We start from the raw sequence: 49,499 nt of genomic DNA on the forward strand, positions 1-49,499 counted from the left end.
TCGACCGTGTCCGTGCGCCCGATCCCGCAGTCGTGGCTGGCCGCCCTCAAGCCAGGCGGACGCCTGGTCACGACCATCGCCGGCACCGGGCTGATCGTCACCGCCGACAAGACCGCGGACGGAGGCGCCGTCGGCCGGATCGAGCCTGACCCCGCCGGCTTCATGCGCACCCGCCACGGCGACGACTACGTTTTCCCCACCAGCAAGGTGTGGGAACAGGCATGGGAAGCCGAAGGGGAAGACACCGAACTCTGCCGATACCCCCTGCTCTACCCGACGGACTCCTGGGAAGTCATGTCGATGCTCGCCCTCCAGGTCCCCGGCATCGACTACCGGTTGCGTGAGGACGGCGACGAGCGCACCGTGTGGCTGCTGCACCCTGACGGCTCATGGGCCCGAGCCACGGCAACGGACTCCCTCGGTGAGCCGGTTGTTCACCAGAGCGGTCCTCGCCGCCTGTGGCGCGAGCTCCAGCGAGTACGCAACAGGCTCAACCGCGAGGGCACCCTCCCCGTCTACGGGGCCCGGGTCACCATCACCCCGGACGGCACCACCACCCTGACGCGCGGCACTTGGTCCCAGACTTTGTAGCCGCATCTCACCGGCGCCCCACAGCGGCGCTCTCTCCAGCCCCAGGCCCTGGACCACGCGCGATACCCAAGCAAGGCCGTCGCGTGGCCCGGGGCCTGGCCCTCCCTGCCCACAACAAGAAGAAGGGAGCCCCACAGATGGACAACATCACCGCCGGTCGCCCCTGCTGACCCGCTGATCCACCCGAAGCGTGGGGGCGACACCGCCGGTGCGTGGTGCCGCCCCCACCCAGCAGTGAGGACATGATGAGGATCCGCAGACCGAGACGAAGACCATGCATGGAACGGCCGACGGCCAGAAGGCATGCCTCCGCCATTGCCTGACGTACACGGCCACGCAGGCGATCGTGGTCGGGGCCGGTGCACGCGCCCTGGGCATCCGCGTTCACCCCGCGGCGGCCGCAGCGGCGCTCGCGGTTTCCTTCGGTACCCACTACGCCGCGGACCATCGGGTGCCCGGCAAGGGTCTCCTGGAGAAGCTCGCCACACGGGCCGGCTCGGGGGGTTTCTACCAGCTGGCCTCACACGGATTGAACGGCGCTTTCCAGCTGGATTCCGCGTGGCACCACGGTTGGGAAACGGTCGCCGCTCTCATCGCGACCACCAAGGCGACCACCCGGTGACCAGCCGCTCCCCTACCCGCCTGGACCGCGTTCCCTCCGGGACCGGCATGGCCGCGCCCTCCAGCAGGTGCACGACGGCTTCACCCACGAGGGCACCGAACCCACCCCCGCCACCTACTTCACTCCCCCGGCCCCAGCCTGCCGCCGACGGGCTGCCTGATCAATCAGCCGACGCCGGCACAACCGACCCGCATCAACCAGTAGAAGGAGCTCCCCATGCCACACCAGTCGTTACACACCCCTGAGCGGCAGCTCGTCGCCGCGAAGCGAGGCCTTGGCCTGCCGGTCGTCGTCGCGATCTGCGGCTCCACCCGCTTCATGGAGCAGATGGTCGAAGCTGACCTGCAGGAGACCGCCGCCAAACGGATCGTGGTCAAGCCGGGCTGCGACCTGAAGAAGCCGCACCTGCTGTGGGCGGACCCTGACCGGGCCGAGCGACTCAAGGAGGACCTGGACGAGCTGCACCGGGCGAAGATCCGCCTGGCTGATGAGGTTCTGGTCGTCGGTGACTACATCGGGGATTCCACCCGTTCCGAGATCCGCTACGCCCGGGCCCTCGGACTGTGGGTCCGGTTCACCCACCCGGAGGTCGACCCGGATCCCGTGACCCTGCCCGAGTCCACATACGAACTGCGCATCGTCGGCTCCACCGCCTCGATCCCCCTGCCGTCGGTCGTGCCGGCACCCGGTCTGCACGTTTACGAACTGCCGGAACACCTGCGCGATGAAGGGGACGGCGTCGCGAACCCGTGGCGGCTGGGACACCACTCCGGTCTCGCCCTCGCCGCCTTTCCGTGCAAGGAAGACGCGCTGCGCGGCACCCGTGAGATCGCCGACCTGACCGACTGGACGCGCAGCGCCGAAGACATCAGGACCGATCCGTCCTTCGAAGTGGAGGATTACGCCGACTACCTGACGGGGCGCACCAACGCCCTGCTCGTGGCGGCGTCGATGGACCGGAGGGAGCCGGCATGACCATCCCTCTGACGGGCACGACGCCGCCTCTCCCGTCGGACTCGCCCGCGCCCGGGTGGGACGAGGCCGGCTTCCGGTACAGCCGGTGTGGTGCCGATCGCACTGTCGCCACCGAGGACGACTACCTCAAGGTGGTCGGTGCTCACCGTGACGCCCACGCAGTGTGGGACCGTCTCAACTCCATCGAGCGCGACGGGATCGCTTCGATCCTGCGCACCGTCCTCTCCGCGCCGGATCTTGCTGCGGAGCTCCTGGCCCTTGCGGACGGAATCCGATGAGCTACCGCGAGCACACCAGCAAGGAGGGCTGGAGCGACTGGGCGCTCGCCCACCTGGCCGTCGACTTCCGCAGCGGGGCCCGCCGGCGGCATCCTAAAAGCGGGGGTGGAACCGCGGATGCGGGAGGAGTTCACCGCCGAGGAGGTGCGCCGGATCGACGCGTACCTGGCCGCAAGCCTGCCGGACACCGACCGCCTGGCCGCGATCGAGAACTGCGCGGCGGACGACGACACGAGGTGGCTGTTCGAGCAGCTCACAATCGCCTGGGACGGGCTGGAGACACTGAGGGACCGGATCGACGACGGCGGCAGCCTGATGAGCAACAGCCATGTCGCCAGCGCCATCGGCTACGTCCGTCGGACCCGCGAAGCCACCGATGCCGGACCGACGGGCCTCTGACGCCGTAGGCAAGGACAGCCCCAGCCGGCTCGGCCGGGGTTGCCCGCTCCCACAGAAAGACAGGAAGGTCGACCCGATGAGTTTCCCGCACCTCCCGGCCGGCGCCTTGTGTGTCCTGGTCGGGCCGCCTGGCTGCGGCAAGTCCACTCTCGCCGCTCGTTGGCCGGACAGCTGGCGTGTGTGTCTGGACCGATTCCGTGAGCTCGCCACCGACGCCTTCTCTGTCAAGTTCAGCGTGTCGAGCTGAACTGGGGCACGTGAGGAGCCGCAGCCGCCAAGCGCACGGTGCTCCGGTGCGCTTGGCGGTTCTATTAGGAGGGTGGGAGTCGGGGGTCAGCGGTTGTCGTTGAGTTCCTGGTGCATCTGGGGCTGGTCGTCCTGGTCGTGGGTGAGCGCGTACTGCTCGATCTCGTTGAAGGCCTTCGAGGCGACTCCCAGGAGGTCCTTGTAGGGGTTGACGCCGACGGTCCGCTGGGCAGCTCCGCCGAAGAGACCGCCGGCCGTTCCGCTGACGAGGCCGTGGCCCGCGGCGAGCGGCTTGCCCACGAGGTCGAGGGGGCTCTTGGGCAAGCCGGCCATGTCCGCGTACTTGTCGGTGAGCGCTACGCGGGTCAGCGCGATGTAGGCGTCACTGGCTCCGGGCTTCAGAAGGTCGCGGTAGAACTTGATGGCCTGGGCGGTCATGAAGACACCGTCGTCGGTCTTCTTCCACTCCGTCTCCCGCTCCTGGTTCCACAGCCGCTCGGCCTCGTCGGCGTCCTTGGGCAGCTGCCACTTCTCCGGCGTGCCGAGGTAGTGGTTGACGTAGTGCCAGGCGCACATGAAGCCGCGGGCGTCGTCGGCGGAGACGTCGATGCCGAGGTTCCTCATGCCCTGGAGGATCTGGGTGCTGAATACGCAGGCTGCGCCGGTGGTGTATTTCTGGGAGACCGGCTCGCCCCACTTGTCGTAGTTCCACTGGCCGCTCTGCTTGTGCAGTTGCCGAACCGAGGCGTGCACGAGGCGCACCTTCGTCACGGTGGCGGCCAGGGTCCCGTCGCGCATGGCGTTCTTGTTGCCCATGTCGATGAACAGGCGAGAGGACTGCGACAGCCTTCGGCCCGGTCCCTCGACACCTCCCAGGCGGCCGGTGGAGCGCAGGGTGAATGCCCCGGTGGGTGCGAGGTAGGTGCCGATGAGGCCGACGGTGCCTTGCAGCATCGAGGCGGTGCCGTGGTGGTGGCCGAAGAAGCCCTCGGCGACCTTGACGTCTGCCTCGCTCCAGTCCGGCGGCGGGGTAGCTGCCTCTCGCAGGAACTGGGCCAGCCGATCGGGGAGCAGTGACATATCCGTGTCGGGTTTGAGCGTTCCGATCGTCCGGAACAGGGCGTTGACCCCGTCGACCTCCTTGTTCTCGAGGAGGTCGGTCACCAGCGAGTCAGCCGCAGGATCCCCGACCTTGTTCGCAGCCTCCAACTCAGCTGCAACCGTCGCCGCTGTCAACGCCATATCAATACTCCTTGGCATTCATCCGATTGACCGTGCAATGGGTGACCTGCGCACAGACGTGCTCCCGCCCAGGGGGCGTTCTTCGTGCTGCGCGAGAAGACCCTGGATTGCCGCTCTCGCAAAGGGAGGCCCATCGTGCGGGCTGCTCGATGGGCATGGACGGGAGGGGCTCGTGCGGCAGGATCACTTCACTTCGATCTTGCCGCAATCGTCGTCGCGAATTGGTCACCCAATAGGAGTAAGGGGGCGTGCGCCCCGCGTGATTCAGAGAGTGCGCGGAGACTGTCGTTTCGGTCGGTTGCGTGTTGCGCTGCCCGTGTTACCAGGCCGCAGCCAGGCGACGACCGGTCGACGAAGCCCCTTCAGCGGGTGACGTCCATATGTCTTCTTCCAGGCCGCGGTGGCACGGCCCGTACCAGCTCTCCGTCCGCTGTGGAGGGCTCCGAGCCGGACAGCGGTACCGGTTCACCCCGGATAGCTGGTTCTCCTCGATCGAGTGGTCATCTCCCGAAAAAACGGTTTGGCACAAATCTGGTCCGCCAAGATCGCCCGCATGACTATCCGTCGCTGGGCCGCTGCTGCGGCCGCCATCATTTCCGTCGCAGTCCTGACAGGGTCCGCTCAAGCCGCACCCACCGCCGCCCCCGTCCCCTCGGGGCCTGTTGTCATCACCAACGACGCCCACACCAACTACCTGATCCCTGACGACACGGTCGGCAACGCCGGCACTTTCCTTCAGGTCTACTACCGGCACGACCATCCCTTCTCGCGCACATTCCAGTTCGAGCAGGTGAACGGGCGTCCCGGAATCTTCCACTGGAAGAGCGCCCGAACCGGGAACTGCGCCGATGCCAGGGCCGGAGAGCCGGGGGGCTCGGTGTACCTGGCTGCGTGCACGACGAACAAGTCCCAGTGGTGGATCCTCAGGTCCACCGACGAGAGCCCTGCACGGTGGGTTCTGTCGCCCTTCCTGAACGAGGATGTTGCTGTAACCGGCCTGTTCGGAGATGACAACTACGCACCGCTGCGTGAATTGCCCAACCCGAACTCTCCGACCACTTCGCAGATGTGGCACTTCACCCGGCAGTGATTGCGTTGTCGTTCGGTGCTGCGTTCCGCGCAGGGCTCCGTCCCGCCTTATGGCAGGGCCCTGCGCGGGAAGCCGGTGGCGGGACGGCACGGTGATCGGCTGCCGGATGTGAGGCGCTGGCGGCACGTGGGATTGGGTCCTGACCTCGAAGTCTCGTGACGGTCCACCGGCAGGGTCGGTGGACCGACTTCGTGCTGTGGGCTGAGGCTGCACAGGCCGAGAGCCCGATTGTCGCCTCGAGGTGGCAAGCCCCTGCGCCAGCCGAGGCGGTCCCCCTTCACCACGTACCTGAGTCGCGGAAGCGACGAGACCTCCGTCGCGGCGAGCCCACCGCACGAGCCCGTAAGCTCGGGCAGGGGCGGCTTTCGGTCGAAACGGTGGTGACGCCGGAGGCCGTCCAGAGCTGTTGCAGCCCACCGAGGCGTGTGCGGTCTGTCGTTGGCCGTGGTGATGTCGAGCGGGCCAAGCCCGGGGCGCTAAACCGCCGGGGGCTGAGAGGGGAGGCCCCGTCCGTGACGCAAAGCAGATCAATGATCTACTCGTCGTCACTGGGCGGAGAGGGGCCCGCTGTCGCTGGAGGCCCCGGTAGAGGATGTGGTGGTGTCAGTGGGGCGGGGCTTGCAAGTCGCGGTGCTGGGTGGTGGCGTGGCCGGGCTGACGGCGGCGATGGAGCTGGCCGAGCGCGGCTTCGAGGTGACGGTGGTGGAACCAACCGGTTGGGGTGGCAAGGCCCGCAGTGCGTGGGTGCCGGGGACCGGCAGAGGCGGGCGGTTGGACCTGCCCAGTGAGCACGGGTTTAGGTTCTTCCCTGGGTTCTACCGGAGTCTGCCGGACACGCTGCGCCGTATTCCGGTCGACGGCAGCGCGGAAGGGGTGGCGGGGAATCTGCGGGAGGCGACGCAGATGCTTTCCGCGCGCTCGGGGCGGGTGGGTGAGCGGGTCACGGATGTGTCCGTGGCTGCGGGGGCTCGGACTCCGATGGAGTTCCTGCGTGCTGTCGGGTTGGAGGCGGGGGGCAAGGGGCTGACGAGCGAGGAGTTACTGTACTTCGCGAACCGGATGCTTGTCTACATGACCAGCAGTGACGAGCGGCGGCTGGGCCAGTGGGAATCGACCTCGTGGTGGGACTTCGCCGCGGCCGACGGCGCGTCCGAGGAGTACATCAAGGCGTGTGTGGTGGGGGCGACCCGCACGGTGGTCGCGGCACGGGCCGAGGTCTGCAGTGCGCATACGGTCGGTGGGTTCCTGGAGGCTTTCAGTTACGGGTTCCTGGGCCGGGGCGAGGAACTGCAGCCGGCGGACCGGGTCCTCAACGGCCCCACCAGCACCGCCTGGATCGACCCATGGATCCGTCATCTGGCGTCCCTGGGGGTGCGGCTGGAACTGGGATGGGGGGTCGAGCGGCTGGCCTTGAGCGGTCGCCGTGTCACCGGGGCTGAGATACGCGGCCCGCGCGGTCGGCGACGGGAGCTGGAAGCTGACTGGTTTGTCTGCGCGCTGCCGCTCCATCGCGTCGGCGCGCTGCTGGACCGCGGGCTGGCGGAGGCCGACGTTGAGCTCAAGAGTGTGACGGGCTTGCAGACGGACTGGATGGTCGGCATGCAGTTCTACCTGACCCAGCCGGTGCCCGTCACCCATGGCCATGTCCTGTTCCTGGACTCGCCCTGGGCGCTCACCTCGATCAGCCAGGCCCAGTTCTGGGACTGTGACTTCCCGGCCACCTACGGCGACGGAGCGGTGGCCGACTGCCTGTCGGTGGACATCTCCTCCTGGGACACCCCGGGCATCCTGTACGGCAAACCGGCCCGTGAGTGCAGCCGGGCGCAGATCGCTGCCGAGGTCTGGGCTCAGCTGTGCGACGGGCTCAACGCAGTGGGTCGTACCCGGCTGCACGAGGGGTTGCTGCACTCGTGGGAGCTGGATCCGGCGGTGCGGAACCTTGACGGGGCGGGGCCGGCCGTCAATGACGAGCCGCTGCTGATCAACACCACCGATTCCTGGGCGGCGCGCCCGCGGGCGGTGACGGCGGCAGCGAACCTGTTCATGGCCGGGGACTACGTGCGCTCCCCCGTGAACCTGGCGACGATGGAAGGCGCGAACCAGGCCGCCCGCCTCGCCGTGAACGCCCTGCTGGAGGCGGCCGGTGGCGCCGGGGTTCCCGCGCCCGTGCACGCCCTGCACCAGCCCGGGGAACTGCGCAGGCTCAAGGAGGTGGACGCCGAGCTGTTCGGTCAGGGCCGCGCTCACATCATGGACGGGCTGGCGCCCTGGAAGGTCAGTGCACGCGTCTGATCACGACCGTGCACAGCGCTTCGAGGTCTTCGAGAGCTTCGGGCAGTGCTGTGAGGTGGTGCAGCCGGTCGCGGGCGGCTGTCGCGTGGTGGGCGGCGCGGTCGCTGGTCCAGCTGCGCCCGCCCGCCTCTTCGACCAGGCGGGCGAGGTCGGCCGTATCGCCCCCGGTCTGCGCGTAGAGGCGGGCGAGTTCGTCGCCGGCGGGGGTCCGGGAGCTCAGCGCGGCGACCACGGGCACCGACATCTTGCGGTTCTTCAGATCGTTGAAGACGGGCTTTCCCGTCACGGCCGGGTCGCCCCAGATACCGAGTAAGTCGTCCACGAGCTGGAAGGCCATGCCGAGGTCGTGCCCGAACTCTGCCCACTGGACGGAGACGGCCGGGTCGGCGCCTCCGTAGAGGGCACCCAGGCGGCAGGCGCAGGCGAAGAGTGAGGCCGTTTTGCCTGAGACCATCTCCAGACACTCCGCCAAGGTCACCTGGGTCCGGCCTTCGAAGACCAGGTCCAGGCTCTCGCCGACGGCCAGTTGGATCAGCACGTCCACCAGGGCGGCCGATGCCTCACGCGCCACCGGCCCGTCCGGCCCCTCGGTCTCCGACAGGATGTCGAACGCGGTCAGCATCATGGCGTCCGCGGACCGGGCTGCGGACGACGGGCCGAAGACCTGCCACGCGGCCGCCCGGTGGCGTCGCACCGTGTCACCGTCCAGGACATCGTCGTAGAGCAGCGACAGGTTGTGCACCATCTCCACCGCCGCGGCCGCCGGCACCGCCCGCCGGTCCGCACCTCCCACCGCACGCGCACACGCCAGAGTCAGGGCAGCACGCACGTACTTACCGCCCTGCCGTGCCCCCTCCCCCGACCAGCCGAACTGATAGGCAGCCACCTCAGCGGCAGGCCCCTCAAGCGACCCCATCCACCGCCGCAACTGTCCTTCGCAAGCATCGCCCGCGCTGCGCAACACCTCATCGACCGCGCCCACCGTCAAGCCCCCCTATCGTCAGCTCCACACGAAACCATGCGCCTCTCTGCCCCGGCTGTCGGCGGGCAGGATTCCTCCAGGGGTCCATCATGGTGGGCCCGGCCGGTACATATCCTCGCCGCTGCCCCGGCGGTACGGTCGGGCGGGCACGAGAGGCGTCAGAAATTCTGCTGCCCATGAATGAACCACGACCCACCAGCACGTCCGGCAATCTCGGTCTCTCGCGACGGCTGGTCCCCATGACCGGCCGTGACCCGGAAGAGCACGGACGGACGGCCTCGCCGATGGTGCTACTTTTCGACCTTACCTTCGTGGTCGCCGTCGGCACGGCGGCGTTCCAGTTCGCTGAGATGGTCGCTGAAGGGCGCTACAACCCCTTCTTCGCCGAGGACTTGGAGAAGCTGGGGTGCAAGTATCAGCAGTGAGCTCGCTCGCGGTCGCTGTGTCTCTGTCGGTAAGGGATATGGCCGAAAGGCGGGCCGAAGAGGCAGTTAGTTGATCTTGAATCCCTGACGCGGCCGACTGAACGGTTTGCAGAGAAAGGTGGTCTCGCCGACGGGAGAACACGCTGGGGCCTCGCGTGCGGCAGCCTTGCGATTCCCAGAAGCGGTCATTCATCCGAGTTGGCCGGGACGCGGCGGCTCTTGCGGTAGCCGTAGAGGTCGATAGCGAGAGCGACTGCGGCGTGAGTGGCGGGGTGGGGGTCGTGCCTGCGCCAGATGAAGTGAACGGGAACGGAATCGGTGTCGCGCAATGGACGGTAGGCGATGCCGTCGCGCCGGTACTGGGCTGCGGTGGCCTGGGGGGTGATGCCGACGCAGAGGCCGGTGGCGATGACGGCGAGCCAGTCGTCGATGTCGTGGGTGTACTCGACGGCGGGCCGTTCGCCTTCGGGCCACAGGTCCAGGGTGGTGGTGCCGGTGCGGCGGTCGATGGCGAGGGCGCGGCCGGTGATCTCGCCCATGCGGATACTGCGGCGGCGGGCCCAGGGGTCGTCGGAGGCGAGAGCCACGTAGCGGTGTTCGTGGCCGACGAGGGCGTGTGACCAGGGCTTGAGGTCGAGAGGGGCGCGGATGACCGCGAGGTCGCAGAGGCCCTCGGCGAGCCCGCCGGTAGAGGAGTTGTGGCGGATGAGCCGGAGTTCGGTCTCGGGGTGGCTTTGGTGCCAGCGGCGCTGGAATTCGGTGGTGTGGCGGCCGAAAGCGGACCAGGCGTGGCCGATGTGCAGGCGACTGTGGCCCGTGGAGGCTTCGGTGACGAGTTCCTCGGCGCCGGACAGCAGTGAGCGGGCGCGGGCAAGCGCCTGTACGCCCGCGGTGGTGGGAGTGATCGTGTGGCTGGTGCGGTGCAGCAGCCGCACCCCGAGGATCTTTTCGAGGGCGAGCAGGTTCCGGGAGACGGCTGCCTGGGAGATGCCCAGCTCGATGCCGGCGTCCGTGAAGCTGCCGGTGTCGACGATGGCTACCAGGCACCGCAGGTGCTTCAGCTCCAGCGATGCCGCCCCGTTCTGCGTCTCGTCCATGCATCCAGCGTATAGGTGAGTGTGTGGATGCATTTTGCGTATACCAATGGTGTGCTCATCGTGGAGGCCATGAAGCTCGATTCCTCCCCCGTCGCATCGCCCCGGGGCACCGCAGTCGACGGGACCGCCTCTTCCCAGGGGGCGGGGCGCGGGGCCGGGGTGGCGCTGATGCTGGGCAGCGGCCTGTCCAACCAGACGGGGGCCTCGATCGCGGCGCTGGCGTTCCCGGTGCTCGGGCCGGTCGGGGTGGTGGCGGTGCGCCAGTGGGTGGCGGCCGTGGTGCTCGGGGCGGTCGGCCGACCGCGGCTGCGGCACTTCACCGCGGCGCAGTGGCGTCCCGTGCTGGGCCTGGCGCTGGTGTTCGCGGCGATGAACCTGTCCCTGTACGCGGCGATCGAGCGGATCGGGCTCGGGCTGGCCGTCACGCTGGAGTTCCTCGGCCCGCTGGCCGTGGCCCTGGCCGGCTCCCGGCGCCGTGTCGACCTGGTCGCCGCGGTGGCGGCTGCCGCAGCGGTCGTGGTCCTCACGCGCCCCACCCCCTCCACCGACTATCTGGGCATCGGCCTGGCTCTGCTGGCCGCGGCATGCTGGGCCTGTTACATCCTGCTCAACCGAACCGTCGGGGCCCGCCTGCCCGGCCTGGAAGGCTCGGCCGCCGCGGCGGCCGTCTCCGGTGCCCTCTACCTGCCCATCGGCGGGTGGGTGCTATGGCACCACCCGCCCACGGCCACAGCGCTGGGCTGTGCGCTGGCCGCCGGGGTGCTCTCCTCCGCGGTGCCGTTCCTGGCCGATCTGCTGGCGCTGCGCCGCATCCCGGCACACTTCTTCGGCGTGTTCATGAGCGTGAACCCCGTCTTCGCGGCCCTGGCCGGCCTCACCCTCCTCGGACAGCAGCTCGATGCCCTCGCCTGGCTCGCCATTGCCATGATCGTCGGCGCGAACACCGCCACCGTTTCCACCGCACAGCGTCCCACCACCCACCGGAGTACGACGTGAAGGTCCTCATCGTCCACGCCCACCCCGAGCCCGCTTCCTTCAACGCCGCCCTGAAGGACACGGCCGTGGCCACCCTCACCGCACACGGCACGAGGTGAAGGTCAGCGACCTGTACGCGATGGGCTTCAAGGCGACCCCGGACGCCGACGACTTCACCGCGGCCCGCAAGGACCCCGACCGGCTCCGTATCGACATGGAACAGGAGCACCAGCACGTGACCGGCACCTTCCCGCCCGACGTGGCCACCAAGCAGGCCAAGGTGGAGTGGTGCGACCTGATGATCTTCCAGTTCCCGATCTGGTGGTTCTCCATGCCCGCCATCCTCAAGGGCTGGGTCGAGCGCGTCATGGCCCCCGGCTTCACCTACGGCGGCGGACGCAAACACGCCAAAGGCGTCTTCCTTGGCCGCAAGGCCATGGTCTGCTGCACCACCGGAACCGCCGCCGACACCTACGCCCCCGACGGCATCGAAGGTGACATCCGACATCTCCTCTGGCCGGTCAACAACGGGATCTTCCAGTACATGGGCTTCACACCAATGCCCCCTTTCACCGCCTTCGCGCCCCGCCTGGTCTTGGCGGGGTGGGGTGCGGTGTCGATGTCGTGTCCGGAGCAGGACGATCCGCGGCTCCGCTCGAGCGCTGCGGGTCAGGGATGGTCGCCCACGAGAGCAGTCGCGCGCGCCTCGGGAACTCCCAGCATCAGCAGGCTCGTGATCGTCGCTGCTCGGGCGCCGAGGGTCCCGTTCGACAGGTCGCCGTCCGCGATGCTGAACACGACGCCGTAGGCAACCTGGCTCAGAATGCCCGCCGGCAGGTGCTGTGCGAACACGTCGCTGTCCTGGCCCCGTTGCACGAGGTCGGCGAGGAGCTCGTCGACTGGCCCGAGCAGGCCGTGGATCGCCTCGCCGTACTCGCCACGGCGCAGCGCCAGCAGCACTCGGTACCGGTGCGCCACCGGCCAGAGGCGGGCGATGAATTCGGCCCACGCCGCGTCCGCTCCTGCGTCGGAGGCGTTGACTTCGGTGAGCACGGCTGTCATCTCGGTGACGGCCCGTTCCGTGAGTGTCCGAACCAGGTCGAGGCGCGAGGGGAAGTGGCCATAGACGGTGCGACGGACGACGCCGGCAGCGGAGGCGATGTCGCCCATGCCGGCGTCGGGGTTCTCTCCCAGCAGGTCGAGGGCGACGTCGAGGATGCGATCGCGTGTCTCGTTCATCGAGCGCACGCGGGAGGACTCGGTAGGCACGACATCATTGTTGCACACCACTGTGCAATGAAGTACATTGCACAGTGGTGTGCAACGGAGCGTCGTGCGGTCCTTCGAAGCCCAGGAGAAGAAGGCGGTCACCCCGAGCGGGACTGAGCGGACCGCGGGCCAACATTGACCACGAGCCCTCGGTCACCACCATTACCGACGAAAACACACCTCGCTGGTTAATCGAAAATCACATCTGCGTGACCGAGCTCACCACGCATTGGTCACACAACTGGCAGGTCAGCGAGGGAATCCAGAACCGTCTGGCCCTCAGGGAAGCAGGTAAGTCAATGGAAAATCTCAGCAGGCGAAAAGCCTTGTCCCGCGGCATCGCACTCGGCCTCGTGGACGTGGCGAACCCCGCCCAGGCGTGGGCGTCGACGGGCTCGGTGACTGGAACCGACGCGGGGACGGCCCTCGTCCGCCCTTTCACCGTCTCGATCCCGAATTCGGAGATCAGCGACCTGAAGCAGCGACTGGCCAGGACTCGATGGCCGGATCCGGAAACGGTGGGCGACTGGTCGCAAGGGGTTCGCGTGGAGAACGCCAGAGCTCTGGTCCACTACTGGCAGCGCGGCTACAAGTGGCAGCGCTTCGAGTCCGAGCTCAATCGCTTCCCTCAATTCCTGACCGAGATTGATGGGCTGGACATCCACTTCATCCATGTCAGGTCCAAGAACCCCAACGCGATGCCGCTGGTACTCACGCACGGATGGCCGGGCTCGATCGTTGAGTTCCTGAAGCTGATCGGCCCGCTGACCGATCCGGTTTCGTTCGGAGGAGACGCCGCCGATTCATTCGACGTCGTCGTCCCGTCCCTCCCCGGGTTCGGGTTCTCCCAGAAGCCCACGGAGACCGGGTGGACCGTATCGCGCATCGCAAGCGCGTGGGTGGAGCTGATGAAGCGTCTCGGCTACACGAGATGGGCCGCGCAAGGCGGCGATTGGGGTGCCGTAGTCACCACCGCCCTCGGGGCCATGCAACCTGAGGGACTTCTCGGAATTCATCTGAACACCCAGTACGCCTTTCCCGCACAGATACCCGACACCTTGTCGCCCGAAGAGCGCTACGCCGTGGAGACCCTCGCCCTCTACACCGACGATCTAGGTGGGTCGAACCACCTTCAGCGCACGAAGCCGGAGACTGTCGGATTCGCCCTGGCGGACTCTCCCGCTGGTCAGGCAGCCTGGATCTACGAGAAGTTCCAGTCCAAGACCGACAACCACGGGCTCGCCGAGGACGCCCTCAGCATGGACGACATGCTCGACGCGATATCCCTCTACTGGTTCACCAACAGCGCAGCGTCGTCCGGTCGCATCTACTGGGAGAATAAATCGGGCACTCTCGCCGGCCCGAAACTGACGCTTCCGGTCGCGGTGACCGTCTTCCCGAAGGACATCCCACGCCTGCCACGAAGCTGGATCGAAGACACCTACAGCAATCTGATCCACTACGGCGAGGCCGACAAGGGCGGGCACTTCGCGGCCTTGGAACAGCCCGAGATCCTGGTCAGCGAAATCCGCACCGGCCTGCGCACCCTTCGTTCCTGACACCAACGCGCGAGCTCAGGAGCGCACGCGCATCACTCGGGCTTCACTGAATCGACCAAAGGCGCTGGGGTGCAGCACGCCTTACCTCAGGCGTGAGGTCCATCACGTTTCCGGGAGGGGGTCGAGTTTCTGGTGGAATCTCGCGACGAGGGCTCCTCGAAACGTACGAGACGCTCGACAACCGCCTTGGCCGCAGCATCATTGAGGCGCGGATCAAACGGGTCCTGCTTGAGGCGGAACATCTCGGAGATGTGGACGGTGTCGCCCGACCGCGCGTAGGTGAACGGCTCGCCGACTTCGGGCGCTGGAGCGGGTGGAGGCGGCTGGAGGTGCCGGCGTCCTCCTTGAAGACGACGGGGTCTTCTATCCCGGCCCCGGCGAGGACGAGGTTCTGGCGGTCGGTCGACTGCTGGTCGACACCCGCTTGTAGACGAGATTGGCCACGCTCTCCCCGGTTCCGTCGGCGCATCGGCCCTCGGGCGTCATCTAATACTTCAGCCGGACTTCGGTGCACGCCGCTGTCACTACACACGGCGTGGTCAGTCCTTCGCGGGACAGGCCTGTCGGCGTACACATGAACGTCCCCACCCGCGTACGGATGAACGTCCCCAGTTCTTGACGTGTTGAGGGGCCGCGTTCGGCACTCTGCTGCATGTCGGTGTGGGTGGCGAAGGGTGGTCGGCGGTGGTCTTGGCTCCACGTCGCTGGTAGGAACTGCGGCGTTTCCGTGGCCTGTTGGAGTCCGGGGCGATGAGCCTGTCGGAAATTTCCAGGGACACCGGGCTGGACCGCAAGACGGTCCGCAAGTACCTCTCGGCGCCGGGGCCGGCCACTCCGCCGCGGCGGTCGACGAACGGGCGGTCGTTGGCGAGAGTGATCGACGAGTTCGCGCCGCTGATCGATTCGATGCTTCGGGCCGAGGTTTTGATGAAGGCCGCGGTCATTCACGAGCGGCTGGCCAGGGAGTACGGGTTCATGGGCAACTATCAGCGGGTCAAGCTCTACGTTCAGGAAGCCCGCCCGAGGGTCGCCGAGGAGCTTGGGATCACGCCGCGGGAACTGGCGGGCATGCACCGCCGGTTCGAGGTGATTCCAGGGGCCCAGGCCCAGGTCGCCTGGGGTGACGAAGGGAAGATCCTCGCGCATATGGGCATCGCGAAGGTCTACTCCTTCCACATGGTCCTTCCGTACTCGCGTGATCCGTTCTGCTGTTTCACCACCAGCCAGGACCTGCGGACATTCTTCGACTGCCACCGGCGGGCGTTCGCGCACTTCGACGGGGCGCCGATGACGATCGTTTACGACCGCACCAAGACCGTGGTCCGCCGCCATGTCGCTCCTGGTGAGGCGGTTCCTCTGCATCCGGAGGCGGCCGGATTCGCCGGCCATTACGACTTCGACATCGACGTGCTGGCTGCCTACCGGCCCACCGGGAAGGGACGGGTCGAACGCCAGGTCTTGATCGTCCGTGATCATGTTCTGTCGGGGCGGTCCTTCTCCTCCATCGAGGAGATGGATGCCGCGTTCACCGCGTGGGTGCCGCACCGGCAGGCTCAGATCCACAAGACGCACCGGGAAGTCATCGGCGAGAGGGCGGCCCGCGATCACGCGGCTCTGCGGCCGTTGCCACCCACCCCGTATCTGGTGGCCGAACGGCATCTACGGCCGGTCGGCAAGGACTGCCTGGTGGCCTTCGGCGGCAACCTCTACTCGGTGCCCGCCCGCAAGGTCCGACCCCGCCAACTGGTCGAGATCCGTGCCACGAAGTCGCAGGTCACGCTGCATTCGACCGTCCCCGATAGCAGCGGCGAGACCTTGTTGGCCATGCACCCGCGGGCGGTCGACCGCGGAGTGCGTGTCGTCGAGCAGAAGCACTGGGTCGGCCTGCCCACCAGCAAGGGGCGCCGGACGACCACCGGCGACATCCCGGTCCAGCCCCGCCAAGGACGTTCCCGCAGTGAGGAATCCGGGCCCCTGCAGGCCCTGTTGAACAAGGCCGCGGCCAGCCGGATCGAGGTCGAGCGCCGACCGTTGTCGGTCGATGACGAGCTGACTGGCACCCGTCCCTTCACCACCCGTTCCCAGAGCAAGGACACGCCTTGAGCGAGCTGACCGGCAATCGCATCCGCACCACGGCCGCCAAGCTCGGCCTGCCCCACCTGGCCGAAGCCGTCAACGAGTACACCCGGCGGGCCGGCGAGGCCAAAGTGGGCTATCTCGACTTCCTTGACCTGGTGCTTTCCGAAGAACTCGCCGTCCGTGACGACCGGCGCTTCCGCAGCGGCCTGAGGACCTCGAAGCTGCCGCACCACAACACGCTGGACGAATACGACTTCTCCTTCCAGCCCGAGCTCGACCCGTGCAAGTTCAAGGACCTCGCGACCCTGTCGTTCATCAAGGCCAAAGCGAACGTGGCCCTGCTCGGGCCGCCAGGAGTCGGCAAGACCCACATCGCCGTCGCGCTGGCGGTCGCGGCCTGCCGGGCCGGCTACTCGATCTACTCACCAGCCTCGACGACATGGTCCGCAACCTCAAGACCGCTGAGGCCGTCGGCAGGGTGACCAGCAAACTCGGCTCCTACCTGCGGCCGAGTGTCCTTGTGGTCGATGAAGTCGGCTACAAGCCCCTGGAGCGAGCCGAGGCGAACCTGGTCTTCCAGGTGATCTCCAAGCGCTACGAGAAGGGCTCGATCATCCTCACCTCGGACAAGACCTTTAGCGAATGGGGCCAGGTTTTCGGCGACGAGGTTCTCGCCACAGCGATCCTCGACCGCCTCCTCCACCACTGCGAAGTAGTCTCCATCAACGGCAACAGCTACCGGCTCAAGAACCGCCTCAAGGCCCTTGAGCGAGAGACCGAAGTGGCCTGACACCTGGGGACATTCGTCTGTACGCAACTGGGGAGCTAAGGCCGTACGTCGACACTCGCCCGCGAAGTGGGCGTCGACCGCACCGCGTTCTACGGCACCCGCCCCTACGCTCACCTCCGCCTTGAGTTCGAACGACGCCTGCAGGCTCTTCACGACGCCGTCGAAATCCCCGATCCCCGCGAAGCCCAGATCGCCCGGCTCAAGGCAGAGGCCACCAAGCTCAAGGAGCGGCTGGCCCAGTCGGAACAGACGATCGACTCACTCACCGACTTCCGCACCCAAGCCCTGGCCCGGCTCGGCGCCCAGCACGAGGAAATCGTCCACCTGCGTCAGACCACGGCCACCGCGAGCCGCGTCGCGCGACTACCCGCAGCCCGATCGTCAACAACAGCCAGTGGGACATGCAGTTGATGCCGCATACCCGACTGGGTGCTGGCCCTCGCCCGGTGACAGTCGGACTTCACCAGCGATCAAACCGACACATCTTCGGTCAGCGAAGGCACGGCGCACGGACGGAGGACCATGAGCGAGTCTTCCAAGGTGGCCGCCATGGCAAAGGGGAACCGGTCGAGCTCAAGGCAGAGTGCAACGTCATCAGGATGCACTCCTTGACGCACACCCTCCGTCAGCTCGGCGGCGGCGCGGGACTCGGCAGCGCGGCGGAGGAACTCAGCAGCGTCCGTCCCAGCCTCGGTGGCCCTCCGAGCGATGTATTGCGCACACGCCAGATCCTCATCGGCCTGCCCGTCTTCGCCAGTGACCACGAACGTGACACCGTCACTCTTGCGTGTCCGCAAGAGCCGAGCCGTTGCCTCCGCCACCACGAAGCTGGCGCACAGCACCAGCGACGCCTCCTTGACCGCAAGGGCGCCGACCGTCCCTGCCGTGGTCTTCTGCACAACGGTCCGTCCGCCAAGGTCAACAGACCTCAGCAGGCCCGGAGAGTTGACCATCTCGAACCCGGGCGCGGGCGGACCGTCTTTGAGCGCCGCCCAATCCGGGTGGCGAGCCTTGAGCGCCAGGGCCTCGTCCAGCGACTCAGCAAGAACGATCTTCTCCGCCCCCTGGGCAAAGGCCCAGGCAGCCACGGTGAAAGCACGCATGACGTCGACCACGACCGCCACGGACGGGGCTTCGACCAGATCAGCGACGCCAAGGAAACGAGTGTCCACTCCGGTCATGATCGCGCATGCCCGACCCAAGGCACCCGGAGGGTGATACGCATCACATCGACGATCTCGGAATGCAACACCTCCGGCTACCTGCGTCGCGAAAGTGGTCCGCAACCACACGCCTGCTTCATCAAGGCATTCCACTTCGAACAGGTCTGACCGATTCCTGGCATGTCCACACAGGCGACTGACACCGCGGTCGGGGGGCAGCGCATGCGCCCGAGACCGGGGGGCATTCAAACAGTTCCCATACCCGACTCCACCATTAGCGGTCAGCGACGACTTCGCGAACACGATGATGCTCAAGGCCATCGACCTGGCCTTCGGCAACGACTCCGACCTCACGGGCCGGGAACGGAACGCGTCGTCGCAGGTAACGACGGTTCTTCCGAGAGGTGTAGGCCGCGTCCGCCAGAACATGGTCGGGCCGGGTCCGAGGCCGGCCGGCTCCGATAAGGGCACGGAAACCTGCTCCAGCACTCGCTCGAACTGGGGACCGTCACCTTAGTGTCCGGGTGTTAGGACGAGGGCGAGGGGTCGGCATCGTCCGTCGGCGGCAAGGTGGATTTTGGTGGTGAATCCGCCGCGTAAACGTCCCAGACACTCGCCGATCTGGCCACTTCCTCCACCGGGACCGCTAGTTTTTTCAACACCGGATCGACCTGGTTTGTCCCCCCAGTGATCCCCTTTTGAGGGGCCGTGACCGCCAACGCCTTCCTCGCGCCGGCGGCGTGTTGGTGAGCCCGCACAGCTGTCGAGTCCACCGAGACGTCCCAGTCGATCTGGCCTGCGGCGTCCTCGGCCGCCTGGATCCGCGACAGCAGCATCGCCCATGTTCCATCCGCTGACCAGCGGCGATGGCGTTTGTAGACGGTCTCCCACGGCCCGAACCGCTCCGGCAGATCCCTCCGCTGCACGCCCGTCCGGACCCGGTAGAGCACTCCGTTGATCACCCGGCGGTGGTCACTTCACCGGCCCCCGCGGACCCCACCAGCAGGCAAGAACGACTCCAGCCGGTCCCACTCCGCATTCGTTAGATCCCCACGGCCCATACAGACAGGCTGACCCCAACACCCCACGCACGTCAGGAGATCCGAGAAACATTGCCTAAGTGGGTGACGCCAAGTCGACCGCTGGTCCTGGGCCCTGACGGCTGCATAGTCAGCAGGATCGCCACGGGGCCAGCGGAGGTCGCCGTCTTGTCCGCTCAGCTGTCCTGTGCTGCCAGTGCCGCGACCGCGGGGATCGCCGCGAAGGCTTCCTGTATGTGCCGGGTGAGTGCCGCACGGTCCTGCTGTAGGTCTTCCGAGGAGATCCACGTCTCCAGGGCGCGGTGCCAGGCTGCCAGCATGAGGTCGAGCAGCAGGCGCAGTTCGGTGCGGCCGGGGGGCTGTCCGGCCAGCCGGTCTGCCACGATCCGAACGACGTTCGCGGAGACCTCTGAGCAGTGGCGCAGGCTGTGGGCGGTGAGCGCAGGGGTGCGGTCGGCCAGGTTGCGGCTGGCGAGGAAGCGCTGCTCCCAACCGACCGTCATCTGCTCCAGCGCCGCGAACAGTGCGTCTTTGTAGGCGCCGAAGAGGTGCTCGCCGGTCATGGGCCGGTTCTCGATGTGCTTGAGGTAGGTGGCCCACAGTTCCTTATCCGGGGCCAGGGCCACGTCTTCCTTCGAGGTGAACATGCGGAAGAAAGTGCGCTTGGAGACGTCTACCGCCTCGACGATCTCGTCCAGTGTGACCGCGGCGAAGTCCCGCGCGGTGAACAGCTCGAGGGCCGTATCGACGAGAGCTTGACGGGTCCGCAGCTTCTTGCGCTCACGCAGCGGCAGTTCCTTCGGGTCCTTCTGCACGGGTCGGAGCTTACCAGCCGAGTTGCCACTTGCAAGCATATGCCACTTGCGGGCTTATGCCACTCAGTGGCAATATCGCTCTCCATGAGAGCACTGACAATTGATCACTCAGCTCCAGGACACCTCGCGCTCACTGCGGTCGCCGACCCCGAACCTGCAGCCCGCCAGGCCTTGGTGCAGGTCCACTCCTTCTCCCTCAACGCCGGCGAGGTCCATCATGTGGTCCCCGAGGGCGAAGCCGGCACGGTGCCTGGCTGGGACGCCGCGGGCGTGGTGGTCCAGGCAGCCGCCGACGGCTCCGGCCCCACAGCCGGCACCCCCGTCGTCACCGTGGGAGCCGAAGGCGCCTGGGCCGAGCTGCGCGCCGTGGACACCGATCAGATCGGCACCGTGCCCGAGGGCGCCGACCTTGGCCCGATCAGCACGCTGCCGGTCGCAGCGGGTACGGCCCTGCGCGTCCTGCACCGTATCGGCCCGATCCTGGGACGGCGCGTCCTGGTGACCGGCGCGGGCGGCGGCGTGGGCCGCTTCGCCCTGCAGCTCGCGGCCCGAGGCGGGGCACATGTCACGGCGGTGACCAGCGATCCGGCGAAGGCGGACGCACTGCGCGCACTTGGCGCCCACGAGGTCGTCACCGACCTGGCCACGCTCCAGCACCTCGAACCGGTGCACGGCGTGGTCGAACTGGTGGGCGGTGCCCACATGGTCGCCGCACACGGTGCCCTGGCTGAACACGGCGTACTGGTGGCCGCAGGCCACATAGCCGGCGACGCCGAGCAGTTCCCCCACGGAGCCTTCTTCGGCAGCGACCACCGCCACAACCGTCAGATCGCCACCTACTTCCTGCTGGACGACTCCATAGGGCTGGGCGCGGACCTCACCTGGCTTGCCGCGCTCACTGCCCGTGGTGAGCTAGACCCGCAGGTCGCCCTGCGCACCGACTGGACGCAGGTGGCGCGGGCAGCTGCCGAACTGGCCGCCCGCCGCGTGCCGGGCAAAGCCGTCATCGACATTCACTGACCTCGCCGTTTCGCTCAGGTACGGCTGGCTTTGGGGCGGAAACGCGAAAGTGCCTTCCTGACCTGGAACGATGGACCTTGCTGAGGGATTCTGTCGTCCAGGCAGAGGGCACTTTCTACGTGCAGGCTATCGGGTTGCGTCCCAAGATCCATGTCAGTGCCGATGGTCCGGGGGTGGTCGGGACGCTAAGCCGGTGATCATGGCCGGGGACAGCGAGAGGCCGCCCGGTGGCCACGCCGTGAGTCACGGTTCGATCAGGACCGTCCCAGCACCTTTCCGTTCTCGACGTGCTCGTGCGCGCGGCTTACCTCCGCGAGCCCGTGCTGGCCGGCGATCGGCATGGAGAGCCGGCCGGCAGCCAGGCCCGCGCCCGGCTACTACCAGCCCCAGCCGCCTCCCGGCTACTACTCGCCCCAGCAACCGGTGGACCCCGAGGCCCCGAAGATCAAGCGCACGACGTTCCTCGAGGCGAACACGGTCAAGGGCAGCGCGCTCCAGGGCAAGGCCAAGGTCGAAGCCATCCTCACCGACGAGGACGGCCAGGGACTCCCGAACCAACTCATCCACCTCTACGTCGCCGGTGGCAGCCAGGAGCTGGGTTCCGCCCGGACCAACGACCAGGGCAAGGCGACGTTCGACACCGGCAGCCACATCAGCGACTCCCAGCTGATGGCCACCGCGGCACTGTCCGGCTACGTAGCCGAGTTCAAGGGCAGCCGCACGTACTACTCCTGTGAGGCCAAGGGCAGCTTCAGCGTCAGCCTCTGACCCACCGGCCACGGCGGCGAGCGGCAGGAATACGGTCCCGCACTCTTCTGTGAACTCAGCGGGAAGGCCCACCCGAAGCGCCAGCCGCCGACCGTAGCCAGCAACGCAGCTCCGTTCAGCGAAAGCGCCGAACGGGGCTGTCGCGCGACCGCGACAACAACGTGACGCTGGAGGGGACCTCTGGCCGCAGCGAACGCACTGAATGCGCGGAGGACTCCCCCTTGAGGTGACCTCGGTTCAGGCCGTCGCTCTACCCAGTCGACAACCTGCTCACTGCCAAGGGGGCAGTATCTCGCGGACAAGGCCACTGGGCGTGTACGGGCGGGCTTCGGTGTGGGGAGAATGAAGCCATGTCGATGTGCAAGAAGTGTGGTGCGGGAAAACCTCGTTGGCCCCGTTCGTGCTCCCGGTGCCGGTCCCGGTCTGACCGGGGAGATGCGGCCGCGGACGCTGCCGAACTGGCAGTGGAGACAGGGCTGCTCGGGTGGATAGGGCGAAGGGTCATGGGAGTTGTGCGGCTGGTACTGCGCGCGGTCGACTGAGCTTGACTCCGTCGCCTTCGAAGTGGTTTGCAACAGTTGTGTCCCTGGTGGTGGCTGAAGCGCTGGTGCTATTGGCGGGTGTGTTTGGGTCCTGTGCATGGACGTGCAATTGAGCTCGGAAGAGTACGACCGGACGTTGCCGCGGAAGCGGGTCGCCGCGGGGGTTCTGTTCTTTGATCCGGAGGGGCGGGTACTGCTGGTGGACCCGGTCTGCAAGCCCTTGTGGGAGATCCCCGGCGGTGCCGTGGAGTGGGACGAGTCCCCTCGCGCGGGTGCGGTACGGGAGGTCAGGGAGGAACTCGGGTTGGAGTGGGAACCGGGCCGGCTCCTCGGTGTGGACTGGCGCGGGGAGCGGCCGGGACGCAGTGAGGGTCTGGTCTATGTGTTCGACGGTGGGGTGCTCGGCGGGGATCGGCTGGCAGGGGTCCGGCTGCAGGCGGAGGAGTTGGGGGCGATGGAGTTCGTTGCTGTCAACCGGGTGCGGGAGCGTTTGGTGGAGCGGCTCGCGGTGCGGGTAGAGGCGTGTGTGCGGGCCCGTGAGCAGGGGCTGACGGTGTACATGGAGCACGGGGTGCCGGTGTAGGGAGAGGTGTCCGCTGGTGGTCCCGCTCTGCGTGCGGGCCGGACCACCAGCGCTTTGTTCAGCTGGCCTGGGGGTGGGCTGTTGCGCTGGGTGGGTGGTGGTGAGGGTGCGTCCCACGGAGCGTTGGAGTGCGTCGTGGATGCCGTCGGCGTAGAGGAGTCCGCCGAGGTGGACACCGCAGGCACCGGGATCTCCTCGACATCCTCCGGGAACCGGGCCTCCATCTCGAAGAACTTCAGCAACAGCGCGAAGCCCAGCCGGCTCGCCCCGACTTGTTCCGCAGCCGCTCCGGGTCCTCCTCCAGCAGCGTCCAGACCTCGATCAGGTCCTCCGGCTCCCAGTCCTGCCGCATCCCGCGCTCCTTGTTCACCTTCACCAAGGGGAGCACTGCACTGTCCGAGCTATTCGGAGAGCTCCAATATTCGACTGCACCATTAGGGCCTCTCGTTTGGATCAAGGTGGGGGCGGGGGCGGCGCGCATTTCCAAGGTGACAACCTGGGGGCGAGGCAGCCCTGGAGCCCATCTGTTGAGAACGATCTGCGGCATCTGCTCCATGAGTGGGACCCGATCGGCGTCGCCGAAGGGGTGCGGGACGAGTACGACTGCATGCTCGCCCCCATGCTCCAGCGGCTTCGTGCCGGTGCCAACGAGACGGAGATCGGTGAGTTCCTGCGGCACGAGGTGGAGGAGCACTTCGGTCTCGATCCTCTTGGCGCGCGACCGGAAGCGATGGCCATCCGAGTGATCGCCTGGTGGACAGTTGTTGGAAGGGCCGATGGCAGCAGCGCGTAGCCGCTCCTTCCGGATCGTCTGTTCGTTGGTCCAGGTGTGTCGTTGACTGATGCGCAATGGGCGCGGATCGAGCCGTTACTCCCAGACCGGAAGCCGAAGCGAACGGCCGGTGGAGAGACCACCGAGAAGTGATCGACGCGATCACGTGGAAGTTCCAGACCGGATCACAGTGGGTGCACCTGCCGGAGAAGTTCGGCAACTGGCGGGGCGTCTACAACCGGCTGCGGATGTGGTCCGCTGATGGCACCTGGGAGCGGGTGGGAACCTCGACCCCAGTGAAGACCTTGCCACGGTGACGGGGCCAGGCAGCTGCACGACGCCGGCAAGGTGCGGGGCCGGCTCCCGGATGACGGTGCGGCTACCAGGTGACGGCCAGACCGTGCGGGCTGCGTGAGGTGCTGCCCGTGCGCCAGACGACACGGTCCGGGTCCTGGGCCAGCCGGAGCCCCGGGAATCGGGACGCGAGCCTGTGCAGGCCGGTGCGCAGTTCGGTACGGGCCAGCCAGGCACCCAGGCAGTAGTGCGCGCCCGCGCCGAAGGCCAGGGTCGGCGCCGGGAGCGGGCGGAACAGGTCGTCGGGAGAGGCGGGCGGAAAGACTGCCGGGTCACGGTTGGCCATGCCGCAGTCAGCGACCACGACCGCGCCGGCCGGGATCGTCGTCCCTCCGACCTCGGCGTCGGACGAGGCGTACCGGGCGGTGCCCCGGTCGTCGCCCAGCGGGACGAGGTGGAGGAGCCGATCGGCGACGGTGCCCGCCGCTTCCTCGTCCGCGCCCAGCCGGACCCAGGTCTCCGGGCGTTCCCCCAGGAGATAGAGCAGGCAGTTGCCGAGCATCGTCATGGTGCTGTCGTGACCGCCGACCACAAGTCCGCAGACCAGGCTGACCAGTTGGGCCTCGGGAATCTCGTCCTCCTCTTCGGCGGCAGCCTGGACCAGGCCGCTGATCAGGTCGTCGCCGGGGTCCCGCCGCCGTTCCTCCAGCAGCCTGCCGCCGAAGGCACTGAACTCCGCCAGGGCCGACTCGACGTCACCATCGGCGTGCGAGCCGTCGGAGAAGGCGTGTTCGCTCCAGTGCCGCATCCGCTCCTGGGCCGCCCCGTCGAGTCCCATCAGCCGGCTGATGACCGCCACCGGCAACGGGCGGGTGTACGCCGCCACGATGTCCACGGGGCGCCCGGCCGTGGCCAGCCGGTCCAGCAGCTCCTCGACGATCGCAGTGATCCACGGCTGCCAGCGGGCCACGGCCCGCGGGGTGAACGCCTTGCGCAGGGTGCGCCGGAGGCGCAGGTGGCCCGGCCCGTCCTGGTTGAACATCAGGTCCGGGTCGTTCACGATCTCGGGCACGCCTGTGCGCGCGGGCGCCTCGGGCGTGTACAGCTCGGCCCGGCCGAAGCGGGGGTCGGAGAGCACCTGGCGCACGTCGGCGTACCTGCTGACCAGCCAGGCCACGGAACCGTCCGGCTGTACGACGGTGCGCGGCGGGCCCGGTTCGTCGAAGTGCAGGCGGTGCAGGGGGACCTGGGCGGACGCGGGGAGGCCAGGGGGTGGGGTGCTGGTCAACAGTGCCTCCAGGGCCGTGGGGGTGTGCCGTTCGGCGTACGGGACGGGAGCGGGCAGAGGCGGCAGGCGGGGGCCGGTCTCACAGGGCGACCAGAACCTTCCCTCGGTGGGTTCCCCGGTCCTGGTAGAGGCTGTCGTACGCGGCGGGGACGGCGTCGAAGCCGTGGTGGAGGGTGTGGTCGCAGACGACCTCGCCGCGCCGTACCCTGCCGCCCAGATCGGAGTGGAGCCGCGCCCAGTTCTCTTCGGTGAACCACTCCAGCGAGAAGATCCCGCGCACCGTGGCCCGGGGATACATGAGATACGGCAGGAGTCTCGGTCCGACGTCCTCGTTGCCCACCTGGGTCGCCCACTGCCAGCACACAGCCACTTGGCTTCCGACGTTGAGCATGGAGAAGACGGCGTCGGTGACGGCCCCGCCCAGGTTGTCGAAGTAGCGGTCGACGCCGTCCGGTGCGGCCCTGGCAAGCGCCTCCCGTACGGTGCTCGCGCTGTCACCGTGCCGGTAGGTGACGACCTCGTCGAAACCGAGGGCGGTGAGGTAGGCGGCCTTGCCCGGGGAGGAGGTGGTGCCGACGACCCGGCCGCCCGCGAGGGCCGCGAGCTGGCCCACGAGCGTCCCCACCAGCCCGGTGGCTCCGCTGATCACGACGGTGTCACCCGGGTTGACCGTCATGTACGTGGTGAGGGTTCCCCACGCCGTCATCCCGGGCCCGCCCATCACGCTGAGTGCGGTCGGCAGGGGCAGGGCGTCGTCGTAATGGGCCGGGTCCAGCCGGCGGTAGTCGGGGAAGACCATGGGGAAGGTGCCGGTCTGCCAGAGTTCGGCCGCTCCCGTGCTGACGAGGTGGGTGCGCCAGCCTCCGAATCCTTGGACCAGGTCGCCGGGCCGGTGGGCGGCGCGCGGCCCCGCCTCGACCACTTCCATGATCGAGTCCGCGCCCATATGGCTACCGAGCGGTGTGTCCAGGGTGATGCCCTGGAGGTAGGGGTCGACGGAGATGTAGAGGGTGCGCAGGAGCATCTCCTCGGGCCCGAGCGTAACGTCCAGGTCCTCGACGACCTTCTCGTAGATCCGGCTCACGTCGGGCACGCCCGCGAGGTGTTCTCGGACTACCCACTTCTGGATCTTCAACGGCGTTCTCCTGTCCTCTCTGCCTGCGCGGGAGCCCTGGTGCCGCCCTCGCCGGGGGCGGCAGGCGGCAGCAGCGGGCCAGGGCGTGTCGGTACGGGAATGACACGGTGCGTGGGTGGCGGCGCCGTGTGATCCACCGAGGCGGTGAAGGCGCGGCCGTCGTCGCGGCAGACGAACTGCATGACGTGGCGTCCGGCCGCCGCCGCCCGGATCAGCCCTCCGGTCGTGGCCCACACCCCGGACTGGTAGAAGTCACGTAGCCCGGGAAGGCCTGGACCGTGCTGTGTGACGAGCTCCTCCAGCGTCTCGCCGCTTTCCACGAAGGGCTGCCATCCGAGGACGGTGCCGTCGTAGTTGCCGGTGTAGCGGACCTGGGTGAGCGGACTCGACACGTCGCGGACGGCGATGGCGTCCCGGATACCGGGGAAGCGTTGTTCCAGGAAGCCCACGAGGGCCTCGCGCGCCCGGCGCTTCGCCACGTAGTAGCCGCGTCCGTGCCGCACGGGGAGCGTGTGGAGCTCCTCGCCGCCGCGGGCCCGGGTCACCTGCTCCGGGCCCTCGTCCAGGGCCCGCCAGGGGGCGATGTCGCAGAAGTAGGTGACGTAGACGACGGTGGTGCCGTCCGGGGAGAGTTCGGGGTAGTGCCTGCTGCGGAACTGCACGTTGATGCTGGGGTGGCGCAGCCCGGTGAGTTCGGCCGCCGTGTCGTCGTCGAGGAGGTAGGTCGTGCAGGGGTCGCCTTCGGGGAAGGGGCGGGAGAGACCGAGGAAGAGAGTGAAGTAACCCGGGAAGACCATGCCCGGTTCGTGGATGGTCTTCGTGTACAGGCGCCGGTAGGTGTCGTCGAGGTAGCGGCCTTCCAGAAGTTTCATGGTGGTCGTGTGGCCGTCGCAGGCCGAAACCACGATGTCGGCGCGCAGTTCGCGTCCGTCGCTGAGCCGTACGCCGACCGCCCGGTCCTCCTCCACGAGCACCTTGTCGACCTTGGTGTTGTACGAGACCTCGCCGCCCAGTCGCAGGTAGCGGCTCTCGATCGACCGGGCCAGCCCGAGCGAGCCGCCCTCCGGCACACCGGCCGACAGGTTGGCGTGCGAGGCGAGCTGGAAGTGGAAGGGCAGCACGGGGAACGCCGGGTGCTTCTCGTAGAGGATGAAGTTGAACGCCTCGCGCAGGAGCGGGTCCTTGAACCGCGCGGAGTAGTCGGCCATCAGCACGTTGATCGTGGTCCGCACGGTGTTGACGTACGGGAGGAACGAGGCGAGCATCCGCCAGCGTTCGGTGCGGCTCATCAGCCCGACGGGCCGGAGGAACGGGTAGACCGCCAGGGCCTTGCGGAAGGAGCGCAGCTGGGCGCAGAACTTCTTCACGGGGCGGGCGTCGGCGGGCGAGAGCTGGATCAGGTGCTGTTCCAGCCGGTCCGGGTCGGAGTAGAAGTGGACGGCCCGCCCGTCCTGGCCGCGGACGATGTTGAACACGTCGAAGTGGCGTACCTCCTTGCCCTGGAGCGCGCCGAGCTCCAGCCAGATCTGGTGCATTTCGTTGCCCGGTCCGCTGCCGAGGAGCCAGCTGACACACGGATCCAGGGTGAAGTCACCGCGGTCCCAGGCGGTGCAGCAGCCGCCGGGGAGCTCGTGCATCTCCAGGATCTGGGTGCGGTAGCCGTTCATCTGCGCGTAGCAGCCGGTGGAGAGCCCGCCGAGACCCGCCCCGATGATGATCATCGTCTCTCTGGGGCGGACCGGGGTGTCCTGTGCCGCCCTCTTCCTGCGGTCGTTCATGAGCCGGTCTCCTCCCGTGCGGACCATCGGTCGAGCTGCGGCAGGCTGCCCAGCTTCCCCGGGTGCCAGGGTTCGGCGCCCTCACTCTCCCAGGCCCGGAAGTCCAGGCCGAGCTCCTGGCAGAGGTACTGGGCGGCGAAGCGGCCGGTGGAGGCGGCACGGATCAGGCCGCCCATGCCCACCCACTGGCCGGCCATGGAGAAGCCGCTGAGGCCGGGCAGCCGCATCCGGTCCTTGCCGACCAGCCGGGACGCCACGTCATCGGCGTCCGAGAAGGCCTTCCACGCGAGGATGGAACCGTCGTGGTTACCGGTGTACCGGTGGGTCGTCGCCGGCGTGGCCACGTCGACGAGTTCGATACGGCCCGCGAGCCCCGGCGTACGGCGTTCCAGGAAGGTGCGGACGAAGTCGGCCACCTGGCGTTTACGCGCCCGGTACTCCCTGCGGTCGCGGGTGCGGAGTTCCTTCCAGTAGGCGTAGTCGCTGAAGTAGGTGCAGTGCACGACCGAGTGGCCGGGCGGGGCGAAACCGTCGGAGTACCGGGAACGCACCTGCACCACCAGACTCTCCTGGAGGGCGCCGGGCAGCCTGGCGGCGTCCTCGGGCGGCAGGAGGTGCGTGGTGCTGTGCGACTGCCGGGGGTCGTAGGAGCCCTTGATGCCCGCGAAGGCGGAGACGACCGCGGGGAAGAGCGTGCCGGGGCGCTGGAGCAGGTCGGTGTACAACTGCTCGATGCGCGGGCTGGTGTACCGGCCGTCCAGCAGCCCGTGGAGGGTGGTGCGCCCGTCGCAGGCGGAGACGACGTGGTCGGCGTAGTACCGCCGGCCGTTGCGGAGTTCGACCCCGACGGCCCGGTCGCCCCCACGGTCCCCGCCGCCGCTGTCGATCAGGATCTTCTCGGCGCGTGCCCGGTAGTCCACCCGGCCGCCCAGGCCCAGGCAGCGGTCCTCGACGGAGCGGGCGAGGCCGAGCGATCCGCCCTGGGGGAAGCCGGCGTTGCCGTGGTGGGCCGCCGCCATGTTGAACAGGTAGGGCAGGAGGGGGAAGCCTTCCGGGTCCTGGAAGAAAATGTTGCGGAAGGCCTTCCGCAGCAGCGGGTCCTGGAAGGTGTCGGCGAAGACGCTCATCGGGGCCGCGGCGGTCCGCCAGAACAGCCGGAAGGCGGGGAGCACCGTCCGTAGCAACGCCGCCCGCTCCCTGACGGTGCGCAGGGCCGGTGCCGTCAGAAAGGGGTACAGCTCGATCCGGGTGAACCGTCTCAGGTCCCGGGTGAACGCCCGGATGGGCAGCGAGTCGAGGGGCGAGACCTCCAGCAGGTGGGATTCGAGCCGGTCCGGGTCGTTGTAGAAGTGCACCGAGCGGCCGTGCTCGTCCTCGACCGTGTTGAACACCTCGAAGTTGGTCATCGTCTTGCCGTCGAACGCGCCGAGTTCACGCCACACCTGATGGGCGTCGTTCCCGGGGGCGGTGCCGATCAGCCACTCGATGCAGTAGTCGAAGAGGTACCCCTCGCGTGACCACGCGGTGCAGCAGCCGCCGGGCAGCACGTGTTTCTCGAGCACACGGGCCCTGGCGCCGCTCATCTGCGCGTAGCAGGCAGTCGAGAGGCCGGCCACGCCCGCGCCGATCACGAGGACACGGGGTGGTGTGCCGGGCCGGCGCTCCGGGCGGCTCCACTCGTCGGTGGCGGTGTCCTCGTCAGTCGTCATCGAGTGCGCCTCCGGCGAGGAGGGTGCGGACCAGGTCCGCGTTCCGTGCGAGATGTCCGGGGTCGAGCATGTCGGCGTGCCGGCCGGAGCCCCGCAGCACGAGCGTGTCGGCGACGGAGCTGCCGTGCCAGGTGCCCGGCGCGTCGGGGGCATGGAGTGATTCCTTCTCCTCGTCGGTGATGACGCTGATGTGGCCGGCGATCCTTCCGGTGTTGGGGGTACGTCCGCAGAAGGTCAGGTACTCCGCGGCATGGGCGAGTGTCTCCGCGGTGACGGCGTCGGATCCGGTGTGCTTGCGCAGGTGGTCGGTGAGCTCTGCCTCGAAGGCCTGGACGCCGTCGTCACCCGGTTCGTAGGTCTGCACGATGCGATGTGAGTCGAGGACGACCACATGGGCCACCTGGCGTCCGCGGCGTTCGAGCTCCTTGGCCGTCTCGAAGGCGAGGTTGCCGCCCAGTGAGTAGCCGAGGAGCAGACAGGGGCCCTCCGGCCGGGCGGACGCGACGAGATCCGCGTACCGGGCCACCTTGTCGTCACCGGGCAGGTAGTTGAAGCCGATGACGGTGTACTCCGGGAGGTGGGTGGCCAGTCCCCGGTAGACGAGGCCGTGCCCGCCGGCCGGCGGGAAGGCGAAGAGGTGCGGGGCCCGTCCGCCGTTGAAGGTGAGGTAGGGAAGTTCCTCGGCGGCCGTGCCGTGCAGCACGTCCCGCACGGCCGCGGCCATGCCGTGCAGGGTGGTGGTGCGGTACAGCCGGCTGACGGGGACGGTGACACCGAACTCGGTGCGCAGGAGGTGGAGGAGTTCGATGAGCTTGACCGAGCTGCCGCCGACTTCGAAGAAGTCGTCCTCCAGACCGGCCTGTTCGAGGCCGAGCAGCGTCTGCCAGTGCTGGGCCACGCTCTTCTCGTAGAGCGTCACCGGCGCCTCGTGGGGCCGCTGCCCCGCCCGGGCCGTGGGAGCGGGGAGCACGGCGAGGTCGACCTTGCCGTTGGCTGTCAGCGGCAGCCGGGGCACGGCGACGAAGTGGGCCGGGATCATGTACGAGGGCAGGCAGCCGGCCAGGTGCCGGCGCAGGGCCCGCTCGTCGAGCGTGCTGCCGGGAGCCGGCACGCAGTAGGCGCAGAGCGCGGGCTCCCCCTGGGTGTCGGTGCGGACCGTGACCGCGGCCCCGGCGAGTGCGGGCCAGCTGTCGAGGTGTGCCTCTACCTCACCGGTCTCGATCCGGTGGCCGCGCAACTTCACCTGGCCGTCGGTGCGGCCGAGCAGGTGCACCCGGCCGTGAGTGTCCCAGCGCGCCAGGTCGCCCGTGCGGTAGAGCCGTTCCGGTACGGCCCCGGGTTCGCGGCCGAGGGTGCGTGTGACGAAGCGTTGGGCGGTCTGTTCCGGGTCCGCGGCGTATCCGAGCGCCACGCCCTCACCGCCGATCCACAGTTCGCCGGGGACGCCCGGTGGCACCGGTTCGCCGTGGACGTCGAGGACATGAAGGGTGCTGTGGGGCAGGGGGCGGCCGATCGGCACCATGCGGCCGGGTTCGAGGTCGTCGGTGGGCCCTTCGAAGTACGCGCTGTCGATGGTCGCCTCGGTCAGGCCGTAGGAGTTGACCAGGCGGGTGCCCGGTCCGCAGAGCTCGCCCAGACGCCGGTACTCCCCCACGCTCCAGGCATCGGAGCCGACGACGAGCAGCCGCAGGAAGTCCAGGCGCAGCCCTTCCCGGGTGCAGTGGTCCATCAGGCCGCGGACCACGGCCGGTACGAACTCGACACAGTCCACGTCCTCCTGACGCATCGTCAGGTACAGCCTTGGGGTGTCGAAGACGAGGTCACGGTCGGCCAGGACGAGGGTGCCGCCCGAGCAGAGCGCACGTACGAGGTCGCCGGTGAACACGTCGAACGCGGGGCCGGCCATCTGGAGATGCACCTGCACGTCCTGCTCCAGTCGGTACGTCCGGCGCCAGGCCGCGTAGGCCGCTGAGAGGTTGCCGTGGGAGACCCGGACCGCCTTGGGGGCGCCGGTGGATCCGGAGGTGGTGATGACGTAGGCGGGGGTGTCCGGCCCCACGTCCGTGCCCGCGTCGGCCGGGAGATACGGCGTGGGCGGGAGAGCCGGGCCGGGGGCGGTGGTGCCGGTCGCCGGGTCCGGCGTGCTGTTCCCGGGGGTCCCGGCCGTCCGCAGCTCGTCCAGGGTGACCACTCGGACGGCGTGTGTGGCGCCGTGCTGCGGCCAGGCGTCGTCGGTGACGGCGAGCCTGGCGCCGGTGATGCGCAGGAGGCGTGCGAGGCGCTCCGGCGGCTGATCGGGCTGGACCGGCAGATAGGCCGCGCCCGTCTTCAGCACGGCGAGCAGGGTGACGAACAGTTCGGGGGACTTCTCCAGACGGACGGCGACCACCGACCCGGCGCCCGCTCCGAGCTCCCGCAGGCGGCGGGCCCGGTCCGCGGCCTGGTGCTCCAGGGTCGCGTACGTCATCCGGTACGGGCTGCCCCTGCCGTCGGGGCGGGGTGCGACGAGGGCCACGGCCTCGGGCCGGGCGGCAGCCATACGGCTGATCCGCAGGTGCACCGGCACGAAGCCCTCCGGGACCGGGCCGGCGCTCCCGCCACCGGGGAGGGGGCGGACGGTGACGGAGCGGCCCGCGGCGGGACGGACGGTGGCCAGGTGACGCTCCGTCTCGCGCGACCGGCCGTCCCTGGGCGCCGGCAGCACGGTGGGGCGGCTCCACTCCTGGAGGAGTTGCCCGCGTTCCCGGTCATCGAGCATCTCCAGCCGTGACCCGGGCGTCTCGCCCCCGGCCCGGGTCATCCGGTCGAGCAGCCGGGTGTAGTGGGAGGCCATCCGGCGGACGGTGCCGGGAAGGAAGAGGTCGGTGTTGTACTTGAACACACAGTGGAAGCGGCGTTCGGCCTCGTCCTCGTAGGCGGAGAGTGTCAGGTCGAACTGCCCTTCTTCCTCGGGCAGTTCGATGTACTTCAGCCGGTAGCCGAACTTTTCGGTGGCCACCTTGTGGGTGAGCAGGATGAACATGGCCTGGAACACCGCGGAGCGGCTGGGGTCGTGTTGCAGGCCGAGCTCCTCGACGAGCAGGACGAAGGGGTACTCCTGGTTGTCCAGGCCGCCCAGCACCGTCGTACGCACCTGCTGCAGCAGGTCGGCGACCGTCGGGTCGTCCGTCAGGTCGGCGTACAGCGGCAGCGGATTGACGAAGTACCCGTAGACGGAGGCGAAGTCCTGCTGGGTACGCCCGGTCACGGGGCTGCCGACGACGATGTGGTCCTGTCCCGAGTAGCGGTGCAGGAGGAGGTAGTAGGCGCTGAGCAGCACCATGTACGGCGTGACCTGGTGGGCGAGTGCCAGGGCGTGGACCCGGGCGCTGAGATCGGCGTCCAGGGTGAAGAAGGCGGAGGCGCCGTTGTGTGTCTGCACGGCCGGGCGCGGCAGGTCGGTCGGGAGGTCCAGGAGTGGTACCTCGGCGGGCAGGTGGGTACGCCAGTAGTCGAGCATCCGTGCGGCCTCGGGCCCGGCGAGGAACTGGTTCTGCTCGTTGAGGAAGTCGAGGTAGCGAGCCCGCACCGGTGGGAGCTGGGGCTCCCCGCCCTGGCGCAGTGCTTCGTACACGGCGAAGAGTTCTTCGATGAAGGTGAACGTCGAGATGGCGTCGGAGACGATGTGGTGGACGGCCTTCATGATCACCCAGCGTTCGGGACCGCGCTTGAAGAGGCGGAAGCGGACGAGGGGGTCGCGCGCGAGGTCGTAGGGTTTGCGGTACTCGGCCACGACGGTCCGGTGGATGGTCTCCCAGTCCTGGCCCTGGACGTCGAAGAACGCGAAATCGGGCTCCGGGTCCGGGGAGACCCGCTGCACGGCCCGGCCGTCCGCCAGGAGGAAGTTGGTGCGCAGGGCGGGATGGCGTGCGATCAGCCTGCGGACGGCCTCGAACATCAGCTCCGGTTCGAGGGCGACGGTCACCTCGACGGCCCCGCCGATGTTGTAGGCGTAGGCGTCGGGGTTGAGGTGCTTCAGGAACCAGAGGGCCTTCTGGTTCTGGGTGAGCGGGTATTCCCGCTCGTCGTGGTGGACCTCGGCGTTCCGGGCCGTACCGGCGGTGCCGTCCGCCGCGGCCAGTGCGGCCAGCGCATCGTGGAGCTGGGCGGCGAGCTCTCCCGCGGAGCTGCCGCTCAGCAGGGCGACGACGGGCATGGACACCCCGAGTTCCGCCTGGATACGTGCGCGGAGTTCCATGGCGAGGAGGGAGTCGAGGCCGAGGACGCCGAGCCCTTCGGCGGGGTCGATGCGGTCGGCGCCGGTGCGGAGCACAGCGGCGGAGAGCGCGGCGAACCGCTCCAGCACCAAGGTGCGGCGGGCTTCCGGTCCGGCGGCAGTGAAGGCATCGAGGAAGGTGCCACCGACACCGCTGCCCGCCTGCGGTGCGGCTGCTGCGGCGAGCTCGGCAACCAGCGGCGGCGGTGCGGTGTACCAGGACGAGAAGGTCGGCCAGTCCACGACGGTGGCCACCACGAGCTGGGCGTGGTCCTGGCCGATGACGCGCTCCAGGACACTCATCCCGGCCTCGGGGGCGAGCGAACTCATCCCGCGGCTGTGCAGGTAGTGCTCGACGAGGCCTAGTTCCTCGATCATTCCGGTGGCCCAGGGCCCCCAGTCGAGGCTCAGCGCGGGCAGCCCCTGGGCACGGCGGTGGTGGGCGAGGGCGTCGAGGAAGGCGTTGCCGGCGGCGTAGTTGGTCTGGCCGGCCGTGGTCAGCAGGGAGGCGATCGAGGCGAAGAGGACGAAGTGGTCCAGGGGTTCGTCCCGCAGGTGCCGGTGCAGCAGCCAGGCACCGACGGTCTTCGGGTCGTGGACGGCGTCGAAGGACGGCCGGTCCAGCTCGGTGACCAGGGTGTCGCGGACTCGGCCGGCGAGGTGGAAGACGCCGCGTACCGGCGGTGGCCCGGTGCGCCGGTAGGCGTCGAGCCAGCCGGTCAAGGCCTCCTCGTCGGTGATGTCGAGCGGGGCGAGGACGGTCTGGGCGCCCAGGGACTCCAGTTCGCGGACGAGAGCGACGGCGCGTCCTTCGGCGGTGGCCGGGTCTATGCCACCCCATTTCTCCCTGGCCGGTACGGGGGTGCGGCCCACCAGGACGAGCCTGCGGGCTCCCCGGCGGACGAGGGTGCGGCACAGAAGGCGGCCGAGCGCCCCGAAGGCACCCGTGACCAGGTAGCTGCCGTCGGGCCGGAGCCTGAGCGGCAGCGGACGCGTGAGGCCCTCGGCGGGGCGCAGGCGGCTGGTGAGCCTGCTGTCGCCGCGCAGGGCGATCTCCTCCTCGTCCTCGGTCAGCGCCTCGTGCAGCAGCGCTTCGTTCAACAGTGCTTCGGCGTCAGCGCGGGCCCCGTCCGGCCCGGGGTCCTGTTGCGGGTCGAGGTCGATGAGTTTGCCGGGGTGGCCGGTGAGCTCCTGGTGGCGCAGTACGCGGCCGACGCCCCAGGCGGGTGCCCCGAGGGGTTCGACGTGCTCGCCGGGCAGGACGGACTGGGCGCCCCGGGTCACGATGTGCAGGGTTCCGCCGCCGCCCCGGGCGAGCAGTACACGGGCGAGTACGGTCAGCGCGTAGCTGCCGGGGCCGGTGTGCGCGGTGAGTGCGGACAGATCGCACCCGTCGAGGGCGGGCCGGTCGAGGTTCCACAGGTGGAGGACGGCCCCGCGGAAGGTGCCGCCGTCGCGGTCCAGCGCGGTGAGGAGCCTGCGTAGGTCGGCCTCGGAGTCCGGGGCGACGGTGAACGTCCCGCCGGTCTCGGCGTAGGCGGCGCCGGGACGGACCAGGTGGCAGCGTTCGCCCCTGGCCTCCACGAGGGCGGCGAAGGCCTCGGCGACCCCCTGGCCGTCGGCGAGGACCAGCCAACCGTGGTCCCGTGCCATGGCGGACGGCCCGGTGGCGGCGGTGGGCAGCGCGGTGACGGCGACGGCGGGCCCGGTGACGGCGGTGGCCTCGTGCGTCAGGGCGGCGGCATCCGTCCAGACGGTCTCGACGAGCCAGGAGTCGATGGTGCTCCGGGCGACGGTGGCGGCCGCCTTCTCGACATCGGTGGCCTTGAACCCGCTGATGTGGCCCAGCGGGGTGCTGTCGTCCGCGTACAGGGCGATGTCCCCGAGGGTGGTGTCGCCGCCGCTGTCACCTGGGTGGAGGGTGGCGTGGGCCCAGAAGGGCTGGTCGCCGACCGGGTCCAGGGCCACCTCGTCGAGGGAGAGCGGCAGCCTGATGCCGGTGCCCGGTTCTGTGCGCCCGGCCAGCAGTTGCGGGGTGAGCATGGACTGGAAGCAGGCGTCGAGCAGAGCGGGGTGGAGATGATGGCGCGCGGCATCGTCACCGAGGCCCGGGGGTGGGCTGATCCGGGCGAGGACGTCGGTGGAGCCGACCCAGACCTCCTCGATGGCCTGGAAGGCGGGGCCGTACTGGTAGCCGAGGCCGGCCAGCGCGGTGTAGCAGGTGGGGCCGTCGAGGTGCCGTGCGGTGCGCGCGCGGACGGCGTCGGCGTCGAGCGGCCGGCGGAGTGCCTGGTGCTGTCCGGTGCGGACGACTCCACTGACGTGTACGGCTCGTTCCCCGTCCGCGCCGGCCGGGGAGGCGACCGTGAAGGCGGCATCCTCCAGAGACAGCGAGAGGCGCACCGTGCGGTCCTCCCCGTCAGGCAGGAACAGCGCCTTGCGCAGATCTATGTCGGCGAGGACGACATGCTTCCGGCCGGTGAGCCGGAGGACGGCCTGGGCGGCCATCTCCAGGTAACCGGCGGCGGGGAAGACCACGGTGTCCTGGATCCGGTGGTCGGCCAGGTAGGGCAGGACCTCGGTGTTCAGACGGGATTCCCACGCCGGTTCGGTGTGGCCGGTCCGGCGGCCGAGGAGCGGGTGGTCCATGTCGCCGAGCCGCACCTGTGCCACGGCCGACGGCTCCGTCCAGTGACGGTCACGCCGGAAGGGGTAGCGGGGCAGGGTGACGGGGTGTCCGGTGGGCTGGAGCGTGTGCCAGTCGATACCGGCGCCGAGGTTGTGGAGCGAGGCGAGCGAGACGGCGAACCGCTCACTCTCGTCCTCCTCCCGGCGGAGGGAGGACAGGGTCAGGCAGCCGTCCTTCCGGGGGGCGAGGCACTCACGGATGGAGTGGGCGAGCACGGGGTGGGGTCCGATCTCCAGGAAGACCTGGTGGCCGTCGTCGGCCACCCGGTCGACCGCCGCCCGGAAGCGCACCCGGCGGCGTACGTTCTCCCACCAGTACGCCGCGTCGAGTTCGCGCCCGTCCGCGATTCCTTCCCGGCCGGTGAGGTAGAGCGGCAGCTTCGCCTGACGTGGTGTCAGTTTAGCTAGGTCATGCAGGAGTTCGTTCTTGATGCGGTCCATGCCGACGCTGTGGTAGGGGACCTGGACGGAGAGGAACTTGGCGAAGAGCTGCTCGGCCCTCAGCTCTTCGGCGAGCAGGGTCAGGGCTTCCCTCTCCCCGGAGAGAGTGATTGCGGTAGGACTGTTGACCGCGGCGATCGACACGCGGTCCCGGTACGGGCGTACGCGGCGCTCGGCCTCCTCCTCGGTGAGGCTGACGGCGAGCATGGTTCCGGTGCCGGCCAGGGTGTGCTGGAGGCGGCTGCGGCACGCGACGATCCTGGCCGCGTCCTCCAGGGAGTAGACGCCGGCCTCGTAGAAGGCGGCGATCTCGCCGGTGCTGTGTCCGGTCACGGCGTCCGGTCGCACCCCGTACGCGCGCCACAGGGCGGCCAGACCGATCTGTACGGCGAAGTTGGCGGGCTGGGCGAGCCAGGTCTCGCCCATCCGGGAGGTTCTCTCGTCCGCGGACATCTCCGCGAGGAGGGACCAGCCGGTGTGTTCGCGCAGGGCGCGGTCGCACCGGGTGACGGCTTCGGCGAAGACAGGTTCCTCGCGGAGCAACTGGCGTCCCATACCCCACCATTGGGGTCCCATGCCGGTGAAGACCCAGACGAGCCGGCGTTCGTCGGCGCCGCGCAGACGGTCCCGTACGACTCGGGGGTGGGGTGTGCCCTGCCCGTACACGGCGAGTGCCTCGTCGAGGCTCTCGCGCGAGGAGTAGACGACGGACAGCCGCTCGGGCAGGTGCTGTCGGCGGTGGGCCAGGGTGTGGCCGAGGTCGTCCAGCGCCACCGCGGGCCGGTCCGCCGTGCCGGCCAGCTCGGTCCGGATGCTCTCGGCCCGTTCGTGCAGGACGTCCGCGTGCCGGGCGCTGAGCGGCAGGATGCTCCAGCGGCGCCCGGTCGCCCCGGGCCCGGTCGCCTCAGGCCCGGTCGTACGCGCGGGGGCGGTCACACGCATCGGGGTGGCGTTTCGGGCCTCCTCTGAGCCTGCACCGGGCGAAGGCGGCGGTGCCTCCTCCAGCAGGACATGGGCGTTGGTCCCGCCGAACCCGAAGGAGTTCACGCCCGCGCGGGCCGGTCCCTCGTGCTCGGGCCACGGGGTGAGGCGGGAGGGGATCGTGTAGGGGAGGGCCGCCGCGTCGATGGCGGGATTGAGGCGCTCAAGGTTGATGTGCGGCGGGATCTCCCGGTGTTCGATGCTCAGCGCCGTCTTGATGAGCCCGGCGATACCGGCGGCGGACTCGGTGTGCCCGATGTTGGTCTTCACCGAGCCGGCATAGCAGCGGGCCCCGGGGGCCCGCCCTTCGGCGAGGACACGGGCCAGCGCGTTGGCCTCGACGGGGTCACCGACGGGGGTCGAGGTACCGTGCGCCTCCATGTACTGGAGCTGACCGGGGGTGATACCCGCCTCGGCGCAGACCCGTCGGACGAGGGCGATCTGCGCCTCGCCGTTGGGCACGGTGATGCCGTTGGTGCGGCCGTCCTGGTTGACGCCGCTGCCGATGATCACGGCATGGACGGGGTCGCCGTCCCGGACGGCGTCCTCCAGCCGCTTCAGCGCGACCAGGCCGACCCCCTCGGCGCGTACGTACCCGTCCGCCGCGGCGTCGAAGGTGCGGGAGTGACCCCCGGGCGACAGGAATCCCCCTTTCGTCTCGGCGACGGTGTACTGCGGAGCCATGTGGAGAAGGGTGCCGCCGGCCAGCGCGAGGCCGGTCTCCCTCCGGTTCAGCGCCTGGCACGCGAGGTGGACCGCGACCAGGGACGAACTGCACGCCGTGTCGATCGAGAGGCTGGGTCCGCGGAAGTCGAAGCAGTGCGAGATCCGGTTCGACACCATGGTCATCATCGTCCCGGTCGCGGTGTGCGCGGCCAGCGAGGTGAAACCCAGGTCGGCGAACTGGAGGATCTTGTAGTCAAGCGTGAACGCGCCCACGTACACCGCGACATCACTGCCGGCGAGATCGGCCGGCCGCTGGCCGCCGTCCTCCAGGGCCTCCCACGCGACTTCCAGCAGCTTGCGCTGCTGGGGGTCCATGTGGTCGGCCTCGCGGGGGCTGATGCCGAAGAACTCGGGATCGAACTCGTCGAAGCCGTCGATGTATCCGCCCCGGCCTCCGACCAGACGTCCCGGCTTGTCCCGGTGACGGCTGCCGAGAGTACGGACGTCGTACCGGTCGGGCGGGGTGGGGGTGATGCAGTCCTTGCCCGCCGCGAGGTTACGCCAGAAGGACCGGTGGTCCGACGCCCCGCCGGGCATCCGGCAGCCAATGCCGATGATCGCCACCTTGTTCCGTATCGGGCTGTTCATCGCTTCGGTCATGTCGGACTCCTCATAGGTTCGTGTCGAAGGCGCCTGGGGACGGGTCGCTGCGGCGGAAGCGGGTGTTGCGTGACAGGAGCCGGGACCTCTGTGGGAATACCGGCCCGCCGGGTGGGGCCGTGCGGTGTCGCCGTGTGCGGCCTGCCGGGTGACGGGCCTGATCGGTGGGTACCGGGCGGTGGGCGGGGAGCGACCCGAGGCCGGCACGAGGGTGCTGTGTTCACGGCTGCGCCCGGGACCACGGTGATGGCCGTGCCGCGGCCCTGTTTCGCGGCTGTGCCGCAGCCGGGCGGCCGCGGTGGGCGGCGCAACTCCACCGCTCAGTTCGGACCACTGTCAGGGGCAGGCCGGCCCCTCCAGGGGTGGAGGAGGCCGGCGAGGATCTCGCCGGTGCCGGGGAACGCGGAGGGGGTGTCCAGCCCTACGGCTTCGGGCGCGCGACCGGGCCGCCATGTGAAGCTGCCGAAGAAGTGGTCCCAGCACGACAGGTCGGAGCCGTAGTGGCCCGCCTCTGAGAGATCGGTGCTGTGGTGCAGGCGGTGCTGCTCGGGACTGGCGAGTACATGGTTGAGCCGGCCGAGGCCCACATCGATGTTGGCGTGGACGAAGTAGCCCTGGGCGGCCACGAAGAGTCCCACCACCAGAAGTGCGGGCCGCGAGAACCCCATGAAGGCGAGGGAGAGTTGGACGAGCCCCTGGGCAAGGACGATGTCGAGCACGTGGTTGACACCGTTGTTGGCGACGTTGACCTTGTCCGGGACGTGATGCACCCCGTGCAGCCTCCAGAGCACCGGGTTTCCGTGGCTCAGCCGGTGCACGAGATAGCTGACCAGTGACCCGACGAGGAGAGCACCTGGAATCTCCACCCAGAGCCGGTGCCCGGGCTCGGGGGGTGCGATCCACCCGACGACAAGGGCGACCAGCCACTGCGCGACACCGCTTCCGGCCATGGTGAGCAGGAAGTAAACGCCGTACCAGCGCCATTCCTCGCGCCGGGGATGCCATTCCCTGGCGTACGGAATAAGCCGTTCGAGAAGGGCCAGATACAGGATGGTCCCGCCGAGAAAAATCGGACTGACCCATTCCGGATTCCAGCCCAGGGACAGGGCTGCGACGCTCACCGAGAACACCGACAGAAGAAGAACGGGGTAAGCGGTGACGGAAAGAATTTCGGCCGTCACATTCCTGCCCGCCCTCTTCTGTACGACAGAAGGTGAATCCGCCGGAATTCCGTCATCGGCGTAACGTCCGCACCCATCACCGGGCGCGCCCTCAGACTCGTACTCGGCCCCGCTCATGCATGACACCCCCACACGGCTGTGACTCAGGAGAGAGGGGAGACGGGCACGTCTTCCCTGGTGAGAGGCCACCGCGATGCGTTGCGGCCTCGGACAACGGGGGCCGCATTCGCATGACGTCCCCGAACCCGGCCCGGTGGCACCGATCGGAGCCAGGACCGAGACCCCCGCCCCGTCGATCCTGCTACGCCAACTTCTCTGTTCTTCCGCCCCCTCAGCTTCCCCCTCCGGGACCGCGCAATCCGGAATACGGGCACCGCGTCCGGCGCACGGCATCCATTGAAACCGCACCTCACCCGCGAAGGGAATAGCACTGGTCCACATTCGCCAATGTGAGCTAATTAGTATGAATATTGCGCACGCTGGAATCGATACGCACTCCCAAAAGTGCCCACCGCGTACGCCGCGGCGCATTCTCCGTCGCACAACGCGCCCCAGGTACATGCACCCGCGACAGCGGTACGGACCGGTAGTGAAGGCACGTCGGCGAGCCCGGCTCCCGCCGGGCGGGAGCCGGGCCAGAGGGTGTTGGCCGCAACCACTGAACGCCCCTGGGCGGCGAGTTACGCGTCGTGAGGATCGGGCACGGCACGATGAGGCTGACCGGCTGGCCGAAGGGCGACCCGCCCGGCCGGGAAGCGGCGCTGACCATTCTGCGCCGGCCGTGGAACACGGAGTGAACCACATCGACACCTCGCACTACCACGCGCGTGACGGGGTGGCGGCCAACGAACTGATCCGCGAGGCGCTGCGTCCCTACCCGGAAGACCTGATGATCGTGACCAAAGTGGGAGCGCTGGTCGAGGGCTCCGATGCCGCCCCGCCCGCCGAGGAGAAGACCGGTCTCGCCCCCGGCAACCTACGCCGTGGCGTCGAGGGGAACCTTCGTACGCTCGGCCTGGATCGCCTGGACGTGGTGAATGTGCGGATGGGCGACCTCGACCGCGCCGGGACGCCTTGGCCGCACTCTGGAGGCCCTCCTCGCGCTGCGCGAGGAGGGCCTGATCCGTCATCTGGGTGTCTCCGACGTCACCGCGGCGGAGTTCGCCGAGGAGGCGGTCAGAATCGCGCCGATCGCCTGCGTCCAGAACCACTACAACCTGTACCGGCGGGATGAGGACCCGAGGTTGAGCCCGGAGGACATCTCCGAGCTCGGTTGACGCACACTCGGTGAGCACCCGGCTCTCAGAGGCGTTCGATGATGGTGACGTCGGCCTGGCCGCCGCCCTCGCACAAGGTCTGGAGGCCGTAGCGGCCGCCGGTGCGTTCCAGTTCGTGCAGGAGGGTCGTCATCAGTTTGGTGCCGGTGGCGCCCAGGGGATGACCGAGTGCGATGGCGCCGCCGTTGACGTCACCTTGTCCGGGTCGGCGCCGGTCTCCTTCAGCCAGGCGAGGACGACCGGCGCAGTGAGAATCCCGAGGCGCATGCTGTCTCACTCCAACTGGCAAAGCCGCAGCTCAGCACGAGATCCACGGTCAACTTCACTCCGACAGGACACACGAAGATACGCGGCGGCTCGGGCTTGCCCCGGTCCCGGTGCAAGCCATGCGTGGCCCGTGGCGAACGAACAGCCGCCGCGGACCACGCATGCGACCCTGCCGGTAGTGCCGGCACGCCGTGAGTCAGCGCCGAGCGTCCTCCGAGGCATCCAGGAGTGGCAGGCCGGCCGCGTACCGGCGCAGGTATCGCGAGGTGGGAGTGTCCGCGCCGGCGACGGTGTCGGGGCTGCCCTGCGCGACCACTGCGCCTCCGTTGGGGCCGGCTCCCGGTCCGAGGTCGATGACCCAGTCCGCGGACGCGGCGACGGGGATGTCGTGTTCGGCCACGACGACGGTGTTGCCGGAGTCGAGCAGCATGTCGAGCGCGTCGACGACCCGCTGGATGTCGGACGGGTGCAGGCCCGAGACGGGTTCATCGAGGATGACGAGGCCGGCCTTGCGGCTCGCCGCGCCGCGCTGGATCGCGGACGCGAGTTTGAGGCGCTGGGCCTCGCCGCCGGACAGCTCGGTGGCGCTCTGGCCGAGTCGGAGGTAGCCGAGCCCGACCCGGTCGAGCGCAGTGAGGGTCTCCGCGAGCTGCCGGGGTTCGGTGAAGACCTCCCCGGCCTCGGCGACGGTCAGGTCCAGCACCTGGTCGACGGACAGCCCCCGGTAGGTGACCTCCAGGGCCTCGGTTCCGTAGCGCCGGCCGTCGCACGTGTCGCACACCACCCACATGTCGGGGAGGAAGTGCATGTCGACGAGCCTGCGGCCGTAGCCGGTGCAGGTCTCGCAGCGGCCGCCGGTGGTGTTGAAGCTGAACCAGGATGCGTCGACGCCGCGTGCGCGTGCCGTATCGGTGGCGGCGAACAGTTTGCGGACGATGTCGAACGCCTTGCTGTACGTGGCCGGGTTGGATCGCGGCGTGCGCCCGAGGGGTTCCTGGTCGACCACGGCGACCCAGCCGAATCCGTCGAGTCCAGTCACCTCGCGCACGGTGTCGGCGGCCGTGCCTTTGAGGGCGGCCGCCGCGCCCGCAGCGAGTGCGCCCAGGACGCTGCTCTTGCCGCTGCCGCTGACCCCGGTCAGGCAGGTGAGCCGCCCGGCAGGGAGGCGCAGCAGCTCCGCGGCCGTGTTGTGAGCGCGCAGGCCGTGCAGTTCCACCCAGTCGGCGTCATCGCGGACCGGACGGGGGGTACGGCGCAGCCGCGGCCCGTTGCCGGCCAGGTAGCGGCCAGTGGCCGAGGTGGGGTTGGCTGCGACCAGGGCGGGTGAGCCAGAGACCAGGACCTCGCCGCCAAGGCGGCCCGCGCCGGGGCCCATATCGACGATCCAGTCGGCTCGGGCGATCAGTTCGGGGTCGTGTTCGACGAGGAGGACGGTGTTGCCGGCTTCGCGCAACTCCAGGGCGATGTCGAGGAGGTGATTCTTGTCCGCCGGGTGCAGCCCGGCGCCGGGTTCGTCCAGGACGAAGATGACGTCGCTCAGCTCGGTGCCGAGCTGAGCGACGAGCCGGGTGCGCTGCAACTCACCGCCGGACAGTGTGGCAGCGCTGCGGGACAGCTGCAGGTGGGCCAGACCGAGCCGGTCCAGGAGGCGGATCCGGCGTCCGAGGTCTTGCAGCAGGGGCTCGCCGACGGTGCGCTGCCGAGTGTCGAGGGAGTCGGCGACGTGCCCAGCCCAGCGGCGGAGCTCGCGTACATCCACGTCCAGCAGCTCGGGGTAGGTCAGGCCGCCGAGACGTACGGACCGGGCGACCCGATCGAATCCGCTGCCGTGGCAGATTCCGCAGGGCTGCTTGCGCATGTACGGGAGGTAGCGCTGCTTGGCGTCGGCCGTCTGAGCGTTGACGAACACCCGTTCCACCTCGGCGAGAGCTCCGCGCAGCGGTTGGCTGGAGGTGTAGGTCGTACGAGCTGTCTCGTTCTTGTTCGGGATGTCGATGGTGGCCTCGACCGCCTCCTCGCCGGTGCCGTACAGGACTTCGTGTTGGAAAGCTGCGGGCAGCGACTGCCAGGGGCGGTCGAGGTCCACGCCGCGTTTGGCGGCGAGTGCGGGGACGAACACGTGCTCCCCGGACCGCCATTTGGCGTACCAGGGGGAGGCGCCTTCGAAGAGGGGGAGGTCCGGGCGGGTGATGACGAGGTCTTCCTGGGCATGCCAGCGTCCGCCGGCGCCGTGGCAGTCCGGGCAGCTGCCTTCGGGGGTGTGGCGGTCGAAGTGCGCAGTGGTCAGGGTGCCGGCGTCCGCGGCCGGGGTCGTGTCCGTGCCGATCCGCGGGAGGCGCGAGTAGAGCAGTCCGAGGTGGCCATCGATCCCGGTGATGGTGGCGATCGTGGAGCGGGGGTTGCGGTTCAGGCGGCGCTGGTCGACCGCGAGTGTGGCGCTGAGGCCGAGGATGCGGTCGACCTTGGGGCGGTTGCGCTGGGTGATGTATTGGCGTACGAACGGCGAAAGGCCCTCCAGATACCGCAGTTGGGCCTCGCTGTGCAGGGTGTCGATGGCGAGTGAGGTCTTGCCACTGCCGCTGACGCCGGTGAAGGCGACGAGGCGGCCTTTGGGGATGCTGACGGACACGTCGCACAGGTTGTTGGTGCGGGCGCCCACGACGTCGATGGTGTCGCGCGTCTTGCCTGCCCCGGCAGCGTGTGGGGCCGGCATGCGCGTGTCTGGTACGGGCGGGGTCACGCCTTGTCCGCCTTCCCGCCGAGCTTGGCGAGGTCGGGGGCGAACACGGCCATCCACTGGGGGTGCAGTCGGTAGAAGACCACGTCGTTTTCCCAGTCGAAGGCGTCGTCGCCATAGAAGTCCCGGAAGTAGGCGAGCAAGTCCGGCCAGTCGGCGGCCTGCTCGCCGTCTCGGGGGTTGAGGACCTCCGCGGTGCCGTGGGTGAACACGCCCAAGTCCTCCCCGCGCATGTGCGCGGCGCTGACGGCGGGCCGGGCGGCGAGGTGCCGGGCCTTGGCGGCGCTGCGCGCAGTGCCGAAGTGCCATTTGCCGTGCAAGAAGTGCCCGTCCACGCCGCTGACCCGCGGCTCGCCCTTTGCCGTCACCGTGGACAGCGCAAGCGTGCACATGCCAGTAAGCACACCGGTGAGCTGCTCGGCGGTGAGCGTGCGCTCGCTGCTGATGATCGATCGTAGGTGCGCCGTGGAGCGGGCGAGCGAGGCGTCGAGAAGGGCTTGGAGCCGGTGGAGATCGTCGGATGTCTCACGCATGAGGGTCCTTGTCTGTTAGTCGTCCCGGCCCGCGCCACCACGACACCGACCGGCGCCCCCACTGTCTCCACAAAACTCGACATCTTCTGTCGTATTTCTTGCCGCGTCCTCTGCACCCTGCCTGGGTTCCCCCATCAGCCCCGCAACCCCCCACGGGGTGGACCACCTACTCAGACAGCACGGCTTGCCGGTCCTCAGCGCCAGAAACACAGCCATGATCGAGGCCGTCACCACGCTCCCGCCCATCGTCGTCGCCGATCTGTTCGACCTCGGACCAGCCCGCTGCAGGACTCGTACATGCCCGCGCTGGACGAGGGGGGCGGTTCGTGGCGGAAAAGCGTTGAGGAAGCGGTCCCGGGTCGAGGTTGTCCGGGATCATGAAGCATGCTCCTGGATGACTGGCACCTCACCCAAGACGTCGACGACTTCCTCACTCAAGCCGGGGACTTCCTGTCCTCGCGCGCCGCCCTGCACAACACGCCGCTGACGGACATCGAGAAGTTGCGGATACAGAGGGCGACCGATCACGACGGGCACGGCGCCGTTTTCGGCCGACTGGAGTCACAGAGCGAAATTCGCGCGATCTTCTATCTCACTCTCCGAGGACGCCTGGGCCTCACGCCTCTCTCCGTCGCGGAAACTGACACCCTCGCTGCGCACCTGGCTGGCCTCGGCTACTCACCCGCCCACGTCATCGCGGACCGCGACACCGCTGGTGCCTTCGCCGAGTCATGGCAGCAGCACACGGGCGCGGCCCCGGAAGGGTTCTGGAGAACGCATCTCTACCGTCTCGGCACGCTCACCCCACCGCAGCCGCGACCGAAAGGCCAGGGGCGCCTCACGGACGGGAAGGACCGTGAGCAAGTCGTGCGCTGGTGCCGTGAATTCTGTGTCGACGTCGGGGAGCAGCGCTCCATCGACTTGATCGACGCCGGTGCATGGGACGACTCTCGTTTCGGCGACAGGCACTTCACGTTCTGGGAAACCCAGGACGGCGCCCCAGTCTCGATGGCAGCCGCGACCTCGGTCATCGGCGGCATGGTTCGGATCGACCCCGTCTATACCCCGGCCCACCTCCGCGGCTGCGGCTACGCGGGAGCTGTGACGGTCGAGGCGAGCAGGGGCGCGCTCGCCTCGGGGGCAACGGACGTTGTCCTGTTCACGGACCCGGACAATCCCACAAGCAACGCGCTTTACCAACGCATTGGCTATGTCCACGTCGCCGACTTCGCCGGGTACAAGTTCTCCTACGGCGCGCCAGAGGCCGGATGAGGGGCATCCTTGAACAACAAATAGAGCATGGATCGCATACCAGCAACGCAAGGCCCCGGTCTCGGGACGAAAAGTCATCGCCGTCGACGGCAAGACACTCCGCGGCTCCCGCACCACCGGGCGGACGGCCACCGCCCTGATCGCCGCCATGACTCACAGCGGGCAGGTTCTCCGAACGACAGATTGACGGCAAGAGCAACGGGATCCCGGCCTTCGCCCCGCTCCTGGACGGCATCGACCTGACCGGTGCCGTCATCACGGCGGACGCCCTGCACGCCCAGCACGACCACGCCGCCTACCTACACGAACGCGGGGCTCACCATCTGGCCGTCCTGAAGCGGAGCCACCCCGCTCTCCATGAGAAGGTCCGCCGCCCGCCCTGGCGTGGCATCCGCCTGGACCACTACGAACGCGGACGGGGCCACCACCGCGACGAGATCCGCCGTCTGAAGACGGCATCGTTCGCCCACCTCGACGGCACGCACGCCAGGTCCTCCAAGTCGTCCGCTCGAGACGTGACCTGGGCCGGGCAAGTTGACGAACGAGCGGATCTACCTGGTCACGAGCCTGCCGCCCGGAGCGGCCGAGGGCAGCGAACTCGCGGCCTGGATCCGAGGCCAATGGCGCATCGAGAACCAGCTGCACCATGTCCGCGACCGCACCTTCCACGAGGACGCCTCGAAGGTCCGCACCCGCAACCTTCCCCGCGTCATGGCCGGCCTACGTAACCTCACCATCGGCACCCATCGCCAAAACGGCCACACCGTCATCGCCGCAGCCCTCCGCCGCACTGCCCGCGACCACTTGCGACCCCTCACCGCCCTCGGACTCACCTGACGAACTCGGACACAAGGACACTCTTCAAAGACCCTGGCCAGCCTCCGGGAACACAGGTCGATGACGGTCGCGAGGTAGAGCGGCCTCGCGCCGTTGACCGGCAGGTAAGTGATGTCGCCGACGTAGTCTTTGCGCAGGATGTCGCGCTCTTCCTCCAGCTAGCGGATCCCACGGGGATTCCGTTGTCCTGGACCATCAGGATTCGAGTGTCTTCGGTGCCCAAAACCCGGGGTCAAGGCTGTGGGGCAAAGACTTCCCCACCGAACATCAGGCGGGGACGGAAAGCGGTGGGCGTATCCATCCTGCGGTGCCCAGCCGATCGCCGCCGCGGGTCGATCGTACGCAGGTCGGAGGGGCAGTCGTAGGGGGTGTGCTGCTCCGATTCGGGGTACGGGGACGGGGCCGACAAGGCTAGTTTCCCCACCGTCGGCGGGAGTGGCCTCGCCGACTCTCGGGGGGGGTGCATGCAGGACACCGTCGAAGCGATCGTTTCCGGGAGGTCCGCACCGACCGCGTTCGCTTCGCCGCCGGTTCCCGACAGCTCCTTCGGCGCACCGGCCCACGCCGAAGGAGCCGTCCTGTTCGACGTCATCGCCACCCGAACGAAGAGCCGCGAAGTCCATATACGTGGAGCATGTGCCGACGCCTGCCGTTGGCCTGGACGAATGCTCGTCGCCGCCATGGCCTGGCTGCTCCCTCTGCAGCACCGTGTGGTCGATCTTCGAGCCGATGCCAGCCTTCGGCTTCCTGACGCCGAAGCCGCGACACCTCATCTGGGAAGAGGCCGCCCGTCCCGGGCTGGTCGAGCACATGCAGGACGACTCGGGCTGGGCACCGGCGCGGGTTTCTCCGCGTACTCGGTGTGGCCTGTGACCGCCTGACCGCGGGCGTGGTTAGGGGGCGGCGGCCCGCCGTTAAGGGGGCTGTCGCGGGCGGGCCTGTCTAGGGTCCGGACTGAAGTGCGCGACCGGCCGAGCGGCGAGGTGACCCGTGACCAACGAAAAGCAGCTTGTCGACTACCTCAAGCGGATGACGACGGACTTGCGGAGCGCCCACCGCAGGATCCGGCAGTTGGAGGACGCGCGGTCGGAGCCGATCGCGATCGTCGGGATGGCCTGCCGCTACCCGGGCGGGGTCACCACCCCCGAGCAGCTCTGGGAACTCGTGCGGGACGGCCGCGACGCGGTGTCGGCCATGCCGGAGGACCGCGGCTGGGACGTCGCGGGTCGGCACGCCCCCGGATCGGATCGGCGCGGCACCTTCGACAGCGCGGAAGGCGCTTTTCTCGACGACGCGGCCAGCTTCGACGCGGGGTTCTTCGGGATCTCGCCCCGGGAAGCGCTCGCGATGGACCCGCAGCACCGGTTGTTGCTGGAAGTGTCCTGGGAGGCGGTGGAGAACGCAGGCCTACCGGCGGAATCGCTGAAGGGCAGCCGCACCGGCGTCTTCAGCGGCCTGATGTACCACGACTACGCCGGCGATCCCACGACCGTTCCCGACGAGCTGGAGGGCTACCTCAGCACGGGGGTCGCGGGCAGTGTGTTGTCAGGGCGGGTGTCGTATGTGTTGGGTCTTGAGGGTCCTGCGGTGACGGTGGATACGGCGTGTTCGTCGTCGTTGGTGGCGTTGCATCTGGCTGTTCAGTCGTTGCGTTCGGGTGAGTGTGATCTGGCGTTGGCGGGTGGGGTGACGGTGATGTCGACTCCGGGTGTGTTTGTGGAGATGTCCCGTCAGGGTGGGTTGGCTGGGGATGGTCGGTGTAAGTCGTTTGCTGAGGGGGCGGATGGTACTGGTTGGGGTGAGGGTGTTGGTGTGTTGGTGGTGGAGCGGTTGTCGGATGCGCGGCGGGCGGGGCGTCGGGTGTTGGCGGTGGTGCGGGGTTCGGC

Annotated in this window: 34 protein-coding genes and 7 pseudogenes; 24 read left to right on the top strand and 17 right to left on the bottom strand. The window is 68.8% G+C overall.

What is annotated here, in order from left to right; translation table 11 throughout:
- The 5 genes and pseudogenes from ABT001_RS31320 to ABT001_RS31340 form a co-directional block, all read left to right on the top strand.
- Positions 1–591, top strand: a pseudogene (locus ABT001_RS31320) (protein-L-isoaspartate(D-aspartate) O-methyltransferase); the annotation flags it as partial.
- A gap of 274 nt (positions 592–865) precedes the next feature.
- The gene (locus ABT001_RS31325) at positions 866–1,213 is read left to right on the top strand and encodes a hypothetical protein (RefSeq protein ID WP_351284604.1); all 348 of its coding nucleotides are present in this window, start codon (positions 866–868) and stop codon (positions 1,211–1,213) included.
- 216 nt (positions 1,214–1,429) lie between these two features.
- Positions 1,430–1,813 (top strand): annotated as a pseudogene (locus ABT001_RS31330) (hypothetical protein); the annotation flags it as partial.
- 371 nt (positions 1,814–2,184) lie between these two features.
- Positions 2,185–2,466, top strand: coding sequence for a hypothetical protein (locus ABT001_RS31335; RefSeq protein ID WP_351284607.1), 282 nt, complete (start codon positions 2,185–2,187; stop codon positions 2,464–2,466).
- 117 nt (positions 2,467–2,583) lie between these two features.
- A complete protein-coding gene (locus tag ABT001_RS31340; RefSeq protein ID WP_351284610.1) occupies positions 2,584–2,865 on the top strand; it encodes a hypothetical protein in 282 nt (93 codons plus the stop codon).
- A gap of 333 nt (positions 2,866–3,198) precedes the next feature.
- Here the strand turns inward: ABT001_RS31340 and ABT001_RS31345 are convergent, their stop codons facing one another.
- Positions 3,199–4,353: an oxygenase MpaB family protein gene (locus tag ABT001_RS31345; RefSeq protein ID WP_351284612.1), complete on the bottom strand. Its 1,155-nt coding sequence runs from the start codon at positions 4,351–4,353 to the stop codon at positions 3,199–3,201.
- A 496-nt stretch (positions 4,354–4,849) separates the two neighbouring features.
- Here ABT001_RS31345 and ABT001_RS31350 point away from each other — a divergent pair, with 496 nt between their 5' ends.
- Both ABT001_RS31350 and ABT001_RS31355 read left to right on the top strand, forming a co-directional pair.
- On the top strand, positions 4,850–5,443 hold the full coding sequence (locus ABT001_RS31350) for an RICIN domain-containing protein (protein WP_351284614.1): 594 nt from the start codon (positions 4,850–4,852) through the stop codon (positions 5,441–5,443).
- Positions 5,444–6,061: 618 nt separating this feature from the next.
- Entirely contained in the window at positions 6,062–7,735 is a 1,674-nt protein-coding gene (locus ABT001_RS31355; RefSeq protein ID WP_351284615.1) for a hydroxysqualene dehydroxylase, read from the top strand.
- On the opposite strand, the gene ABT001_RS31360 is transcribed toward ABT001_RS31355, so the two are convergent.
- The gene (locus ABT001_RS31360) at positions 7,719–8,621 is read right to left on the bottom strand and encodes a polyprenyl synthetase family protein (RefSeq protein ID WP_351284617.1); all 903 of its coding nucleotides are present in this window, start codon (positions 8,619–8,621) and stop codon (positions 7,719–7,721) included. The genes ABT001_RS31355 and ABT001_RS31360 overlap by 17 nt on opposite strands.
- Positions 8,622–8,893: 272 nt before the next feature.
- Here ABT001_RS31360 and ABT001_RS31365 point away from each other — a divergent pair, with 272 nt between their 5' ends.
- Positions 8,894–9,142 (top strand): hypothetical protein, encoded by a 249-nt coding sequence (locus ABT001_RS31365; RefSeq protein WP_351284618.1) that lies wholly within the window; start codon positions 8,894–8,896, stop codon positions 9,140–9,142.
- 185 nt (positions 9,143–9,327) lie between these two features.
- Here ABT001_RS31365 and ABT001_RS31370 read toward each other — a convergent pair whose 3' ends face one another.
- The gene (locus ABT001_RS31370) at positions 9,328–10,239 is read right to left on the bottom strand and encodes a LysR family transcriptional regulator (RefSeq protein WP_351284620.1); all 912 of its coding nucleotides are present in this window, start codon (positions 10,237–10,239) and stop codon (positions 9,328–9,330) included.
- 168 nt (positions 10,240–10,407) lie between these two features.
- Between ABT001_RS31370 and ABT001_RS31375 the strand changes: the two genes are divergently transcribed.
- Both ABT001_RS31375 and ABT001_RS31380 read left to right on the top strand, forming a co-directional pair.
- On the top strand, positions 10,408–11,235 hold the full coding sequence (locus ABT001_RS31375; protein ID WP_502967553.1) for an EamA family transporter: 828 nt from the start codon (positions 10,408–10,410) through the stop codon (positions 11,233–11,235).
- A gap of 118 nt (positions 11,236–11,353) precedes the next feature.
- Positions 11,354–11,734, top strand: a pseudogene (locus ABT001_RS31380) (NAD(P)H-dependent oxidoreductase); the annotation flags it as partial.
- A 149-nt stretch (positions 11,735–11,883) separates the two neighbouring features.
- Here ABT001_RS31380 and ABT001_RS31385 read toward each other — a convergent pair.
- Complete coding sequence (locus ABT001_RS31385) at positions 11,884–12,483, bottom strand: TetR/AcrR family transcriptional regulator (RefSeq protein ID WP_351284623.1); 600 nt, start codon at positions 12,481–12,483, stop codon at positions 11,884–11,886.
- A gap of 209 nt (positions 12,484–12,692) precedes the next feature.
- On the opposite strand from ABT001_RS31385, the gene ABT001_RS31390 reads away from it, so the two are divergent.
- The 4 genes and pseudogenes from ABT001_RS31390 (at position 12,693) to ABT001_RS31405 (ending at position 17,322) form a co-directional block, all read left to right on the top strand.
- Positions 12,693–14,042: an epoxide hydrolase family protein gene (locus ABT001_RS31390; protein ID WP_351284625.1), complete on the top strand. Its 1,350-nt coding sequence runs from the start codon at positions 12,693–12,695 to the stop codon at positions 14,040–14,042.
- Between the two features lie 735 nt (positions 14,043–14,777).
- Positions 14,778–16,145 carry an IS21 family transposase gene (gene istA / locus ABT001_RS31395; protein ID WP_502967552.1) on the top strand — a complete coding sequence of 456 codons (1,368 nt, stop codon included), beginning with the start codon at positions 14,778–14,780 and terminating at the stop codon, positions 16,143–16,145.
- Positions 16,142–16,911 (top strand): annotated as a pseudogene (istB, locus tag ABT001_RS31400) (IS21-like element helper ATPase IstB). Before istA ends, istB begins: the two are co-directional and overlap by 4 nt.
- A gap of 66 nt (positions 16,912–16,977) precedes the next feature.
- Positions 16,978–17,322 carry a hypothetical protein gene (locus tag ABT001_RS31405; protein WP_351284627.1) on the top strand — a complete coding sequence of 115 codons (345 nt, stop codon included), beginning with the start codon at positions 16,978–16,980 and terminating at the stop codon, positions 17,320–17,322.
- 59 nt (positions 17,323–17,381) lie between these two features.
- Here ABT001_RS31405 and ABT001_RS31410 read toward each other — a convergent pair whose 3' ends face one another.
- The 3 genes and pseudogenes from ABT001_RS31410 to ABT001_RS31425 all read right to left on the bottom strand — a co-directional run bounded on the left by ABT001_RS31410 (position 17,382) and on the right by ABT001_RS31425 (position 19,929).
- Positions 17,382–18,083, bottom strand: coding sequence for a 2-phosphosulfolactate phosphatase (locus tag ABT001_RS31410; RefSeq protein WP_351284629.1), 702 nt, complete (start codon positions 18,081–18,083; stop codon positions 17,382–17,384).
- Between the two features lie 361 nt (positions 18,084–18,444).
- Positions 18,445–19,135 (bottom strand): annotated as a pseudogene (locus ABT001_RS36150) (IS5 family transposase); the annotation flags it as partial.
- Between the two features lie 155 nt (positions 19,136–19,290).
- Entirely contained in the window at positions 19,291–19,929 is a 639-nt protein-coding gene (locus ABT001_RS31425; protein ID WP_351284631.1) for a TetR/AcrR family transcriptional regulator, read from the bottom strand.
- A gap of 84 nt (positions 19,930–20,013) precedes the next feature.
- Between ABT001_RS31425 and ABT001_RS31430 the strand changes: the two genes are divergently transcribed.
- From ABT001_RS31430 to ABT001_RS31450, 5 genes are all read left to right on the top strand, one after another.
- Complete coding sequence (locus ABT001_RS31430; RefSeq protein ID WP_351284632.1) at positions 20,014–20,949, top strand: zinc-binding dehydrogenase; 936 nt, start codon at positions 20,014–20,016, stop codon at positions 20,947–20,949.
- A gap of 339 nt (positions 20,950–21,288) precedes the next feature.
- On the top strand, positions 21,289–21,717 hold the full coding sequence (locus ABT001_RS31435; RefSeq protein WP_351284633.1) for an Ig-like domain-containing protein: 429 nt from the start codon (positions 21,289–21,291) through the stop codon (positions 21,715–21,717).
- Positions 21,718–22,368: 651 nt separating this feature from the next.
- Positions 22,369–22,842 (top strand): NUDIX domain-containing protein, encoded by a 474-nt coding sequence (locus ABT001_RS31440; protein ID WP_351284635.1) that lies wholly within the window; start codon positions 22,369–22,371, stop codon positions 22,840–22,842.
- A gap of 448 nt (positions 22,843–23,290) precedes the next feature.
- Entirely contained in the window at positions 23,291–23,635 is a 345-nt protein-coding gene (locus ABT001_RS31445) for a hypothetical protein (RefSeq protein WP_351284636.1), read from the top strand.
- A gap of 56 nt (positions 23,636–23,691) precedes the next feature.
- Positions 23,692–23,931: a transposase gene (locus ABT001_RS31450; RefSeq protein WP_351284638.1), complete on the top strand. Its 240-nt coding sequence runs from the start codon at positions 23,692–23,694 to the stop codon at positions 23,929–23,931.
- A gap of 62 nt (positions 23,932–23,993) precedes the next feature.
- Here the strand turns inward: ABT001_RS31450 and ABT001_RS31455 are convergent, their stop codons facing one another.
- The 6 genes from ABT001_RS31455 to ABT001_RS31480 form a co-directional block, all read right to left on the bottom strand.
- The gene (locus ABT001_RS31455; RefSeq protein ID WP_351284640.1) at positions 23,994–25,196 is read right to left on the bottom strand and encodes a cytochrome P450; all 1,203 of its coding nucleotides are present in this window, start codon (positions 25,194–25,196) and stop codon (positions 23,994–23,996) included.
- Between the two features lie 79 nt (positions 25,197–25,275).
- Positions 25,276–26,331: an MDR family NADP-dependent oxidoreductase gene (locus ABT001_RS31460; RefSeq protein ID WP_351284641.1), complete on the bottom strand. Its 1,056-nt coding sequence runs from the start codon at positions 26,329–26,331 to the stop codon at positions 25,276–25,278.
- On the bottom strand, positions 26,328–28,109 hold the full coding sequence (locus tag ABT001_RS31465) for a phytoene desaturase family protein (RefSeq protein ID WP_351284642.1): 1,782 nt from the start codon (positions 28,107–28,109) through the stop codon (positions 26,328–26,330). Before ABT001_RS31465 ends, ABT001_RS31460 begins: the two co-directional genes overlap by 4 nt.
- A complete protein-coding gene (locus ABT001_RS31470; protein WP_351284644.1) occupies positions 28,106–29,818 on the bottom strand; it encodes a phytoene desaturase family protein in 1,713 nt (570 codons plus the stop codon). Before ABT001_RS31470 ends, ABT001_RS31465 begins: the two co-directional genes overlap by 4 nt.
- Positions 29,808–39,509 (bottom strand): non-ribosomal peptide synthetase/type I polyketide synthase, encoded by a 9,702-nt coding sequence (locus ABT001_RS31475; RefSeq protein WP_351284646.1) that lies wholly within the window; start codon positions 39,507–39,509, stop codon positions 29,808–29,810. Before ABT001_RS31475 ends, ABT001_RS31470 begins: the two co-directional genes overlap by 11 nt.
- Positions 39,510–39,829: 320 nt before the next feature.
- The gene (locus ABT001_RS31480; RefSeq protein ID WP_351284648.1) at positions 39,830–40,807 is read right to left on the bottom strand and encodes a sterol desaturase family protein; all 978 of its coding nucleotides are present in this window, start codon (positions 40,805–40,807) and stop codon (positions 39,830–39,832) included.
- Between the two features lie 442 nt (positions 40,808–41,249).
- Here ABT001_RS31480 and ABT001_RS31485 point away from each other — a divergent pair.
- Together ABT001_RS31485 and ABT001_RS31490 are read left to right on the top strand one after the other, a co-directional pair.
- Positions 41,250–41,669: pseudogene (locus tag ABT001_RS31485) on the top strand (hypothetical protein); the annotation flags it as partial.
- Positions 41,670–41,727: 58 nt separating this feature from the next.
- Positions 41,728–41,967 carry an aldo/keto reductase gene (locus tag ABT001_RS31490; protein ID WP_351284649.1) on the top strand — a complete coding sequence of 80 codons (240 nt, stop codon included), beginning with the start codon at positions 41,728–41,730 and terminating at the stop codon, positions 41,965–41,967.
- 25 nt (positions 41,968–41,992) lie between these two features.
- On the opposite strand, the pseudogene ABT001_RS31495 reads toward ABT001_RS31490, so the two are convergent.
- The 3 genes and pseudogenes from ABT001_RS31495 to ABT001_RS31505 form a co-directional block, all read right to left on the bottom strand.
- Positions 41,993–42,216: pseudogene (locus tag ABT001_RS31495) on the bottom strand (acetyl-CoA C-acetyltransferase); the annotation flags it as partial.
- A 214-nt stretch (positions 42,217–42,430) separates the two neighbouring features.
- Positions 42,431–44,947, bottom strand: a complete 2,517-nt coding sequence (locus ABT001_RS31500) for an excinuclease ABC subunit UvrA (RefSeq protein WP_351284651.1) — start codon at positions 44,945–44,947, stop codon at positions 42,431–42,433.
- A 23-nt stretch (positions 44,948–44,970) separates the two neighbouring features.
- Positions 44,971–45,504, bottom strand: a complete 534-nt coding sequence (locus tag ABT001_RS31505) for a pyridoxamine 5'-phosphate oxidase family protein (protein ID WP_351284653.1) — start codon at positions 45,502–45,504, stop codon at positions 44,971–44,973.
- A 384-nt stretch (positions 45,505–45,888) separates the two neighbouring features.
- On the opposite strand from ABT001_RS31505, the gene ABT001_RS31510 reads away from it, so the two are divergent.
- Positions 45,889–46,776 carry a GNAT family N-acetyltransferase gene (locus tag ABT001_RS31510; RefSeq protein WP_351284655.1) on the top strand — a complete coding sequence of 296 codons (888 nt, stop codon included), beginning with the start codon at positions 45,889–45,891 and terminating at the stop codon, positions 46,774–46,776.
- Positions 46,777–47,075: 299 nt separating this feature from the next.
- Here ABT001_RS31510 and ABT001_RS31515 read toward each other — a convergent pair whose 3' ends face one another.
- Positions 47,076–47,261 (bottom strand): hypothetical protein, encoded by a 186-nt coding sequence (locus ABT001_RS31515; RefSeq protein ID WP_351284656.1) that lies wholly within the window; start codon positions 47,259–47,261, stop codon positions 47,076–47,078.
- Between the two features lie 49 nt (positions 47,262–47,310).
- Between ABT001_RS31515 and ABT001_RS31520 the strand changes: the two genes are divergently transcribed.
- Positions 47,311–47,613, top strand: coding sequence for a hypothetical protein (locus ABT001_RS31520; RefSeq protein WP_351284657.1), 303 nt, complete (start codon positions 47,311–47,313; stop codon positions 47,611–47,613).
- Between the two features lie 990 nt (positions 47,614–48,603).
- Positions 48,604–49,499, top strand: an 896-nt coding sequence (locus ABT001_RS31525; protein ID WP_351284659.1) for a beta-ketoacyl synthase N-terminal-like domain-containing protein, incomplete at its 3' end; no start/stop codon positions are given.

This window comes from Streptomyces sp. NPDC002793 (genome assembly GCF_040295485.1).
GTDB lineage: Bacteria > Actinomycetota > Actinomycetes > Streptomycetales > Streptomycetaceae > Streptomyces.

Coding starts and splice junctions, on each gene's coding strand:
- ABT001_RS31450 (WP_351284638.1), top strand. CDS start 23,692: ATGGGCGCGGATCGAGCCGTTACTCCCAGACCGGAAGCCGAAGCGAAC.
- ABT001_RS31465 (WP_351284642.1), bottom strand. CDS start 28,109: ATGAACGACCGCAGGAAGAGGGCGGCACAGGACACCCCGGTCCGCCCC.
- ABT001_RS31480 (WP_351284648.1), bottom strand. CDS start 40,807: ATGAGCGGGGCCGAGTACGAGTCTGAGGGCGCGCCCGGTGATGGGTGC.
- ABT001_RS31505 (WP_351284653.1), bottom strand. CDS start 45,504: ATGCGTGAGACATCCGACGATCTCCACCGGCTCCAAGCCCTTCTCGAC.
- ABT001_RS31435 (WP_351284633.1), top strand. CDS start 21,289: ATGGAGAGCCGGCCGGCAGCCAGGCCCGCGCCCGGCTACTACCAGCCC.
- ABT001_RS31375 (WP_502967553.1), top strand. CDS start 10,408: ATGCTGGGCAGCGGCCTGTCCAACCAGACGGGGGCCTCGATCGCGGCG.
- ABT001_RS31510 (WP_351284655.1), top strand. CDS start 45,889: ATGCTCCTGGATGACTGGCACCTCACCCAAGACGTCGACGACTTCCTC.
- ABT001_RS31340 (WP_351284610.1), top strand. CDS start 2,584: ATGCGGGAGGAGTTCACCGCCGAGGAGGTGCGCCGGATCGACGCGTAC.
- ABT001_RS31345 (WP_351284612.1), bottom strand. CDS start 4,353: ATGGCGTTGACAGCGGCGACGGTTGCAGCTGAGTTGGAGGCTGCGAAC.
- ABT001_RS31325 (WP_351284604.1), top strand. CDS start 866: ATGCATGGAACGGCCGACGGCCAGAAGGCATGCCTCCGCCATTGCCTG.
- ABT001_RS31370 (WP_351284620.1), bottom strand. CDS start 10,239: ATGGACGAGACGCAGAACGGGGCGGCATCGCTGGAGCTGAAGCACCTG.
- ABT001_RS31475 (WP_351284646.1), bottom strand. CDS start 39,509: ATGACCGAAGCGATGAACAGCCCGATACGGAACAAGGTGGCGATCATC.
- ABT001_RS31500 (WP_351284651.1), bottom strand. CDS start 44,947: ATGCCGGCCCCACACGCTGCCGGGGCAGGCAAGACGCGCGACACCATC.
- ABT001_RS31365 (WP_351284618.1), top strand. CDS start 8,894: ATGAATGAACCACGACCCACCAGCACGTCCGGCAATCTCGGTCTCTCG.
- ABT001_RS31490 (WP_351284649.1), top strand. CDS start 41,728: ATGTGCGGATGGGCGACCTCGACCGCGCCGGGACGCCTTGGCCGCACT.
- ABT001_RS31430 (WP_351284632.1), top strand. CDS start 20,014: ATGAGAGCACTGACAATTGATCACTCAGCTCCAGGACACCTCGCGCTC.
- ABT001_RS31470 (WP_351284644.1), bottom strand. CDS start 29,818: ATGACGACTGACGAGGACACCGCCACCGACGAGTGGAGCCGCCCGGAG.
- ABT001_RS31335 (WP_351284607.1), top strand. CDS start 2,185: ATGACCATCCCTCTGACGGGCACGACGCCGCCTCTCCCGTCGGACTCG.